The sequence below is a fragment of the Actinoplanes sp. NPDC026623 genome (assembly GCF_040638275.1).
Lineage (GTDB): Bacteria > Actinomycetota > Actinomycetes > Mycobacteriales > Micromonosporaceae > Actinoplanes.
In genome coordinates this window covers 1-50,592 of the sequence record NZ_JBEZXZ010000043.1, presented here as the reverse complement: position 1 = coordinate 50,592, position 50,592 = coordinate 1, and the positions used below count along the sequence as shown (strand labels likewise).

Annotated in this window: 46 protein-coding genes; 25 read left to right on the top strand and 21 right to left on the bottom strand. The window is 71.7% G+C overall.

Annotation, left to right across the window (positions count from 1 at the left end; genetic code table 11):
• Positions 1–353 precede the first annotated feature (353 nt).
• The 8 genes from AB0F10_RS15890 to AB0F10_RS15855 all read right to left on the bottom strand — a co-directional run bounded on the left by AB0F10_RS15890 (position 354) and on the right by AB0F10_RS15855 (position 9,242).
• Entirely contained in the window at positions 354–791 is a 438-nt protein-coding gene (locus AB0F10_RS15890; RefSeq protein WP_360624413.1) for a hypothetical protein, read from the bottom strand.
• A 108-nt stretch (positions 792–899) separates the two neighbouring features.
• Positions 900–1,871: a pirin family protein gene (locus AB0F10_RS15885; protein ID WP_360624410.1), complete on the bottom strand. Its 972-nt coding sequence runs from the start codon at positions 1,869–1,871 to the stop codon at positions 900–902.
• Between the two features lie 342 nt (positions 1,872–2,213).
• Positions 2,214–3,557, bottom strand: a complete 1,344-nt coding sequence (locus AB0F10_RS15880) for an acyltransferase (RefSeq protein WP_360624407.1) — start codon at positions 3,555–3,557, stop codon at positions 2,214–2,216.
• Positions 3,558–3,606: 49 nt separating this feature from the next.
• On the bottom strand, positions 3,607–4,335 hold the full coding sequence (locus AB0F10_RS15875) for an ATPase (protein WP_360624404.1): 729 nt from the start codon (positions 4,333–4,335) through the stop codon (positions 3,607–3,609).
• A 78-nt stretch (positions 4,336–4,413) separates the two neighbouring features.
• Complete coding sequence (locus AB0F10_RS15870) at positions 4,414–6,261, bottom strand: CheR family methyltransferase (protein ID WP_360624401.1); 1,848 nt, start codon at positions 6,259–6,261, stop codon at positions 4,414–4,416.
• Between the two features lie 33 nt (positions 6,262–6,294).
• Positions 6,295–7,341, bottom strand: coding sequence for a chemotaxis protein CheB (locus AB0F10_RS15865; protein WP_360624398.1), 1,047 nt, complete (start codon positions 7,339–7,341; stop codon positions 6,295–6,297).
• Positions 7,342–7,401: 60 nt separating this feature from the next.
• The gene (locus tag AB0F10_RS15860; RefSeq protein WP_360624395.1) at positions 7,402–7,812 is read right to left on the bottom strand and encodes a PPOX class F420-dependent oxidoreductase; all 411 of its coding nucleotides are present in this window, start codon (positions 7,810–7,812) and stop codon (positions 7,402–7,404) included.
• Positions 7,809–9,242 carry a DUF2252 domain-containing protein gene (locus tag AB0F10_RS15855; RefSeq protein WP_360624392.1) on the bottom strand — a complete coding sequence of 478 codons (1,434 nt, stop codon included), beginning with the start codon at positions 9,240–9,242 and terminating at the stop codon, positions 7,809–7,811. Before AB0F10_RS15855 ends, AB0F10_RS15860 begins: the two co-directional genes overlap by 4 nt.
• A gap of 138 nt (positions 9,243–9,380) precedes the next feature.
• Here AB0F10_RS15855 and AB0F10_RS15850 point away from each other — a divergent pair, with 138 nt between their 5' ends.
• The 7 genes from AB0F10_RS15850 (at position 9,381) to mmsB (ending at position 18,477) form a co-directional block, all read left to right on the top strand.
• Positions 9,381–10,394, top strand: a complete 1,014-nt coding sequence (locus tag AB0F10_RS15850; protein ID WP_360624389.1) for a LacI family DNA-binding transcriptional regulator — start codon at positions 9,381–9,383, stop codon at positions 10,392–10,394.
• Between the two features lie 165 nt (positions 10,395–10,559).
• Positions 10,560–12,194, top strand: a complete 1,635-nt coding sequence (gene araB, locus AB0F10_RS15845) for a ribulokinase (RefSeq protein ID WP_360624386.1) — start codon at positions 10,560–10,562, stop codon at positions 12,192–12,194.
• Complete coding sequence (locus AB0F10_RS15840; RefSeq protein ID WP_360624383.1) at positions 12,191–12,865, top strand: L-ribulose-5-phosphate 4-epimerase; 675 nt, start codon at positions 12,191–12,193, stop codon at positions 12,863–12,865. The genes araB and AB0F10_RS15840 overlap by 4 nt, the downstream gene beginning before the upstream one ends.
• Complete coding sequence (gene araA, locus AB0F10_RS15835) at positions 12,862–14,352, top strand: L-arabinose isomerase (protein WP_360624380.1); 1,491 nt, start codon at positions 12,862–12,864, stop codon at positions 14,350–14,352. Before AB0F10_RS15840 ends, araA begins: the two co-directional genes overlap by 4 nt.
• 127 nt (positions 14,353–14,479) lie before the next feature.
• On the top strand, positions 14,480–15,610 hold the full coding sequence (chvE, locus tag AB0F10_RS15830) for a multiple monosaccharide ABC transporter substrate-binding protein (protein WP_360624377.1): 1,131 nt from the start codon (positions 14,480–14,482) through the stop codon (positions 15,608–15,610).
• Between the two features lie 75 nt (positions 15,611–15,685).
• A complete protein-coding gene (gene mmsA, locus AB0F10_RS15825) occupies positions 15,686–17,215 on the top strand; it encodes a multiple monosaccharide ABC transporter ATP-binding protein (protein WP_360624374.1) in 1,530 nt (509 codons plus the stop codon).
• Positions 17,216–17,220: 5 nt separating this feature from the next.
• The gene (mmsB, locus tag AB0F10_RS15820) at positions 17,221–18,477 is read left to right on the top strand and encodes a multiple monosaccharide ABC transporter permease (protein ID WP_360624370.1); all 1,257 of its coding nucleotides are present in this window, start codon (positions 17,221–17,223) and stop codon (positions 18,475–18,477) included.
• A 77-nt stretch (positions 18,478–18,554) separates the two neighbouring features.
• Here mmsB and AB0F10_RS15815 read toward each other — a convergent pair whose 3' ends face one another.
• Entirely contained in the window at positions 18,555–19,826 is a 1,272-nt protein-coding gene (locus AB0F10_RS15815; RefSeq protein WP_360624367.1) for a DUF1501 domain-containing protein, read from the bottom strand.
• A gap of 5 nt (positions 19,827–19,831) precedes the next feature.
• Complete coding sequence (locus AB0F10_RS15810) at positions 19,832–21,376, bottom strand: DUF1800 domain-containing protein (RefSeq protein WP_360624364.1); 1,545 nt, start codon at positions 21,374–21,376, stop codon at positions 19,832–19,834.
• 115 nt (positions 21,377–21,491) lie between these two features.
• Between AB0F10_RS15810 and AB0F10_RS15805 the strand changes: the two genes are divergently transcribed.
• Together AB0F10_RS15805 and AB0F10_RS15800 are read left to right on the top strand one after the other, a co-directional pair.
• Entirely contained in the window at positions 21,492–22,538 is a 1,047-nt protein-coding gene (locus AB0F10_RS15805; RefSeq protein WP_360624361.1) for an ROK family protein, read from the top strand.
• A 223-nt stretch (positions 22,539–22,761) separates the two neighbouring features.
• Positions 22,762–24,717, top strand: coding sequence for a PPC domain-containing protein (locus AB0F10_RS15800; RefSeq protein ID WP_360624358.1), 1,956 nt, complete (start codon positions 22,762–22,764; stop codon positions 24,715–24,717).
• A 49-nt stretch (positions 24,718–24,766) separates the two neighbouring features.
• Here AB0F10_RS15800 and AB0F10_RS15795 read toward each other — a convergent pair whose 3' ends face one another.
• On the bottom strand, positions 24,767–25,099 hold the full coding sequence (locus AB0F10_RS15795; RefSeq protein ID WP_360624355.1) for an STAS domain-containing protein: 333 nt from the start codon (positions 25,097–25,099) through the stop codon (positions 24,767–24,769).
• A gap of 130 nt (positions 25,100–25,229) precedes the next feature.
• Between AB0F10_RS15795 and AB0F10_RS15790 the strand changes: the two genes are divergently transcribed.
• Positions 25,230–25,700: a peroxiredoxin gene (locus AB0F10_RS15790; RefSeq protein WP_360624352.1), complete on the top strand. Its 471-nt coding sequence runs from the start codon at positions 25,230–25,232 to the stop codon at positions 25,698–25,700.
• 4 nt (positions 25,701–25,704) lie between these two features.
• Here the strand turns inward: AB0F10_RS15790 and zwf are convergent, their stop codons facing one another.
• Complete coding sequence (gene zwf, locus AB0F10_RS15785) at positions 25,705–27,198, bottom strand: glucose-6-phosphate dehydrogenase (RefSeq protein ID WP_360624349.1); 1,494 nt, start codon at positions 27,196–27,198, stop codon at positions 25,705–25,707.
• 159 nt (positions 27,199–27,357) lie between these two features.
• Between zwf and AB0F10_RS15780 the strand changes: the two genes are divergently transcribed.
• Positions 27,358–28,296 carry an exopolyphosphatase gene (locus AB0F10_RS15780; protein WP_360624346.1) on the top strand — a complete coding sequence of 313 codons (939 nt, stop codon included), beginning with the start codon at positions 27,358–27,360 and terminating at the stop codon, positions 28,294–28,296.
• A gap of 154 nt (positions 28,297–28,450) precedes the next feature.
• Here the strand turns inward: AB0F10_RS15780 and AB0F10_RS15775 are convergent, their stop codons facing one another.
• Positions 28,451–29,266: a DUF1775 domain-containing protein gene (locus AB0F10_RS15775; RefSeq protein ID WP_360624343.1), complete on the bottom strand. Its 816-nt coding sequence runs from the start codon at positions 29,264–29,266 to the stop codon at positions 28,451–28,453.
• A gap of 79 nt (positions 29,267–29,345) precedes the next feature.
• On the opposite strand from AB0F10_RS15775, the gene AB0F10_RS15770 reads away from it, so the two are divergent.
• The 5 genes from AB0F10_RS15770 to AB0F10_RS15750 all read left to right on the top strand — a co-directional run bounded on the left by AB0F10_RS15770 (position 29,346) and on the right by AB0F10_RS15750 (position 33,963).
• Positions 29,346–29,552 (top strand): RNA-binding S4 domain-containing protein, encoded by a 207-nt coding sequence (locus AB0F10_RS15770; protein WP_184993586.1) that lies wholly within the window; start codon positions 29,346–29,348, stop codon positions 29,550–29,552.
• Positions 29,553–29,699: 147 nt separating this feature from the next.
• On the top strand, positions 29,700–31,061 hold the full coding sequence (locus AB0F10_RS15765; RefSeq protein WP_360624339.1) for a sugar ABC transporter substrate-binding protein: 1,362 nt from the start codon (positions 29,700–29,702) through the stop codon (positions 31,059–31,061).
• 52 nt (positions 31,062–31,113) lie between these two features.
• Entirely contained in the window at positions 31,114–32,079 is a 966-nt protein-coding gene (locus AB0F10_RS15760; RefSeq protein WP_360624336.1) for a sugar ABC transporter permease, read from the top strand.
• Positions 32,076–32,939, top strand: coding sequence for a carbohydrate ABC transporter permease (locus tag AB0F10_RS15755; protein ID WP_360624333.1), 864 nt, complete (start codon positions 32,076–32,078; stop codon positions 32,937–32,939). The genes AB0F10_RS15760 and AB0F10_RS15755 overlap by 4 nt, the downstream gene beginning before the upstream one ends.
• 136 nt (positions 32,940–33,075) lie before the next feature.
• Positions 33,076–33,963, top strand: a complete 888-nt coding sequence (locus tag AB0F10_RS15750) for a hypothetical protein (protein ID WP_360624331.1) — start codon at positions 33,076–33,078, stop codon at positions 33,961–33,963.
• A gap of 120 nt (positions 33,964–34,083) precedes the next feature.
• Here AB0F10_RS15750 and AB0F10_RS15745 read toward each other — a convergent pair whose 3' ends face one another.
• Entirely contained in the window at positions 34,084–34,452 is a 369-nt protein-coding gene (locus tag AB0F10_RS15745) for an FKBP-type peptidyl-prolyl cis-trans isomerase (protein ID WP_360624328.1), read from the bottom strand.
• A gap of 162 nt (positions 34,453–34,614) precedes the next feature.
• Here AB0F10_RS15745 and AB0F10_RS15740 point away from each other — a divergent pair, with 162 nt between their 5' ends.
• On the top strand, positions 34,615–35,547 hold the full coding sequence (locus AB0F10_RS15740; RefSeq protein ID WP_360624325.1) for a lytic polysaccharide monooxygenase: 933 nt from the start codon (positions 34,615–34,617) through the stop codon (positions 35,545–35,547).
• Positions 35,548–35,579: 32 nt separating this feature from the next.
• Positions 35,580–36,797, top strand: a complete 1,218-nt coding sequence (locus AB0F10_RS15735; protein ID WP_360624322.1) for a glycoside hydrolase family 3 N-terminal domain-containing protein — start codon at positions 35,580–35,582, stop codon at positions 36,795–36,797.
• A 9-nt stretch (positions 36,798–36,806) separates the two neighbouring features.
• Here the strand turns inward: AB0F10_RS15735 and AB0F10_RS15730 are convergent, their stop codons facing one another.
• The 5 genes from AB0F10_RS15730 to AB0F10_RS15710 form a co-directional block, all read right to left on the bottom strand.
• Positions 36,807–37,796 carry an endonuclease/exonuclease/phosphatase family protein gene (locus AB0F10_RS15730; RefSeq protein WP_360624319.1) on the bottom strand — a complete coding sequence of 330 codons (990 nt, stop codon included), beginning with the start codon at positions 37,794–37,796 and terminating at the stop codon, positions 36,807–36,809.
• Positions 37,797–37,829: 33 nt separating this feature from the next.
• On the bottom strand, positions 37,830–39,017 hold the full coding sequence (locus tag AB0F10_RS15725; RefSeq protein ID WP_360624316.1) for a PQQ-binding-like beta-propeller repeat protein: 1,188 nt from the start codon (positions 39,015–39,017) through the stop codon (positions 37,830–37,832).
• 82 nt (positions 39,018–39,099) lie between these two features.
• Positions 39,100–39,921, bottom strand: a complete 822-nt coding sequence (locus AB0F10_RS15720; RefSeq protein WP_360624313.1) for an SAM-dependent methyltransferase — start codon at positions 39,919–39,921, stop codon at positions 39,100–39,102.
• Positions 39,922–40,008: 87 nt separating this feature from the next.
• On the bottom strand, positions 40,009–42,735 hold the full coding sequence (locus AB0F10_RS15715) for a discoidin domain-containing protein (protein ID WP_360624311.1): 2,727 nt from the start codon (positions 42,733–42,735) through the stop codon (positions 40,009–40,011).
• Between the two features lie 77 nt (positions 42,736–42,812).
• The gene (locus AB0F10_RS15710; RefSeq protein ID WP_360624308.1) at positions 42,813–43,556 is read right to left on the bottom strand and encodes a class I SAM-dependent methyltransferase; all 744 of its coding nucleotides are present in this window, start codon (positions 43,554–43,556) and stop codon (positions 42,813–42,815) included.
• Between the two features lie 134 nt (positions 43,557–43,690).
• Between AB0F10_RS15710 and AB0F10_RS15705 the strand changes: the two genes are divergently transcribed.
• Positions 43,691–44,125, top strand: a complete 435-nt coding sequence (locus AB0F10_RS15705; protein WP_360624305.1) for a CBS domain-containing protein — start codon at positions 43,691–43,693, stop codon at positions 44,123–44,125.
• A 208-nt stretch (positions 44,126–44,333) separates the two neighbouring features.
• Here AB0F10_RS15705 and AB0F10_RS15700 read toward each other — a convergent pair whose 3' ends face one another.
• Positions 44,334–44,498 carry a hypothetical protein gene (locus AB0F10_RS15700; RefSeq protein WP_360624302.1) on the bottom strand — a complete coding sequence of 55 codons (165 nt, stop codon included), beginning with the start codon at positions 44,496–44,498 and terminating at the stop codon, positions 44,334–44,336.
• Positions 44,499–44,602: 104 nt separating this feature from the next.
• Between AB0F10_RS15700 and AB0F10_RS15695 the strand changes: the two genes are divergently transcribed.
• The 5 genes from AB0F10_RS15695 to AB0F10_RS15675 all read left to right on the top strand — a co-directional run bounded on the left by AB0F10_RS15695 (position 44,603) and on the right by AB0F10_RS15675 (position 48,307).
• Positions 44,603–45,028: a MerR family DNA-binding transcriptional regulator gene (locus tag AB0F10_RS15695; RefSeq protein WP_360624299.1), complete on the top strand. Its 426-nt coding sequence runs from the start codon at positions 44,603–44,605 to the stop codon at positions 45,026–45,028.
• An 80-nt stretch (positions 45,029–45,108) separates the two neighbouring features.
• Complete coding sequence (modA, locus tag AB0F10_RS15690) at positions 45,109–45,864, top strand: molybdate ABC transporter substrate-binding protein (RefSeq protein ID WP_360624296.1); 756 nt, start codon at positions 45,109–45,111, stop codon at positions 45,862–45,864.
• A gap of 6 nt (positions 45,865–45,870) precedes the next feature.
• Positions 45,871–46,722 carry an ABC transporter permease gene (locus AB0F10_RS15685; protein WP_360624293.1) on the top strand — a complete coding sequence of 284 codons (852 nt, stop codon included), beginning with the start codon at positions 45,871–45,873 and terminating at the stop codon, positions 46,720–46,722.
• Positions 46,719–47,831, top strand: a complete 1,113-nt coding sequence (locus AB0F10_RS15680) for an ABC transporter ATP-binding protein (RefSeq protein ID WP_360624290.1) — start codon at positions 46,719–46,721, stop codon at positions 47,829–47,831. Before AB0F10_RS15685 ends, AB0F10_RS15680 begins: the two co-directional genes overlap by 4 nt.
• Positions 47,832–47,884: 53 nt before the next feature.
• On the top strand, positions 47,885–48,307 hold the full coding sequence (locus AB0F10_RS15675; RefSeq protein ID WP_360624287.1) for a DUF1232 domain-containing protein: 423 nt from the start codon (positions 47,885–47,887) through the stop codon (positions 48,305–48,307).
• A gap of 9 nt (positions 48,308–48,316) precedes the next feature.
• Here AB0F10_RS15675 and AB0F10_RS15670 read toward each other — a convergent pair whose 3' ends face one another.
• On the bottom strand, positions 48,317–48,499 hold the full coding sequence (locus AB0F10_RS15670; protein ID WP_360624284.1) for a hypothetical protein: 183 nt from the start codon (positions 48,497–48,499) through the stop codon (positions 48,317–48,319).
• 326 nt (positions 48,500–48,825) lie between these two features.
• Between AB0F10_RS15670 and AB0F10_RS15665 the strand changes: the two genes are divergently transcribed.
• Positions 48,826–50,544 (top strand): hypothetical protein, encoded by a 1,719-nt coding sequence (locus tag AB0F10_RS15665; protein ID WP_360624281.1) that lies wholly within the window; start codon positions 48,826–48,828, stop codon positions 50,542–50,544.
• Positions 50,545–50,592: the final 48 nt, after the last annotated feature.

Sequence of the window (50,592 nt, the reverse complement as noted above, 5' to 3'; positions counted from 1 at the left end):
GTTTCGACCTCTTCCGGGCACCTCGGCGCCGGCCCGGCTCCCGCCAGACCCGGGCCGGCGCTCCTTATCGGTCCGGTGGTGGTCGGTCCGGTGGTGGTCGGAGCGGGTTGTCGTTAGTGAGCGGTCGCGGGCCCGGTTGATGTCAGGCTCGGTCGTCGTTCGTGAGAGGTCGTCGGTCCGGTTGTGGTCAGATCGGGCCGTCGTTCGTGAGCGGTCGCCGGACCGGTTGCTGTCACGCCCGGTCGTCGCTGCTGACCGGTCCGGTTGTGGTCGGGGCGCGTTGTCGTTAATGAGCGGTCGCGGGCCGGTTGGTGTCAGGCTCGGTCGTCGTTCGTGAGCGGGTCCGGTTGTGGTCAGAGCCGGCCGTCGCTCGTGAACGGTCCCACGGTGGTCGGCAGGACCAGGCCCGCGTTTACCAGCGCGTGCAGCAGTCGGCCGAGCTCGGTCCGGCTCACGGTCGCGCCGGGTGCGGGCTCCCGGTGCGGCACGTCGAGCGCCCGCGCCGCCTCCACGGCCCGCACGCCGATGGCGGCCTCGACCGCCCAGAGCCGGTGTGCCCGGATCGCGATGTGCGCGGAGCGGGTGAGCTCGTCGTGCAGCCGCAGCAGCCGGCGCAGGTCGGCGGCGAGCTTCTCGATGGGCAGGCCGATCGGCTCGGGCTCCGGGTCGTCGTGAGCCGGCCGGAGCTGGGCCAGCGCGGCACACCACTTGGGCGCGTAGATGACGACGGCGCCGATCAGGGTCGGTGCGATGGCGATGAGGGCGAGCTTCCCCACGTCGAGCAGGCTCATGGTGGACTCCTTCAGCCCGCGTGCATGGCTGTCCCATTGACGATCCGCCCGCCCGCGACCACCGTCAAGCCACGTTTGTGTGTTCCGCCATCCGTGGACCGCCGCAGCTCAGCGGGTGCGGCCCCGGGCGACCAGCCGGGTGATCGGCATCGGCGGCGCCGGGATGTCCGGCCCGTCGTAGCCCCGCACCCGTCCGAACCGGCCGCCGTCCGACCGGGCCTCCCAGTCCGCCCGCGCCGCGGCGATCTCGTCGTGGTCGCGGCCCACGAAGTTCCACCACATGACGATCCGCTCGTCGAACGGCTCGCCGCCGATGAGCAGAAGCCGGGTCTCCGGACCGGCTTCCAGCCGCAGCCGCGACCGGCCCGGGCCGAGATAGAGCAGCGGGCCGGGCGCGACGCTCGCGCCGTCGACGGTGGCGGCCCCGTCGAGCACCAGCACCGCGTGCTCGAAGTCCGGCCGCAGCGGCAGCGTCGCGCCGCCGCCGGCGGCCAGCGTGAGCTCCGCGCCGACGAGCGGCGTGTGGCAGGCGGCGGGGGAGACCTCGCCGGCCAACTCGCCCATGAGGACGGTGGCGGACAGGCCGCCGCCCGTGACCACCGGCAGGTCCGGGTGGTGGGCGAACGAGGGGGCGGCGTCACGGCCGGCGCCGGGCAGGGCAACCCACAACTGCACACCCTGTAGCACCTCGCCGTGCGCTGCCGGGGTCTGCTCGGAGTGGGAGATGCCGCGTCCCGCGGTCATCAGGTTGAGCTGCCCCGGCCGGATCTCCTGGAGGCTGCCGAGGCTGTCGCGGTGCAGGATCTCGCCGGCGACGAGCCAGCTGACGGTCTGCAGCCCGATGTGTGGATGCGGCCCGACCCGCATGCCCGCCGACCCGGCCAGCTCGTGCGGACCGTACGCGTCGAGGAAGCACCACGCGCCGACCATCCGCCGGTGCTTGTTGGGCAGGGTCCGGGTGACCTCGAACCCGCGGGGCCCGCCGAGCGCGACGGGGGCGCCCTCCAGCAACTCCGTCCCGTCGGGCGACGGAGACACCTCGGGACGGCCGACCTCGGGATCCGCTTCCAAGCAGCTCACCGTCAAAACGCTACCGCCAACCACCGACGATTTCACCGACCCGCGAGCCGCCCGGCACCCCAAGCCGTCCCGATCTGCGAGCCGTCTCGACCCACGAGGGCGTCCGACCCACGAGGGCGTCCGACCCACGAGGGCGTCCGACCCACGAGGGCGTCCAACCCGCGAGGCCGTTCGACCCGCGAGGCCGTCCGAGCCGCGAGGCCGTCCGAGCCGCGAGGGCATCCCGCGAGCGCGTCCGATCTGTGAGGGCGTCCCGGCCTGTGAGGGAGTCGCGGCCTGCGGGCTGGGACGGTCCGCCTCCGTCATGACACATGGCCGCCATCGGGTGTGGCGGGCCGGGTGTTACGGCCGGCGCGGGTGGCTCAGCGGCGCCGCACGCAGCAGCCCCGCGCCCAGGGCGACCAGCGCCACCGCGACGGGAGCCGTGACCGGCACGGTCAGGAGCTGCGCCGTGCGCCCCTCGAGCAGCCCGCCGAACCCCACCGTCGAGATCGCGAGCACCCCGAGCGTGCACAGCGCCGACCCGGCCGCCGCCGGCCCGGACGGCCCGGGCGCGATCACCGCCGGGCGGGCCGTGTCGAAGCGCCGGAAGCAGCACACCAGCACGGCCGTGACCAGGGCGGCCGCGCCGAGCCACAGCGGCCGGGTGGCCCACCAGCCGGCCGAGCCCGGCGCTCCCGCCGACCGCCCGCCGAATGCCGCCAGCACCACGAACGCCGCGCTCAGGTGCCACAGGAACGCCGTCATCGCGAGGCCGTTCGCCGCCACGACCGCCCGCCAGACCCGGGCCCGCCGCAGCCAGGCGGTCGCCGGCTCCCGCAGCAGCAGCACCAGGCCGACGAGCCACACCGCGTGCGCGGCCAGCGCGACCGTCGGCGGGGACATGTTGGAGATCTTCTCGCCGGGCACGCCGACCATCGACACCGGGTACGGGCCGACGGTGGTGAGCAGGATGACGGCGGTCAGCCCGCCACCGGCCAGCAGCAGGCCGAGCCGCCGTCCGCCGCGCTGCAGCGTGCCGTCCGCGTACAGGAAGCCGAGTTGGTGCACGCCGGCCCAGACGATGAGCAGGTTGAGCACCGCCACCCCGGGGTGCCCGTGCAGGCACAGCACGTCGACGACCGCTGCCGCCGCGAGCAGCGCCGCCGGCACGGCCGCGCCGAACCGGCGGTGCAGGCGCCACATCGCCGGAGCCAGCGCCACCAGGCCCAGGTAGACGCCGAGGAACCAGAGCGGCTGCACGACCGTACGCAGGGCGACCCGGACCAGGCCGTGGTCCCGGCCGGCGAGGGCCGCCGCCAGGGCCAGCGCCAGCCAGATCCCGGCGAAGACCGCGGTGGGCCGCAGCAGCCGGGCGGTGCGGGAGCGGACGAAGTCCGGGTAGCCGCCGCCCCGCCGGGCGATCGACGCCAGCGCCGTCGCGTGGGCGAAGCCGCCGACCAGGAAGAACACCGGCATCACCTGGAGCAGCCAGGTCGCCGGGCGCAGCGCCGGCACCAGGGCGAGCACGTTGGTCACCCGGGCGGTGCCGCCGGCGTCGACGACGGGTACGGCCATCAGCCAGTGGCCGGCGATCACGACGCCGAGCGAGACCACCCGCAGGAGGTCGACGTAGCGGTCGCGGCCGGCCGGGGTCGCGGCGGCCAGGGCGGCGGCGGGGTTGCGCATGGTGGAGGCGGGGGTCATGCGCACAGAGCTTTCCCGAGTCGGGGCCGGTGCGGATGGGGCCGCGTACTCAAATGGAGAGGGAGGCCCACACCACCTTGCCGTCGGTGGCGGGCACCGATCCCCAGCTGTGCGCGGTGGCCGCGATGATGTGCAGGCCGCGTCCCCGGACCGTCGTCACGTCGGGGACCGGGCCGGACAGGTGCGGTTCGACGGGGGATCCGTCCCGGACGGCGATGAGCAGGTAGGCCGCGCTCAGCGACATCCGGAGCTGCATCATGGTGCCGGCGTGGTGGACCGCGTTGCTGATCAGCTCGCTGCAGATCAGGCTGGCCGGGTCGATCAGCGCGGGCAGGTCCCAGCGCAGGCAGGCGTCGGTGACGACGTCGCGGCCGCGACGGGCGGCACCGGCGAGCGGGAGCAGGGTCTCGACGATGCCGGGCAGGCCGTGGCCGCCGTTGCCGAGGTGGTCGCGGGCGGCGTCGATCGAGTCGAACGCGGTGAGCCGCCGGTAGGCGCCGCCGGCCAGCAGCGCGGCCGTGTCCGGCTCGGGCGCGCAGAACAGGACGGGTATGCCGGGCCACCGGGCGGCCTGCCGCACTACGGCCAGGAAGATCGACATTGCGAGCGGGTCGGTCACGGTCAGGGCGCCGAGATCGACGAACAGGGCGCTCGGCTGTTCCGCCAGGCACTTGAGCAGGTCGACCCGGACCTTGGCGGTGTCGTCGAGCGCGAGCCGACCGGACAGCCGGGCGACCAGCCCGTCGTCCAGATCACCGACCGCACACTCGACCGTCACCGGAGACCTCCTAAACGGCGCCGCGTCGTCCTGTGATTGCATGCCCCTTCCGGGCGGGCGCAAACCCGAACGGGGAGCTCACTGGGCCTCGTCGGATTCCATCACGACGATCGCCCCCTCCCTGGTGTCACCGCCGTGCTGGTGCTGCAGCGGCCGGCAGGCGACGTGGACCACGATCGTACGGCCGCGCCGGTTGACCGCCTCCAGGGTGATCTCGCCGGGGCTGCCGTCGGGGGCCGACGCGGACCGCAGCAGGGGCCGGATGCGTTCCGACGGCAGCCCGATGTCGAGGTTGAGGAAGTGCTGCCCGAGGACCTCGGCGGTGCGCAGGCCCCAGAGGTCCTCGGCCCGCCGGTTCCAGGCGCGTACGCGCAGCTCGCTGTCGACCACGGCGACCCCGGCGCGCAGGCTGGCCAGGACGGTCTCGAGGAACACGTTGGCGTCGTCGAGCAGCGTGGTGCTGGCCTGTAGCTGGTCGTTGATGCTCTGCAGCTCGTCGTTGGTCGACTGGAGCTCCTCGTTCATCGTCTCCAGTTCCTCGTTGGTGGACTGGAGCTCCTCGTTGGTGGTCTCCAGCTCCTCGACGGTCGACTGGAGCTCCTCGTTGGTGGTCTCCAGCTCCTCGTTCGTCGACTGCAGCTCCTCGTACGCCGCCTCGAGCTGCTGGTTGGTGTGCTCGAGCTCCTCGTGCAGCCGGCGGGTCGTGGTCACGTCGTGGAAGATCAGGCTCACGCCGAGCAGGCTGCCGTCGCTGCCGGTCAGCGGGTTCACCTGCACCTCGAGGTAGAGCATGTCGCCGGGGGAGCGGAGGTACTCGATGTCGGCGATCCGCAGCGCCCGCCGTTCGAGCTGTGCCTGCTCGACGTATTTGCGCAGCTCAACCGGGCGGAACGACAGGTCGAGGTCGCGGAACGGCCGGCCGATGTCGCGCGACGACACGCCGAACATCAGCTCGAGCTGGCGGTTGGTGAGTGCGATCTGCCCGTCCGAGGTCAGCACGAGCTGGGCGGTGGGGCTCGCGGCGAACGCCTCGTTGCGCAGGCCGTCGAGCCCGTGCACGGGGTGGCCGCTCGCCCCGGCCGCCTCCGACGACTGCGGGCCGACCGGCAGCAGCTGACGGGACACCCGCCGGAAGATCCGCTGTTTCAGCTCGACCGGCTGGAAGAGGCTGCCGTGGCTGAGCAGCATCTCGGCCTTGCCGAGGAACAGGATGCCGCCCTCGGCCAGCGCGAAGTGGAACCGGTTGAGGATCTTCGCCTGGGTCTCGGCGTTGAAGTACATCAGCGTGTTGCGGCACAGCAGCAGGTCGATCCGGGAGATCGGGGCGTCCTGGACGAGGTCGTTGCGCCCGAAGATCACGGAGCGCCGCAGATCCTTGTGGAACACCCACCTGTCGCCGACCGGTTCGAAGTAGCGCTCCACCAGGTCGGCGGGCACGCTGCGCATGGCGCGTTCGTCGTAGACGGCCTGGCGGGCCTCGGCGAGTTGCTCCGCGTCGACGTCGGTGGCGTAGATCTTGACCCGGCCGCGGAACGCGTCGATACCGAGGATCTCGGCCAGCATCATCGCCAGCGTGTAGGCCTCCTCGCCGGAGGCGCAGCCGGCGGACCAGATCCTGATGGGGCCGACCCCCCGGGTGGCCAGCATCGGCTCGACCACCTCGGCCCGCAGGTACGCCCACGCGTCCGGATCACGGAAGAATCCGGTGACGTTGATCAGGATCGTGTTGAACAGGAAGGTGAACTCCTCCGGGTGCACCTGGAGGTAGTCGCCGTACGCCGGATAGTCCTCGGCGAGGCCGATCTGTGCCATCCGGCGATTGACCCGGCGCATGAGACTCGACCGCTTGTAGCCGGTGAAGTCGAAGCCGCGGGCCTCCTTGAGGTATGCGAGCAGCGACTCGAACTGGGGATCGACGGAGTCCAAGGAGCGCCTTCCGGATGGCATGAGCTGTCCACACTAACCCGGCGGTGGCGCCGTGTCGGCCTCGGCGCCGCCGGTCGAACCGATCCGGGCGATCAGCCGGCGAATCGTGGCACCCGCCGATTCCGCCTCCTCGGCGATGTCCCGGAACCGCGATCCGGTTCCCGACTGCCGGCGCAGCCCGGACACGGCCATGCGGCGGCTCAGCGCGGACTTCTCCTCCAGCGCCCGAAGGGCCATCCACAATGCGCCCTCGAGCGCGATCGCCTGCTCGTCCAGCAGACTCTCCGGCGACCAGGCGTGCCCCACCCGGCACCGGTACCGCGGCACCGGGCCGGCCTGTTCGATCTCGAACAGGCTGCCACCGCAGGAGGGGCAGCCGTACCCGGCCGGCAGGGTGGCCAGCTCGTCGCTGGTCACCGCGGCGAGCCCGGCCATCGCCACCTCCGCGTCGAGCATGGCGTCGCTGGTGTCGCCGGCGTCCGTGCGGCTGTCAGGCAGATCCATGGCGGTGATCCCAATGAGAATGCCGCCGATCTTGGCGGCGGGCGCGATGTGATCGACGGCGACGCGCTGGATGGCCGCCTGCGGCATCCACGGGTACAGCGCGTCGGCCGGATCCTGCACGATGGTGGCGCCGCCGCGGGCGGCGATGGCCGCCAGCCCGGACGCGCCGTCGTCGCGCGCGCCGGAGAGCACCACGCCGACCGCCCGCGGGCCGAACGCGCGGGCCACCGACCGGAACAGCGGATCGACCGCCGGGCGATGCCCGTTCTCGGCCGGCCCGCGGGTGGTTCGGATGCGATCGTCGAGAACGATGAGATGGTGATCGTTCGGCGCGACGTAGATGTGGCCGTGGTGCAGTCGTTCGTCGTCCACCGCGGTGGTCGCGGGCAGCGGCCCGCTGCGGTCGAGGATCTTCGCCAGCGCGCTCGGCCCCTCACGCGGCACGTGCAGCACCACCAGCACCGCGCCCGGATAGTCCGGGGGAAGGCCGCCGACGAGACTGCGCAGCGCCTCGACGCCGCCAGCCGAGGCACCAACGGCCACGACGTCGCGATGATCGGGACTCAGGTCTGCCACGGAAATCAACGGTAGACCCCAATCGACCGGGCCGCGAGCGCCGGGCGAGAGCCGGCGGGCCTACCGGGGCGCGCCGAGGCTCGCCGAACCGAGCACCCTGGCGATCGTCACCTCGATCACCACCCGTTCCGGGTTGGGGCGCGGCTGCCGGTAGCGCACGGCGTACCGGCGGACGGCCTCGGCGACCGAGTCCGGGTCGTCGCGGACCACGGCCTTGCCCTCGATCGTGCTCCAGCGCGGGCCCTCCACCTGACAGACCGCCACCCGGTCGCCGCCCGCGAGGACGTGCCGGACCTTCGCCGAGCCGCGGGAGGCGATGATCCGCAGCAGCCCGGCGTCCGGGTCGACGGTGGCGCCGACCGGCACGACGTGCGGCGACCCGTCGGCGCGCAGCGTGGTGAGCGTGCACAGGTGCCGCTCGGTCCAGAACTCGCACACCGGTGCCGCGGACAGCGACAGATGACCACTCACGAGATGACCTCCGCAGGTAGCTGGCCCTGGCGCACGGCGTCCACCAGGCGTTGATGGTCGCTCTCTACCTGGTCCGCGTACGTGCGGGCGAAGCGGGCGAGCATGTCGTCGAGCTTGTCGCTGCCGCCGATGTAGCCCGCGATCATCGACGCGCCGCTGGTCCGGGCGTGGCTCTTGGCGAGCAGGTAGCCGCAGATGCCGGCGTAGTCGGCGAGCGCGGCCGCGTTGATGTCCTCGACGAGGATCGCGCCCTTCATGTCGCGGAACTGCCGCACGTAGAACTGCAGCTCGCCGACGGTGGTCCAGCCCAGCAGCGGGTCGCTGACCGTCTGCAGCGCCTGCTGATACTCGACCACCCGCTGGCCCTGGTGGCGGTGCCAGGCGACGCTGCCGTGCTGGTGCTTCGCGATCACCGACCGGCGGGCCTGCTTGAGCTGCAGGAACACCACGTCGTCCGCGCTGCTTCCCTCGCACAGCGCCACGTAGGCCCGCAGCCCGACCGAGCCGACCCCGACCACCTTGTGCGCGATGTCGACGATCCGGTAGCCGGCCAGGATGCGCGCCCAGTGCGGCGGGAGCGTGTTCAGGTAGCCGTCGAGCGCCGCCGCCAGGTGCGCGTACTCCCGGTCGCTCGGCCGGGTGATCAGCGGCGGCTCCTGCACCAGCCGGGCCGTGCCGTCGCGCTGCTCGGTGAAGCGGGGCAGCGCCCGGTCGCTGGTGCGGCGCCGGGCCCGGCGGGCGGCCCGTTCGATCTCCTCGCGGAAGCCGGCCTTGGTGGCCGCCCGGCGCAGGTCGTCGACGTCGAGGGCGGCGAACGAGCGGGCGAGCAGCGGCTGCGCGGCGAGGTGGCCGATCTGCTCGCGGTACTGCTCGACGCAGTGCCGCACCGCGTCGGCGCAGGCGTGCTCGCGGAAGCCGTTCTGCCGCCCGGCCACCCACACGCTGGTGACCAGCCGCCGCAGGTCCCACTCCCAGGCGCCCGGGTGTGCCTCGTCGAAGTCGTTGAGGTCGAAGACCAGTTCGCGCTCGGGGGAGGCGTAGAAACCGAAGTTGCCGAGGTGGGCGTCGCCGCAGATCACCGGCGTGATCCCGGTGTGCGGCAGGCCGGCGAAGTCGTCGGCCATGACGTTCGCCGAGCCGCGCAGGAACGCGTACGGCGAGGCCAGCATGCGGCCGACGCGCACCGGGATGAGCCGGGGCAGCCGGCCCTCGTGCGCGTCGATCAGCTGGCGGACCGGGTCGGCCCGGTCCGGCCGGGGCCGCCAGTCGGCCAGACCGGTACGCGGTGAGCGCTCGCGAAGGGAGCGGCCGAGTTCGTAGCGCTCGGCGCGCGGCCGGGCGGCGGTGCGCAGCGAGGCGAAGCCGTCGTCGCGGCCGGTGCCGAGCACGCCGTCGCCGTCGCTCTGCCGGGAATCCGGGGCTGCGTCCATCTCCGCCGAGCCTACGGTGCGGCCCGGAACGGGGGAACGGGCAGGTTGACGCCGATCTTGTTATCGCTAACAATTACCGTCGGGTCCATGGTGCGGGATTGCCCGCGCCTACGGCTCGGGACGGGGACAGGAGCGGCGATGGACGTCAAGGCAGCGCGCAGTCCCGCCATGACCGATGTCGCGCGGCTGGCCGGCGTCTCGCACCAGACCGTCTCCCGGGTCCTCAATGATCATCCCAACGTACGCGAACAGACCCGCCTGCGGGTCCGCGCCGCCATCGCCGAGCTCGGCTACCGCCCCAATCGCGCCGCCCGGGCGCTGGTCACCGGCCGCTCGCAACTGATCGGCATCGTCGCGCAGAACAGCACCCTCTACGGCCCCGCCTCGCTGCTGGCCGCGTTCGAGCAGGCCGCCGCCGAGGCCGGTTTCGCGGTCAGCGTCGGCAGCGTCGGGCGCCTCGACCGGGAGTCGATCGCCGGCGCGGTCGAGCGGCACCTGGATCAGCGGGTCGCCGGGCTGGTGGTGATCGCGCCCGTCAAGTCCGCCGACGACGCGCTCGAGGACATGCCCGCCGGCGTGCCCCTGGTGACGATCGACGGCGATCCGCAGCGTTCGCACACGCTCGTCACCGTCGATCAGGCCGTCGGCGCGCGGGCCGCCACCGAGCACCTGCTGGCCGCGGGTCACCGGACGGTCTGGCACATCTCCGGGCCGGTCGACTGGTACGACGCGGCGTGGCGCATCGAGGGCTGGCGCCGCGCGCTCGAGGACGCCGGCGCCGAGGTCCCGCCGCTGGTGACCGCCGACTGGTCGGCCTCGTCCGGCTACGACGCGGGGCGGATGCTGGCTCGGATGCCCGAGGTCACCGCCGTCTTCGCGGCCAACGACCATCAGGCGCTGGGCCTGCTGCGCGCCTTCAGCGAGCACGGCCGCCGGGTGCCGCACGACGTCAGCGTCGTCGGCTTCGACGACGTGCCCGAGGCGGCGTTCTTCATTCCGCCGCTGACCACCGTCCGGCCGGACTTCGACGCGGTCGCGCAGGCGGGGCTGGGCCTGCTGCTGGCGCAGATCGCCGACGAGGCCACGCCGCCGAACCGCATCGTCATCGCACCGGCCCTGGTCGAGCGCGCAAGCGTGGCCCCGCCGGGGTAGCCGGACGGCCGTAAAACGGTTTCGGCAAGGTTGCCCCGTTGTAACCGCTCACCCGTTGACATCGTAAATGTTAGCGCTCACACTCGACCCCACGCCGCCTGGCATGCGCGCTCTGCGACCACGCGGGCGACATGTCGGATCCCCCTTCGCGGAGGTACATCACTCATGCCCGTCGCTCCGTCCGAGACCTATGTGATCGGCGTCGACTTCGGCACGCTCTCCGGGCGGGCCGTCGTGGTCCGCGTCGCCGACGGCGCCGAGCTCGGCTCGGCCGTCCACGACTACCCGAACGCCGTACTCACCGACGCACTGCCCGACGGCACCCCGCTCGGTCACGACTGGGCGCTGCAGGTGCCGGGTGACTACGTCGAGGTGCTGCGCGAGGCCGTGCCCGCCGCGGTGCGCGCCGCCGGCGTCGACCCGGCCCAGGTGGTCGGCATCGGCACCGACTTCACCGCGTGCACCATGATCCCGACGCTGGCCGACGGCACCCCGCTGAGCGACCTCGCCGAGTTCGCGAACCGGCCGCACGCGTACGTGAAGCTCTGGCGCCACCACGCCGCCCAGCCGCACGCCGACCGGATCAACCGGCTGGCCGCCAAGCGTGGCGAGGCCTGGCTGCCCCGGTACGGCGGGCTGATCTCCTCGGAGTGGGAGTTCGCCAAGGGGCTGCAGGTCCTCGAGGAGGACCCGGAGATCTACGACCGGATGGACCGCTGGGTGGAGGCGGCCGACTGGATCATCTGGCAGCTCACCGGCGCGTACGTGCGCAACGCCTGCACCGCCGGCTACAAGGGCATCCGCCAGGACGGGCACTACCCGGCGCCGGACTTCCTCGCCGAGCTCAATCCCGCCTTCGCCGGCTTCGTGGCCGACAAGCTGGACCAGCCGATCGGCGAGCTGGGCTCCGCGGCGGGGACGCTGACGGCGCAGGCCGCCGCCTGGACCGGGCTGCCCGAGGGCATCGCGGTCGCGGTCGGCAACGTCGACGCGCACGTCACCGCCGCGGCCGCACAGGCGCTCGAGCCCGGACAGCTGGTCGCCATCATGGGCACCTCCACGTGCCACGTGGTGAACGGCGACGAGATCGTCGAGGTGCCCGGGATGTGCGGGGTGGTGGACGGCGGCATCGTCGCGGGGCTGTGGGGCTACGAGGCCGGGCAGAGCGGGGTCGGCGACATCTTCGCCTCCTACCTGCGCCACCTCGCCCCGGAGCTGACCCACGAGCGGCTGACCGAGCTCGCGGCGCGGCAGCGGCCCGGCCAGCACGGGCTGATCGCGCTCGACTGGCACAGCGGCAACCGCTCGGTGCTCGTCGACCACGAGCTCTCCGGCCTGCTGATCGGCGAGACCCTCGCGACCAGGCCCGAGGACGTCTACCGGGCGCTGATCGAGGCGACCGCCTTCGGCACCCGCACGATCATCGAGACGTTCGGCCGGGCCGGGGTGCCGATCAACGAGTTCATCGCCGCCGGCGGGCTGGTGCGCAACGAGCTGCTGATGCAGATCTACGCCGACGTGCTCCGGATGCCGCTGTCGGTGATCGGCTCCGAGCAGGGCCCGGCGCTGGGCTCGGCCATCCACGCGGCGGCCGCCGCGGGCGCGTACCCGGACGTGCGCTCGGCCGCGGCGGCGATGGGCCGCAAGCGGGCCGCGGTGTACCGGCCCGACCCGCGGGCCGCCGACGTCTACGACGAGCTGTTCGCCGAGTACACCAAGCTGCACGACTACTTCGGGCGCGGCTCCAACCGGGTCATGCGCAACCTGCGTGCCATCCAGCGACGGACGGTCTCCTCATGATTCTCACGGACGCGATCAGGCAGATCCGCCGGCAGGTGGCGGACCTGCACGCCGAGCTTCCCCGCAACGAGCTGGTGGTCTGGACGGCCGGCAACGTCTCGGCCCGGGTGCCCGGCGCCGACCTGCTGGTCATCAAGCCCTCCGGGGTCCGCTACGACGAGATCACCGCGGACAACATGGTGGTCACGGATCTGGAGGGCAACCTGGTCGACGGCGAGCTGAGCCCGTCGTCGGACACCGCCGCACACGCGTACGTGTACAAGCACCTCCCGCACGTCGGCGGTGTCGTGCACACCCACTCGACGTACGCGACCGCCTGGTCCGCCCGCGGCGAGGCGATACCGTGCGTGCTGACGATGATCGCCGACGAGTTCGGCGGCGAGATCCCGATCGGCCCGTTCGCGCTGATCGGCGACGACTCGATCGGCCGGGGCATCGTCGAGACCCTCGAGGGGCACCGCTCGCCGGCCGTCCTCATGCGCAACCACGGCGTCTTCACCGTCGGCGCCACCGCGAAGGCGGCCGTCAAGGCGGCGGTCATGTGCGAGGACGTCGCCCGGACCGTGCACATCTCGCGCCAGCTCGGTGAGCCGGTACGCATCGCGCAGCCCGACATCGACGCCCTCTACGACCGCTACCAGCACGCCTACGGACAGGAGTCCATCCGATGAAGCCCCAGATCTGGTTCCTCACCGGCAGCCAGCACCTCTACGGGCCCGAGACCCTGGACCAGGTCGCCTCGCAGTCGCAGCAGATCCAGCAGCTCCTGACCTCCTCGGGCGGGATCTCGGCGGAGATCGTCAGCAAGCCGGTGCTCACCGACAGCGCGGCGATCCGCACGGTGATGCTCGAGGCGAACGCCGACCCGGCGTGCCTCGGCGTCATCGCCTGGATGCACACGTTCTCGCCGGCCAAGATGTGGATCACCGGTCTGGACGCGCTGCGCAAGCCGCTGCTGCACCTGCACACCCAGCTGAACCAGGCACTGCCGTGGGCGTCCATCGACATGGACTTCATGAACCTCAACCAGGCCGCGCACGGCGACCGCGAGTTCGGCTACATACAGACCCGGATGAGCGTCGCCCGCAAGACCGTGGCGGGGCACGCCGCCGATCCCGGCGTGGTGGCCCGCATCGACGGCTGGGCCCGGGCCGCGGCCGGCGTGCAGCGCCTGCGCAGCCTGCGGCTCGCGCGCTTCGGCGACAACATGCGGGACGTGGCGGTCACCGAGGGCGACAAGGTCGAGGCCGAGCTGCGGTTCGGCGTCTCCGTCAACACGTACGGGGTGAACGACCTGGTCGCGGTCGTCGACGCCGTGCCGGACGGCGAGATCGACGCGCTGGTGGCCGAGTACGCGGACGCGTACGCGCTGGACCCGGCGCTGGCCCGCGGCGGCGAGCGGCACTCCTCGCTGCGTTACGCGGCGCGTATCGAGGCGGGCCTGCGGCAGTTCCTGACCGAGGGTGGCTTCGGGGCGTTCACCACCAACTTCGAGGACCTCGGCGGCCTGCGCCAGCTTCCCGGCCTCGCCGTTCAGCGGCTGATGGCCGACGGCTTCGGCTTCGGCGGCGAGGGCGACTGGAAGACGTCCGCCCTGCTCGCCGCCGTCAAGGCGATGGGCGAGGGCAGCGGGCGCGGCACCTCCTTCATGGAGGACTACACGTACCATTTCGGCCCCGGTGAGCAGAAGATCCTCGGTGCGCACATGCTCGAGGTCTGCCCCAGCATCGCCGCGGCCCGGCCGTCCTGCGAGATCCACCCGCTGGGCATCGGCGGCCGCGAGGATCCCGTGCGCCTGGTCTTCGACGCCGCACCCGGCGCGGGCGTGGTGATCGGCATGGTCGACCTCGGCGACCGTTTCCGGCTGGTCGCCAACACCATCGAGGTGACCGCGCCGGACGAGCCGCTGCCGAAGCTTCCCGTGGCCCGGGCCGTGTGGAAGCCGGCGCCGTCGCTGGCCACCTCGGCGGAGTCGTGGCTGACCGCGGGCGGGCCGCACCACACGGTGCTCACCCAGGGCGTGGGGGTGGAGTCGCTGCGCGACTTCGCCACCATGCTGCAGACCGAGTTGCTGCTCATCGACGAGCGCACGAACACGTACGACTTCGCCGACCGGGTGCGGTGGAACCAGGCTTATTACCGTCAGTTCGCAAGGTAGATCACCAGAGCGGTGAAATGTAACGCACCGCTAACAACAGTGTTCAGGATTGTTTACTTCTGAGCGGACGTGCGGGAAAGTTCCATCGTCGCGTGCGTCCGCGACCCCCCATCGCAAGGAGAGAACGATGAAGTTGACCCGGCTCGCGTCTGTGGCCACGGCCATGACGCTGACGGTGGCCCTGGCCGCCTGCGGTTCGAGTGAGAAGACGGCCGACAAGGAGGGCGCGGGCGCTGCCGACAGCAGCGGCGCGCTCATCGGCGTGACGATGCCGACCCGTTCCTCCGAGCGGTGGATCGGCGACGGCGACAACCTCAAGAAGCAGCTCGAGGCCAAGGGCTACAAGGTCGACCTGCAGTACGCCGAGGACGACATCCCGACGCAGGTCAACCAGCTCGAGAACCAGATCACCCGCGGCGCCAAGCTGCTGATCATCGCCTCCATCGACGGCACGGCGATCACGACGCAGCTGCAGACGGCCAAGGACAACAAGATCCCGGTCATCGCCTACGACCGGCTGATCCGTGACAGCCCGAACGTGGACTACTACGCCACCTTCGACAACTTCAAGGTCGGCGTGCAGCAGGCCACCTCGCTGCTGGTCGGCCTGAAGCTGCTGAAGGAGGACGGCTCGAAGGGCGACGCCAAGGGCCCGCTCAACATCGAACTGTTCGCCGGCTCGCCGGACGACAACAACGCCACGTTCTTCTTCAACGGCGCGATGTCGGTCCTGCAGCCCTACATCGACGCCAAGACCCTGGTCGTCAAGAGCACCCAGACCAACTTCAAGCAGGTCGCCATCCTGCGCTGGAAGCCGGAGGTCGCGCAGAAGCGCATGGAGGACCTGCTGACCTCGACCTACAAGGGCGGCGCCAAGGTCAACGGCGTGCTCTCGCCGTACGACGGTCTCTCGATCGGTATCCTGTCGGCGCTGAAGAGCAACGGCTACGGCACCACCGGCCAGCCCTACCCGATCGTCACCGGCCAGGACGCCGAGGTTGCCTCGGTCAAGTCGATCATCGCGGGTGAGCAGTTCGCGACCATCTACAAGGACACCCGCAAGCTCGCGGACACCACCGTGCAGATGGCCGACGCGGTCCTCAAGGGCCAGACGCCGCAGACGAACAACAACAAGGACTACGACAACGGCGTCAAGGTCGTTCCGGCGCAGCTGCTCGACTCGGTCATCGTCTACAAGTCCAACTACAAGAAGGAGCTCGTCGACTCGGGCTACTACCAGGAGTCGGACCTGAAGTGATCCGAGCCGGTGCCCGCCGCCGAGAACTCGGCGGCGGGCACCGGGCCCTTCGCGTGCCGACCCTGGGGGATGAGCATGAGCGACACGATCCTGCAGATGCAGGACATCACCAAGACGTTTCCCGGGGTAAAGGCGCTCCAGGACGTCAATCTGTCCGTACGCCGCGGCGAGATCCACGCGATCTGCGGTGAGAACGGCGCCGGCAAGTCCACCCTGATGAAGGTCCTGTCCGGGGTCTACCCGCACGGCTCCTACGACGGAGAGATCGCGTTCGAGGGCGAGGCCTGCCGGTTCGGGGGCATCCGCGACAGCGAGGAACGCGGCATCGTCATCATTCACCAGGAGTTGGCGCTGGCGCCGCAGCTCTCCATCGCGGAGAACATCTTCCTCGGCAACGAGCAGGCCACCCGTGGCCTGATCGACTGGAACCGCACCAACCACGCCGCCGGTCAGCTGCTGGAGCGGGTCGGCCTGCGCGAGAACCCGGTCACCCCGATCATCGACCTCGGCGTCGGCAAGCAGCAGCTCGTGGAGATCGCCAAGGCGCTCTCCAAGGAGGTGCGGCTGCTCATCCTCGACGAGCCGACCGCGGCGCTCAACGACGAGGACTCGACGCACCTGCTGGGCCTGCTGCGCGACCTGCGGGACCACGGCATCACCTGCGTGATCATCTCGCACAAGCTCAACGAGGTCATGGCGATCGCCGACCGGGTGACGATCCTGCGCGACGGCCGCACCATCACCACCATGGACCTGGCCACCGACGAGGTCTCCGAAGACAAGATCATCTCCGGAATGGTCGGCCGCGACCTGGACCACCGGTTCCCGCCGCACGAGTCCCTGATCGGCGAGGAGGTGTTGCGCATCGAGGACTGGACCGTCCGCAGCCCCACCCAGCACGGTCGCGTCCTGGTGCACAACGCCAACCTGAGCCTGCGCCGCGGCGAGATCGTCGGGCTGGCCGGGCTGATGGGCGCCGGCCGCACCGAGCTGGCGATGAGCGTCTTCGGCCGCTCGTACGGCACCGGCATCACCGGGCGGCTCATCAAGGACGGCAAGGAGATCCGCCTGCGCTCGGTGCGCGAGGCGATCGACAACGGCATCGCGTACGCGACCGAGGACCGCAAGCGGTACGGCCTGAACCTGATCGAGGACATCAAGCGCAACATCTCCGCGGCGGCCATGGGCAAGCTCGCGAAGCGCGGCTGGGTGGACGAGAACGAGGAGTTCAAGGTCGCGGGCGAGTTCCGCAAGAGCATGAACATCAAGGCGCCGAGCGTCCTGAGCATCACCGGCAAGCTCTCCGGCGGCAATCAGCAGAAGGTCGTGCTGTCCAAGTGGATCTTCACGAATCCCGACGTGCTGATCCTGGACGAGCCGACCCGCGGCATCGACGTCGGCGCCAAGTACGAGATCTACACGATCATCAACCGGCTGGCGGACGAAGGTAAGGCGATCCTGGTCATCTCCTCGGAACTGCCGGAACTGCTCGGCATCTGCGATCGCATCTACACGCTGTCGGCGGGCCGGATCACCGGCAACGTGCCGGTGCACGAGGCCACTCAGGAAAACCTGATGACGCTCATGACCAAGGGAACGGAGTAACCGCGATGTCTGTCGCACCCACCAACGCCGACTTCGCGGTGGCCGAGACCCCGGGCGCACCGGCCGGCCCGACCGGGGACTCGCCCCGCCGGTTCAACCTGAACCTGCGCGAGAGCGGTATCTACATCGCCTTCGCCCTGATCGTCGTGCTGTTCACCGTGCTCACCGGCGGTGACCTGCTCGCGCCGCAGAACATCAGCAACATCATCGTGCAGAACTCCTACATCCTGATCCTGGCGATCGGGATGATCCTGATCATCATCGCCGGCCACATCGACCTGTCGGTCGGCTCGGTGGTCGCGGTCTGCGGCGCCATATCCGCGGTCCTGATGGTCAACTACGACGTGCCCTGGCCGCTGGCCCTGCTGATCACGCTGATCGCCGGCGGCATCATCGGCGCCTGGCAGGGCTACTGGATCGCCTACTTCGGCATCCCCGCCTTCATCGTCACGCTGGCCGGCATGCTGCTGTTCCGGGCGATGACGCTGTGGGTCCTCGGCAACCGCGGCATCGGCCCGTTCCCGGACCCGGTGCGCACGATGTCGACCGGCTTCACCGAGAGCTACCTGGGCAACGTCGGCCTCGGCGCGCTCGGCGGCGCTGACCTGTTCAGCCTGCTGATCGGCGTGGTCGCGGTCGGCGGCATCGTCTTCACCCAGTGGCGCACCCGCTCGGGCCGAGCGCAGTACGGCCAGGCCGTCGACCCGATGCCGCTGTTCGTCGGCAAGATCCTGGTGTCGTCGCTGCTGGTCATCGCCGTCGTCACGCAGCTGGCCCGGTTCAAGAACCTGCCCTGGGTGCTGGTGCTGCTGGCCTTCCTGGTGCTGTCGTACTCGCTGCTGACCAACCGGGTCGTCTTCGGCCGGCAGATCTACGCGGTCGGCGGCAACCTGCAGGCGGCGACGCTGTCCGGCGTCAAGGTCAAGTCGGTGATCTTCTGGATCTTCGTGAACATGGGTGTCCTGGCGGCGCTCTCCGGCGTCATCTTCGCGGGCCGGCTCAACCAGGCCAACCCGACGGCCGGTAACCAGTTCGAACTGGACGCGATCGCGGCGGCCTTCATCGGCGGCGCGGCGGTGCAGGGCGGCGTCGGCAAGGTCGTCGGCGCCATCACGGGTGGCCTGATCATGGGTGTGATCAACAACGGTATGTCCCTGATCGGGGCGCAGAGTGAGACGGTGATGTTCGTCAAGGGCGCGGTCCTGCTCGCGGCAGTCGCGTTCGACGTCTGGAGCAAGCGCCGCGCCGGCGCTTCTCGCTGACCTCGAACCCCGGCGCGGCCGTCGAATCCGGCGGCCGCGCCGGGGTCCCTCGCTCAATCCGTGGCGGCGCCGACCGGTCAGCGGGCGGCGGCCAGGCCGAACGACGCCGGCGAGACGTCCGGGAAGACGCCCGACAGCGACCCGAGGCCGCAGCGCTTCTGCAGGATCTCGCCGATCACCGCGCGGTAGTCGGTGGTCGCGGCGAGGTCGCCGGCGACGAGGGCGCCCGCGGACAGGCCCGGCCAGTTTCCGTACACCTTGCCGCCCCGGATCCCGCCGCCCATCAGCAGCATCGCGTTGCCGTGCCCGTGGTCGGCGCCGCGGGATCCGTTCTCCGCCACCCGGCGGCCGAACTCGCTCACCGTCACCAGCGTCACGCCCGCCATCCCGGACGGGCCCAGGTCGGCCGCGAACGCCGCCAGGGCGTTCGCCGTCTCGAGCAGGTTGTCGTACATGCGCTGGCCCTTGACCGCGGTGCCGAGGCCCTCGTGCATGTCCCAGTCGCCGCAGTCGACGGCGGCCACGGCGAGACCCGCCTTCGCCTTGATCATGCGGGCCACGTCGCGCAGCGCGGCGCCCAGCGGCGTCGACGGGTAGGCGGCGCCGTTGGCCGGCGCGTACGTCGTGGCGCGCAGCCGGGCCGTCGCGGTCAGGGCGGAGTCCGCCGCCTGGGCGGGCGCCGCCAGCGGGGCGGGCGCCGAGGCGTACATCCTGCGCAGCGCGGCGGCCATCGGGCGTCTGGCGCTCTCGCCGGCCAGCGCGAGGTCGTCGATGCCGGCCATCGAGATGTCGGCGGACGGGCCGCCGAAGAGCCGGGCGGGCATCGCGCTGCCGAGCGAGACGCCGGCCAGCGGGCCGGTCGCGCCGGTCACCCCGAGCATCCGGTCCAGCCAGCCGCTGCGCACCGACGTGCCGGCGGCCGCGCGCTCCATCTCCTCCATCGCGGCGAAGTGCGAGCGGGTCGGGTTGGGCTGGCCGACGGCGTGCACCGCGGCCAGGTTGCCGCCCTTCCACATCGGCAGCAGCGGCGCCAGCGCCGGATGCAGGCCGAACATGGCGTCGCCGCCGATGGCCTGGCTCTTCGGCAGGGCGATCGCCGGGCGGGCCCGGTAGTAGTCCGGGTCGCCGATGGGCGCTATCGCCGACAGTCCGTCGAATCCGCCGCGCAGCGACAGCACGACCAGCGTGTCGCCGGTGTACCCGCCGGCCGCGAAGGCCATCCGGGTCGACAGCCCCTCGCCGGCGAGCCCGGCCAGGGCGCCGGCGGCTCCGGCGGCCAGGCCCCGGCCCAGGATCCCGCGGCGGGTCAGCAACCGGCGGTTCTCGTCGCAGCACGCCTGTGCGGTCATGGTGCTCACCTCAGCTGGAAAGTGGGCGAATCAAGCACGAGGGCGACGAAATACGGCAGGCTCCCGGCCACCGACGTGTCTTTGCTGGTCAGAGGACTCGTCGGCAGCTTCCCGGCAACGCTTAGCACGGCGGCGACGTGGTCGGCGGGCAGCGCGGTGCCGACCAGGCGCCGGGCCAGGGCGTCCACCAGCGCGCCGTAGGTCGCGGGCAGGCTCGGCACGAGCGCCTTGAGCAGGTCGGCGGGGCGGGTGAGCTGCCTGGGGTACCAGCCGGTGGCGAGGTTCAGGTGGCCGTTGCAGCGCAGCACGAACGCGGACGGCGAGGCCCAGGCGGCCGCGACGTCCGGGTAGCCGTTCGGCGGGCTCCAGCGAAACGGCGCGTTCCCGGCGTTGACCAGGTTGTTGTAGAGCGCGTCGAGCGCCTTGACGCCCGAGGTCTCCGGGCCCAGGCCGAGCGCGCGGACCGTCGCGGCCAGGTCCTCGAACGGCGTGCGGACCTTCTGCCCGATCGACGCGGCGAACTCGGGCGAGGTGAACAGGGCCCGCAGCACCGGCACGATCGCGGTGTCGTTGTCCAGGTACACCTTCGCCAGCTTGGCGACCAGCGTCGCCGGCGCCTCGTCGGCGACGAAACGGGTGCACAGCCGGGTGGCGAGGCGCTCGGCGGTCGCCGGGTGCCGGGCCAGGTAGCCGAGGAACGCCAGCGCGGCCGCCTCGCCGCCCTCGGCCGTGGCGTTCGCGTGGCCGAAGCCGAGGATCCGTACGGCGCCGGTGGCGTGCCTGGCCGCCGCGTAGGCGTACGTGCCGTCGGTGCCGACGGTCAGCCCGGTGAGCAGCCGCGCCGCCGCCTGCACGTCCGCCTCGCTGTAGATCATGCCGACGGTGTGCAGCTCCATCAGCTCGCGGGCGTAGTTCTCGTTCGGCAGCGCCTTGGTCGACGACCGGTTGTCCAGGTATGTGAGCATCGCCGGGTGCCGAGCCGCGGCGACGAGCATGTCCGCGAAGCGGCCGAACGCGTGCTTGCGGATCACCGAGGCGTCGTAGTCGGCGCGGCTGTCCCACCCGCCGCTGGACGGCGCGGCGACGTGCAGGTGGTTGGCCCAGAAGGCGGCGGCGGTCTCGAACAGCTGCCGGTTGCTCCAGACGGCCCGCGCGATCGCGGCCCGGCCCAGCTGACCGAAGGCCTCGTACGAGTGAACCGGCAGCTTGGCCCGGACGGTCGCGATGCTCGCGCCGGCCAGCGGGAGGCGGGTCAGCAGCTTCTCCAGCGCGGCGTCGTCGATGTTCGCGGGGGAGAACTGGCGGTCCAGCCAGCCGGCCGCGCCGAGCTCGGTGATCTCGGCGAGGGCCGCCGGGGTCGGGCCGAAGGTGGCCCGGCGCAGCAGGTGCGCGAGCGGATCGGCGGAGACGAGGCCGGCCGGCGCCGAGGTCGCGGCGGTGGCGGGCAGGGCCAGGGCCGCGTCGAGGGTCAGGCCCCCGGCGGCGGTCGCGGCCACGGCCACGGCGCCGCCGAGAACGGCGCGGCGGGTCGGCGCGGGCTTCGTCGTCATACCGGGGACTTCGGCCCGTTCCCGCCCGTTCGGCGGGCATTCGGCGGCAAGCAACCTATCCGCAATCCCCCGGCACCCGTCGCCTACCGGCGTGTACGGACGTACGCTCAGGCCTGTGGATCAGATCGATGTGGTGCGGACCCCGGCGTCCTGGGTAGTGGTAGGCCTCGACAACGGCGGCACCTGCAACAATGCGACCGTCCTGGACGCGACGGGCCAGTACCTCGTCGATCAGATGGTGGAGAGCCCCAGCCTGGTGACCGAGGGACCCAAGGCCGCGGTCGAGCAGCTCGCCGAGGCGTTCCACGGCATTCTCGCGCTGACCAGCACGCCGATGACCCTGGTACGCGCGGTCGGCCTGGACACGCCGGGCCCGGCCAGCGCCGCCGGGGTGATCTCCTCGCAGGGTTCGACGAACTTCTCCCAGCTCTCCTGGCACGACTTCGACATCCGCGGCGCCCTCGAGGCGCGCATCGGCCTGCCGGTGATCTACAACAACGACGCCAACGCCGCGGCGCTCTACGCGCACCACCGGCATTTCGGCGCCGAGGCGCCGCAGCGCTCGTCCGTGGCGGCGATCGTGGGCACCGGGCTCGGCGGCGGCGTGGTGGAGGACGGCAAGGTCGTCCGCGGCGCGGTCGGCATGGCCGGCGAGCTCGGCCACGTGCAGATCCCGCTGCACGGCGTGCTGGAGGAGGGCCAGCCGGTGCCGCGGTGCAACTGCGGCTTCGAGGGTGACGTGGAGAGCATCGCGTCGCTGACCGGCATCACCAACAACCTGCTGCCGTACTGGCTGACCCGGTTCCCCGACCACCCGCTGGCCCAGGAGTCGATCAAGAAGGCGGCGAAGCTGCTGCGCGGTTACGGCGAGCGGGAGGACCCGCTCGCGCTCGCGGTCTTCGGCCAGCAGGCGAAGGCGATCGGCAAGCTGTTCACGATCGCGGCGAACTTCACCGATCCGTCCGCGTACTTCCTCGGCGGCGGCGTGGTCGAGGCGGCACCGCACTTCCGCCAGTGGTTCCTGAGCACGGTCCGCGAGCACACCCAGCTGCGCGCCGAGCAGCTCGCGGCGGCGACGTTCGCGCTGGTGCCGGATCTCGACATGGCCGGCGCCCGGGGCGCGGCGGTCGCCGCCCTGGAAAAGGTCCGCGGCACCGTGTAGGTCCCGCTCGACCGGCGGTCGACCGGCAGGAGCGTTTTACCCACCTTTGTGGACCGATGTGTCCGGCTGCCGATCGCGGCATGCCCGGTGATATCGGCGTATGCGCACGTCGCTAACACCTGTGACAGCTCATCGACAGCCCTAGATATTGATCGACACCTTCAGTAGCGTCCCAATTGCCGTCCGCGGCGGGGGGCCCGGACGCGCTGAAGGGGGATCACTGATGCGACGAAGCATCGCGACCGTCGGAGCAGTCGTGCTCGGACTCGTTGCGCTCACCGCGGGCGCCGCGCCGGCCGCTCCACTCCAGACCGATCCGGGGCTGAGCCCCGCCGACCAGGCGTCCATCGACGCCGGGCTGCCGGTGGCGGCCAAGGCGGCACCGGGCGCCAAGCCGTCCGGGCCGAACCCGTTCCTGTCCCTGCTGCCCGACGCGTCCAAGGCCGACTACAGCGGCTGGGCGACGTACCTGAAGAAGCAGGCGTCGGCGAAGGCCGCCGCCCGCCTGAAGGCCCTGGCCGGCACGCCCGCCGCCGCGGCGAAGGCCGCCGCGGCCGCGGTGGTCGTCGACGAGGACGAGCCGGACGGCACCCGCGGCTCCAACGACGACCCCGCGTCCGCCCAGCTGATCAAGGGCTTCGGCACCGGGTCGGCGCAGAACCCCGCGATCCGCGTCCTGGGCTCGCTCGACCCCGAGGTGGTCACCCCGGTCACCCGGGCGCCCAACCCGGAGGACGACGGGTCCATCACGCTCGCCGGCGACACCGGCATCGGCACGGTCCGGGCCGGGATCGTCACCAACGCCGTGATCGGCGACGGCCCGCACGGCTCGGCCGCCGGTGCCACCAACGACTTCGACTTCTACAAGCTGCAGGCGACCGCCGGCCAGGTCGTCAAGGTGCAGACCGCCACCCCGACCGGCGCCCTGGACACGCTGGTCGCGCTGTATAAGCCGGACGGCACGATCGTCGCCTCCAACGACGACTCGGGCGGCGGCTTCGACAGCCTGCTGCAGTACAAGGTTCCGGCCACCGGCACCTTCTACGCGATCGTCGCCGCCTACAGCGGCCTGCCGGCCGACCCGTTCGACCCGGCCAGCGGTGACGGCGGCGCGAGCGAGGGCCCTTACACGGTCACCATCTCGGCGGCCTCCGACGACACCGACTTCTTCGCGGTCAAGCTCAAGGCCGGCGACGTGCTCGGCGCCTCGGTGAAGGGCTCCGCGGCGTACCTCACGGTCTACGACACCGTGCCGCGTGAGGTGCACGGCTCCGATCAGGACGCCAGCTTCATCTACCCGATGGACTCGCTGCTGCCGGGTGGCGGCAACGCGGCCACCGACTACGTGGCGACCAAGGCCGGCTGGCACTACATCGGCGTCGCCCGGGGCAGCGGCTCCTACGACATCACCGTCGAGGCGTACCGCCCGGTCCTGCAGGGTGCCAAGCCCACGCAGACGCTGTTCCTGGACTTCGACGGCGCCCGGGTCAACACGGGTGTCTTCGGCGGCACGGGCAACGTGCAGCTCAGCCCGTTCTCCGCCTTCCTCGCGCACTGGGGCATCCCCCGGGTGCAGGAGGACGAGGTGATCGACGCGGTCGTCGCGAGCGTCACCGAGAACATCAAGCGGGATCTGATCGACAGCGGTCTCAACAACCGGTTCAAGCTGAAGATCCTCAACAGCAAGGACGACGCGGACCCGTGGGGCCAGAAGAACGTCAGCCGCATCGTGGTCGGCGGCACGATCGACGAGTCCGGGGTCGACACGATCGGCATCGCGCAGAGCATCGACCCGGGCAACTTCGAGACCGAGGAGACCGCCCTGGTGCTGCAGGACGTGCTCAGTGACGCGGCCGGCGGCCCGGCCTCGCTGAACACCTACCTGACCGACGCGAGCGACCGGGTCGCCTTCGTCGGCCAGGCGGTCGGCAACGTGACCGCCCACGAGGCGGGCCACTTCTTCGGCAACTTCCACACCGACAACGCCGACGCCACGCCCAACCTGATGGACTCGGGCGGCGCCAACTTCGACGTGCTCTTCGGCGTCGGACCGGACGGCGTCGGCGGCACCGCGGACGACGTCGATGTCGACTTCGGCGACAGCCAGTTCAGCCCGGCCGAGGGCTTCATCGGCACGGAGGACACGCTGGGCCGGATCGTGTTCGGCGTCACCAGCTGACGTTTCGGCAGGGCGAGGGGGCGTCCCGGAGGTTCCGGGGCGCCCCCGCTCATTCCCTGAGCGCGGTGGTGACGTCGGCGTGCAGCGACAGGTAGTCGGTCAGCCCGAGGGTGACCAGCAGGCGGCGCAGGAATCCCGACGGCGCCGCGAGCCGGACCCAGCCGCCGCGTTCCATGGCCCGGCCGTGCGCCGCGACCAGGACGCCGACGCCCATCGAGTCGCAGAAGTCGAGGCCGGAGAGGTCGACAACGATGCGGGGTGCCGGACGCTCGACGAGCCGGCTGAGGTTGGCCTTGAGCGATGGCGCGGTGTCGATGTCGAGGGAGCCGCGCAGCGTCAGGACGGCAGTGTTGGGTGGGTGATGCGCGACCGAGACCTGCATGGCGGCGTCACTTTCCTCGGGGGCGGGCAGGGGTCGGCCGGTTGGGGTCGGGGGGACGATGCCGGTGGGTGTCTCCACCCTAGGCGAGGACTCGGTCGCCGGCAGAATCCGGTCGCGGTACCTTGATCAAATGAGCATAGACAAGGGTGACATCGCCCCCGACTTCGAACTATCCGACCAGGACGGCACTTCGCGGCGGCTGAGCACGCTGCTCGCCGACGGCCCGGTGGTCCTCTTCTTCTATCCCGCCGCCATGACCAGCGGCTGCACCGCCGAGGCCTGCAACTTCCGGAACCTCGCCGCGGAGTACGCGGAGGCCGGCGCGCAGCGGATCGGGATCAGCCGGGACGGCGTCGACAAGCAGAAGAAGTTCTCCGACCTGCACGGATTCGACTATCCGCTGCTCTCCGACGCGGAGAGCAAGGTCGCCGAGGCCTACGGGGTGAAGCGCAAGCTGCCGCTCGGCCCGCTGAGCATCCGGCGGATGACGTTCGTGATCGACACCGACCGTACGGTGCTGGAGGTCGTGCACAGCGAGCGGAACATGAACGAGCACGCCGACCGGGCCCTCGACGTGGTGAAGGCCCGATCGGCGAAGTAGCCGCTCAGACGGTGTTGCGCCACTTGCGGCCGCTGCGGCCGATGAGCCGGTCGGCGTCGGTCGGACCCCAGGAGGCGGCCTCGTAGGTGGGGATCGGCGAATTGTCGTTCTTCCAGTGCTCGATGATCGGGTCGACGATCCGCCAGCACTGCTCGACCTCGTCGGTGCGGATGAACAGCGTGGGGTCGCCGAGCAACGCGTCGAGCAGCAGCCGCTCGTACGCCTCCGGCGACTCCTCGCGGAACGTCTGCTCGTACGAGAAGTCCATGCTCGCGGTGCGCACCCGGAACGAGTGACCCGGGACCTTGGCGCCGAAGCGCAGCGAGATGCCCTCGTTGGGCTGGATCCGCAGGATCAGCGCGTCCGCGTCCAGCTCGGTGAGCTGGTTGGTCGGGATCGGCAGGTGCGGGGGCCGCTGGAACTGCAGCGCGACCTCGGTGACCCGGGCGGGCAGCCGCTTTCCGGTACGCACATAGAACGGCACGCCGGCCCAGCGCCAGTTGTCCACGTTGAGCCGCATGGCCGCGTACGTCTCCGTGCGCGACAGCGGGTCGACGCCCGCCTCGTCGCGGTAGCCGGCCATCAGGTCCTCGCGGGTGCCGCCGCGGGTGTACTGGCCGCGGACCGCCAGGTCGGCGATGTCGCGGTTGGTGGGCAGCCGGATCGCCTGCAGCAGCTTGACCTTCTCGTTGCGCAGCCCCTCCGCGTCGAACGACGCCGGCGGCTCCATCAGGGCCAGCGCGAGGACCTGCAGCACGTGGTTCTGCACGATGTCGCGCATCGCGCCGGCGTGCTCGTAGAAGCCGCCGCGGGTGCCGACGCCGAGCGTCTCGGCGACGGTGATCTGCACGTGGTCGACCCAGGAGCGGTTCCAGATGGGCTGGAAGATCGCGTTGGCGAAGCGCAGCGCGAGCACGTTCTGGACGGTGTCCTTGCCCAGGTAGTGGTCGATGCGGAAGACCTGCGGCTCGTCGAAGGCGGCGTGCACGATGCCGTCCAGCTCGTTCGCGGTCCGCAGGTCGTTGCCGTAGGGCTTCTCGATCACGAGCCGGGCGAAGGAGCCCTCCCGGGCGTGGTTCAGCCCGGCGCCGGCGAGACCCTTGATGACCGGCTCGAAGGCCTCGGCCGGGGTGGAGAGGTAGAAGATCCGGTTGCCGGACGTGCCACGGGTGGTGTCCAGCTCGTCGAGCACCTCGGACAGACGCTTGTAGGTGTCCGGGTTGTCGTAGCCGCCCGACACGTACCGAATGCCGCCCTGCAGCTGGGGCTTGTCCGCGAGGCTTCGGCTGCCGAGGGCGCTCTCGGCGAACTGCTGGTCCTCCATCGGCGTGCGGGCGACGCCGACGAGGGCGAACTCGCCGGGCAGCCGGTTGTGCCGGGCGAGGCTCTCCACGGCAGGCAGCAGCTTGCGGCGGGTGAGGTCGCCGGACGCACCGAAGATCACCAGGGTGGCGGGCGGGGCGTTGCGGTCCTGTGCGAGCTGGGGAACGGTGTCCATCGTCAGGTCTTCCTCCGAGCCGCGTACGTGAGCTTCCGTGTGAACTTTACGCAGCGCGAGGGACGCCGGATCAAACCCGTACGCCGATGCGGCCAGGGCCATAGCCGCAAAAGTGGCAAACTGGGGAGTAAGGTGCCAATCGGCAGAGGGAGATTGCTCGTGAAGTACCGGCTCGTGACCCGCAGCGACTTCGACGGTCTCGTCTGCGCCGTGTTGCTGCGCGTGCTCGACATGATCGACGACATCACCTTCGTGCACCCGAAGGACGTGCAGGACGGCGTGACCGCCATCACAGAGCGTGACATCCTGACCAACCTGCCGTTCGCGCCGGGCGCCCACATGGTGTTCGACCACCATCACTCCGAGACTCTGCGTAATCAGGGCGACCGGTCCAACCACGTCATCGATCCCGACGCGCCCTCGGCGGCGCGGGTCATCTACGACTACTACGGCGGGCACGAGCGCTTCCCGGAGATCTCCGACGAGCTCATGCGCGCCGTCGACCAGGCCGACTCCGCCGACTACTCCCTCGACGACATCCTCAACCCGCAGGGCTGGACGCTGCTCAACTTCCTGATGGACAGCCGCACCGGCCTCGGCCGCTTCCGCGAGTTCCGGATCTCCAACTACCAGCTCATGATGCTGCTCATCGACGCCTGCCTGCAGTTGCAGGGCGTGGAGGAGATCCTCGAACTGCGCGACGTCAAGGAGCGTGCGGAGCTGTACCACGACTGCTCGGCGATGTTCGTGGAGCAGCTGCGCCGGGTGAGCCACGTCGACGGCGACGTGGTCGTGGTCGACCTCCGCGAGGAGGACACGATCCACGCGGGCAACCGCTTCATGGTGTACGCGCTCTACCCCGAGGCCCGGGTGTCGGTGCACATCATCTGGGGCCGGCAGAAGCTCAACACGGTCTTCGCCTGCGGCAAGTCGATTCTCGACCGCTCGTCCCCGGTCGACATCGGCGAGGTGATGCTCCGCTACGGGGGCGGCGGTCACCTGGCGGCCGGCACCTGCCAGGTCCCGCACGAGGACTCGCCCCGGGTCCTGGCCGAAATCATCGACGCGCTCAAGACCCCTCGCACGGTCTCGGTATAGCTGACGGAAAAGGCTGAGCGGGGCGGGAAGCCGAACCTTCCCGCCCCGCTCTATGCAGGTCGTGGGTCTTGCCCTTGACCCCACCCGCCGGTCGTGTTCCGCGCCCCACGCGCATCAGCACGACACACCCGCGCCCACCTGCGCGGGACGTCTGTCACTCGGAGGGACCGTCCTGGTAGCTCCAGGAGGTCACCCGCGGCGCCTTCGCCGCGCCGACCAGCTCCTTGGCGTCCTCGTCCTTCGCCTCGGCCGGCTCGCCGGCCGGTTCTCGGCGCGGGCGGCGGGAACGCAGCACCGCGATCACGCCGGCGGCCGCGGCGAGTGCGGCCACGACCCAGCCGGCGATGGTCCAGAAGCCCGGGCCGTCATCGGCGTCGAGCATGGCCTGCAGGGTGGCGGGGTCCAAGGCCGCCGGGTCGGTGCCGGAGTGGCCGTGTCCGGCCGCCTCCTGGCCCGCCGCGGCGGGGGTGAGCGTGAGGACCGCCGGCGGCATGGCCGCGCCCTTGGCCGGGTCCGCGTAGGTCGCCTTGACCGTGAAGCTCATCAGCGGGGACGCCGGCATCGGGCCCATGGCGACCGTCAGTTCCGCCGATCGGCCCGGCGCGAGCGCCTTGCCGGGCATCGCGATCCAGGTGATCTCCGAGGCGGTCTCGTCGACCTGGCTGTTGCCGTGCAGGCCGAGCATCGGTTGGTCGAGGGACCTGTTGACGATCTGCGGCGCCCAGTCGTCCACCGAGAGCGGATAGACCTCGGCGACCGGCAGGTCCGCGGGGAGCCGCACCGTGAACCTGGTGATCGCGCTCTTGGCGGTGTTGGTCACCCGGAACGTCACGTCGGCGCCGCCGCCCTGCGGGGCGCTCGGCGGGCTGACCGTCACGTCGGCGGCGGCGGGGGACGCCGCACACAGCACACCCGCGGCGACGGCGGCGGCCAGTACGCCCGCCCGGCGGTGCTTCTCGAGATGCCTCACGAGGGGTAGTTCGGCTCTCGCGCCGGAATGGTTCAACCGCTCGCAACTTTCTTTTCCCGAGTTCGGCATGATGGTCGGCATGCGTGACGTGCCGATCGACAGCGACATGATCAGACTCGGACAGTTCCTGAAGCTCGCCGACCTCATAGACACCGGGGGCGAGGCGAAGGTGCTGATCACGATCGGTGACGTGACGGTCAACGGCGAGGTCGACACCCGGCGCGGCCGGCAGCTGCATCCCGGCGACGTCGTCTCGGTCCGGGGCCGGTCCGCGCGGGTCGCCTGAGGACGTGTCGGCTGATTTCGATACTCACATATCTAACATCGTGTGACGTGTAGTTGACATTGTGTCAATCACAGGCATCTACTGGGGTCGGTTGTGTAACCGGCGTCACAGATGTCGTGTTTCGTTCCGCCTCGCCGGGGAGGCCCAATGTCTCGAGCACGCGTCAGCGCCGCCGCGGCGCTGCTGCTGGTGATGGCGCTGGCCGGATGCGCGGGCTGGGGCGGTGGCGGCGGCGGGTCCGACGACGTGAACAACATCGACGTGCTGATGGTCAACAACCCGCAGATGATCGACCTGCAGCGGCTGACGGCAGACAACTTCACCGCCGAGACCGGCATCCGGGTCAACTTCACCGTCCTGCCGGAGAACGACGTCCGCGACAAGATCAGCCAGGAGTTCTCCAGCCAGGCCGGCCAGTACGACGTCGCCTCGCTCAGCAACTTCGAGATCCCGATCTACGCGCGGAGCGAGTGGATCGCCCCGCTGGACTCCTACGTCGCCGCCGACACCGCGTTCGCGCAGGCGGACATCCTGCCGCCGATGACGAAGTCGCTCACCGCCGACGACGGCAAGCTCTACGGCGAGCCGTTCTACGGCGAGTCCTCGTTCCTGATGTACCGCAAGGACGTCCTCGACGCGCAGGGCGTCCAGATGCCCGCGAAGCCGACCTGGCAGCAGGTCGCCGCCATCGCCGCGCAGATCGACGACAAGCAGCCCGGCATGGCCGGGATCTGCCTGCGCGGCCAGCCCGGCTGGGGCCAGATCTTCGCCCCGCTCACCACGGTGGTGAACACCTTCGGCGGCACGTGGTTCGACCAGCACTGGAACGCCCTGGTCGACGCGCCCGAGTTCCGGCAGGCCACCCAGTTCTACGTCGACCTGGTCCGCGCGCACGGCGAGACCGGCGCGCCGCAGGCCGGCTTCACCGAGTGCCTCAACAACCTCATCCAGGGCAACGTCGCGATGTGGTACGACGCCACCAGCGCCGCCGGTTCGCTCGAGGCGCCGGACTCGCCGGTCAAGGGCAAGATCGGTTACGTCGCCGCGCCGGTCGAGAAGACCGCGAGCTCGGGCTGGCTCTACGCCTGGTCCTGGAGCATCCAGCAGGCCAGCCAGAAGAAGGACAACGCCTGGAAGTTCATCTCCTGGGCGTCCGGCAAGAAGTACGAGGAACTCGTCGGCGCCCAGCTCGGCTGGTCCCGGGTGCCGGCCGGCAAGCGGGCCTCCACCTACGACAACCCCGACTACCTCAAGGAGGCGTCGGCGTTCGCCGAGCCGACCGAGCAGGCCATCTCCACCGCCGACCCGCGCAACCCCGGCGTGCAGCCGCGCCCGGCCATCGGCATCCAGTTCGTCGGCATCCCCGAGTTCACCGACCTCGGCACCCAGGTCTCGCAGTACGTCAGCTCGGCCATCGCCGGGCAGATGACCGTCGACGAGGCCCTCGAACGCGGCCAGTCCCTGGCCGACGACGTCGCCGAACGATATCGATCCCGCGAGAACGGCTGAGGCGTCACGGCCGAACGCGTGCCGTGCGGACCGACAGGGAGGCGTAGCTGACATGACATCCGTGGCCGAGAAGACCGGCGGGGGACAGGTCGGCAGCGCCCCTTCGCGCTCGCCCGCCGCGACCCGCCGCGCGGCGAACTGGGCCCGCCGGGCCCCGCTGATGCCGGCGCTCGTCTTCATGATCATCGTGACCCAGCTGCCGTTCGTGGTGACCCTGGTCATCTCGTTCATGGACTGGAACGCCTACTACCCCGACGAGCGGGGCTTCGCCGGGATCGACAACTTCAAGCGGGTCTTCACCGACGTCAACATGCGCGACGCGGTCATGACGACGATCCTGCTCACCGTGGGCGTCGTGCTGATCAGCCTGGTACTGGGGCTCGCCATCGCGCTGCTGCTGGACCGCAAGTTCCGGGGCCGCGGCGCGGTCCGCACGATGATGATCGCGCCGTTCCTGGTCGTGCCGGTCGCGGCGGCGCTGCTCTGGAAGCACGCGCTCTACAACCCCGAGTACGGCCTCTTCAACGGCGCGCTGACCTGGCTCTGGAACCTGTTCGGGTCGGACAATCCGCCGCAGCCGGACTGGATCAGCAACATGCCACTGTGGTCGGTCATCTTCGCGCTGGTCTGGCAGTGGACGCCGTTCATGATGCTGATCCTGCTGGCCGGGCTGCAGAGCCGCCCGCTCGACGTCGTCGAGGCGGCCCGCATCGACGGCGCCACCGGCTGGCAGATCTTCCGCAGCATGACGCTGCCGCACCTGCGCCAGTACATCGAACTCGGCGCGCTGCTCGGCTCGATCTACATCGTGCAGAACTTCGACGCCGTCTTCACCATCACCTCCGGCGGCCTCGGTACGGCGAACCTGCCGTACACGATCTATCAGATCTTCTACCAGGCACACGACTACGGCCGGGCCTCGGCCGCCGCGGTGGTCGTGGTGATCGCCACGATCATCATCGCGACGTTCGCGCTGCGGACCGTCTCGTCGCTGTTCAGGGAGGACTCGGGCCGATGAGCACGCTGACCCGGACCGGCCCGGCCGCCGCCGCGCCGAAGCGCAAGGACCGCGGCGGGCCCTGGCTCTCGCTGCTGGCCTGGGTGATCGGCATCCTGTTCGTGCTGCCGGTGCTCTGGATGGTGCTGACCTCGTTCCACAGCGAGGCGGACGCCGCGACCAACCCGCCCGCCGTGCTCGCACCGATCACCCTGGAGGGCTACCGCGAGTTCTTCTCGGGGGCCGCCAGCCCCTGGCCGCCGCTGCTCAACTCGCTCACCGCCAGCATCGTCTCGACGGCCCTGGTGCTGCTGCTCTCGTTCCCGGCCGCGTACGCGTTGTCCATCAAGCCGGTGCGCAAGTGGACCGACGTGCTGTTCTTCTTCCTCTCCACCAAGATGCTGCCGGTCGTGGCCGGCCTGCTGCCGCTGTACCTGTTCGCGCAGTACAGCGGCCTGCTGGACAACATCTGGCTGCTGATCGTCTTCTACACCTCGATGAACCTGCCGATCGCCGTCTGGATGATGCGCTCGTTTTTGTCAGAGGTGCCGGTGGAGATGCTCGAGGCCGCGTCCATGGACGGCGCGGACCTGACCCGGACGCTGCGCTCGGTCGTCGCCCCGGTGGTCCTGCCGGGCATCGCCGCGACCGCGCTGATCTGCTTCATCTTCAGCTGGAACGAGTTGCTCTTCGCCCGGGTGCTCACCGCCACCGTCGCGGAGACGTCCCCGGTGTTCCTGACCAGCTTCGTCACCAGCCAGGGCCTGTTCCTGGCCCAGTTGTGCGCGGCCGCCTTCGTGGTCTCGCTGCCCGTTCTCGTGGCCGGCTTCGCGGCGCAGGACAAGCTCGTGCAGGGCCTGTCGCTGGGCTCGGTCAAGTAGCCGCGCCCGCCACAGCATCCACTCCGCCCCGATAAAGGTGACCGGCCCCGCCCCCTGGGGCCGGTCACCGCCTGCCGCGATGATTTTTTCGCCGAACCGGTAGGAACCGGGGTGTCCCGGGGTACGTCTGACGCCTATGACCAGACTTCGCGGCCTGTGGACGGCCGCCGGTGCCGTGACCTTGTTGCTGCTCAGCGGGTGTGCCCAGGCCGGCGCCGGCGCCGAGGCGCCGCCGTCGGCCACCGGATCGAGCGGCGTGCCGGGCGACGGGGACACGCTGATGTTGCGGGTGGCACACAGCGGCGGCTTCGTCGGCCCGGACGCGCTCGCCGGCCGGATGCCCGAGACCAGCGTCTACGCGGACGGCCGGGTGATCTTCAACGGTCCGGTCCCGGCCGTCTATCCCGGCCCGGCGCTGCCCAACGTCCAGGTGCTGACCATCTCGCCGGACGCGCTCGGCGCCCTGATCGACAAGGCCGTCGCCGCGGGGGTCGAGGACGGCGCCGACTTCGGCCACCCCGGCGTCGCGGACGCGCCGACCACCGAGATCACCGTGTGGACCGCCTCCGGAGAGCAGAAGGTCGGCGCGGAGGCCCTCAACGAGGCGCGGGCCGACGACCCGGAGCTCACCGCGGCGCAGAAGCAGGCCCGCGAGAAGCTCCTGGCCTTCACCGAGCAGCTCAACAAGATGACGACCGAGCCGACGGGCGGCACGCCGCAGGAGTACCGCCCGGAGACCCTGGCCGCGATCGTGCGGCCGTACGTGGAACCCGGCGACGGCCTGCCCGAGCGGCCGCAGACGGCCGAGTGGCCCGGACCGGCGCTGCCCGGCGAGTCGCTGAGCCCGACCACCGGCCTCAGCTGCGTCACCGCCACCGGCAAGCAGGCCGACGCGGTGCTGGCCGCGGCGAAGGACGCCAACTCCGCCACGCCGTGGATCTCCGGCGGCGACGCCTACTCGGTGCGCCTGCGGCCGCTGCTGCCGGACGAGACGGGTTGTGCCGACCTGAAGGCCGCCCGGTGACCCCGATCGGCGAGCCGTTCGACCCGCCGCCGGGCGCGCGGCCCGACGCCGGCACCACGAACGGCAACGGGCCGGGACGGGCGACGCCCGTCCCGGCCCGCCCGGCCTGCCGGCCCTGGCTTACTGCACGCCGAGCAGATCCACCACAAAGATGAGGGTCTCGTTCGGCTTGATCGCGCCGGCGGCGCCGCGGGAGCCGTAGCCGAGGTGCGGGGGGATGGTCAGCTTGCGGCGGCCGCCGACGCGCATGCCGGCCACGCCCTGGTCCCATCCGCTGATGACCTGGCCGTCGCCGAGCAGGAAGTCGAACGGCTCGCCGCGGTTGTACGAGGCGTCGAACTCCTTACCCGAGGAGAACGCGACCCCCACGTAGTGGACGTTCACCCGGTGGCCGGGCTTCGCCTCGTCGCCGTCACCGACGGCGATGTCCTCCACGACCAGCTCGGCCGGCGGCGCACCCTCGATGGGGCCCACGTCGGGCTTCTCCATGTTTCCTCCTGTGTTGTGTGCCTTCGGCCATGCAACCACAGCGCCACGCTTTTCCGGGCAGCACCACCCACCGTAGTGAACGACTGACGGCTGATCTCCGTACTGTTCGCCGTGGGGTCGCTCCGGCCTCGCGCCGTCGTGCCCGCGAGCCGAGGAGGTCACATGACCGTCGTACGTCGTACCGCTGCCCTGGCGCTGGCCGGTGGGATCGCCGCGGCCGCCGCCGTGCTGCCGGCGCTGCCCGCCCTCGCGCACGGCGCGCCGACGTCGCCGATCAGCCGCACCGCGGCCTGCGCCGGCGGCGGCGAGCGCTCCGGCTCGGCGGCCTGCAAGGCGGCGCGCGCGGCGAACGGCCGGGCGTTCGGCAACTTCGACAACCTGCGGGTGCCGAACGTCAACGGCAAGGACAAGCAGGTCATCCCGGACGGCAAGCTGTGCAGCGGCGGGCTGTCGGACTTCCGGGGCCTGGACCTGGCCCGCACGGACTGGCCGTCTACCAAGGTCACCGCGGGCGACCAGCTGCCGATCAAGTACCGCGGCACGATCCCGCATCAGGGCACCTTCCGGGTCTACCTGACCAAGCAGGGCTACGACCCCACCGAGCCGCTGGGCTGGGGCGACCTGGGCGCCTCGCCGATCCTGACCGTGCAGGACCCGCCGCTGCGGGGCGGCGCCTACCAGATGACCGCCAAGCTGCCGAAGGACCGCAGCGGACGGCACGTGCTCTACACGGTGTGGCAGACCTCCAGCACGCCGGACACCTACTACTCCTGCTCCGACCTGCAGATCAAGGCCCGCACGGTGGCGGTCACCGTCGCCAAGACGCCGAAGCCGGTCAAGACCTCGGCCGCGCCCAAGGCGTCGCGCTCCCCGGAGCCGGGGGTGGTCGCCTCGCCGCAGGAGGTCGCCTCGCCGGTGGCCGCGGGCGCGCCGGAGCAGGCGAAGGAGTCGTGGCTGACCCCGGCTGCCGCCGAGGCCGAGGATCGGGTGGCGCTGGGCCATCAGATCATCTTCGCGGCGCTCATCGTGATCGTCGGCGTCGGCGCCGGCACCGCCTTCAACCGCTGGCGCACCGCTCGCGGCGGGCGCCGGTAGCTCCGGCCGCCCGGCCCGATAAATTGACGCCGATGAGACAGCGCATGCGGTGGTGGAGCGCCGGGGCGACGGTGGCGATCGTGGCCGGCGCCCTCGCGGTCAGGTCGGCAACCGACGACGTTCCACCGCCGGACGCCCTCAGCACGACCGCGTCGCCGGCCGCCGCGTCGCCGCCGCAGCCCTCGGCCTTGCCCTCGCCTTCGATGTCGGCATCGGTCGCCGTGCCGGCGTGCGCCCGGGCGGTCGGCCGCCTCTCGATCGAGGAGCGGGCCGGTCAGCTGCTCATGGTCGGCACGCCGGTGGACCGCCCGCGCGAGCTGAGCGCGGCGGTGCGCCGTCACCGCCTCGGCGGCGTGTTCCTGGCCGGGCGCAGCAAGCGTTCCGCCGCCGCGCTGCGCTCGGACATCGCCGCCCTGCAGCGCGGCGCCGCGTCGCCGCTGCTGATCGCGCTCGACCAGGAGGGCGGCAGCGTGCAGACCCTCAAGGGGGCCGGCTTCCCGCTGATCCCGTCGGCGCAGCGCCTCGGTGCCGGCCCGGCGGCGACGCTGCGCGCCACCGTCCGCGACAACGCCGGCCGGCTCGCCCGGATCGGCGTCACCGTCAACCTCGCGCCGGTCGCCGACACGGTGCCGGCCGGCCTCGGCGAGGGCAACCCGCCCATCGGGGCGTTCCACCGGCAGTACGGCTCCGACCCCGCCGCGGTCGCGGACGACATCCGCACCGTGGTGCCGGCGTCGCAGGGCGCGGGCGTGCTGACGATCCTCAAACACTTCCCGGGGCTGGGCCGGGTGCGCGCCAACACCGACACGTCCACGAAGGCGGTCGACCGGGCGACGACGGTCACCGACCCGTACCTGGAGCCGTTCGAGGCCGGCATCGCCGCCGGCTCGGCGGGCGTGATGATCTCCTCGGCCTCCTACCCGCGGCTGGACCCCGACGACATCGCCGCGTTCTCGGCGCCGATCATCACCGGGCTGCTGCGTGACCGCCTCGGCTACGGCGGCCTGGTCATGTCCGACGACCTCGGCGCGGCGGCCGCGACCCGGGCGGTGCCGGTCGGGCAGCGCGCGGTCCGCTTCGTGTGCGCGGGCGGGGACGTGGTGCTGACCATCCGGCCGCAGGACGCCGCGCCGATGACCGCCGCGCTGATCGAGGCGGCCCGCAGGTCCCCGGCCTTCGCGGCCCGGGTCGACGCCGCGGCCGCGCACGTGCTGGAGGCCAAACAGCGCGCCGGCCTGCTCCGGTGCTGATCCCGGCCGTCAGGCGCCGGTCGATCCGGGGCCCGGCCCGGAGACCCCGATCCTGACCCGCGCGGCGATGGGCAGGTGGTCGCTGCCGGTCGGGGGCAGCGACCAGAGCTCGGTGACGGTCGACGACCTGGCCATGATCTGATCGATCCGGGCCACCGGCAGGCGCGCGGGCCAGCTGAAGGCGAACTCGGCGTCCGCGGTGTTCATCAGCGAGCCGATCGGTTCGAGGCCCCGGTCGTGCACCGTGTTGTTCAGATCGCCCAGCAGGATCACCGGGCCGGGCGGCTCGGCGGCGATCCGCGCACCGAGCAGCGCGGCGCTCTCGTCACGCGGTCCGCAGCCGAACCCGGCGAGCCCGAGGCGCACCGAGGGCAGATGGGCCACGTAGACGGCGACGTCCCCCCGCGGGGTCCGCGCGGTGGCCCGCAGGCCGCGGTTCCAGTCGGCGCCGAAGGCCCTCGGCCTGATGTCCACCGGGGTCACGTCGGCGAGCGGATAGCGCGACCACAGGCCGACCGTGCCCTGCACGGTGTGGTGCGGATACTCCGGCGGGAACGCGGCGGCGTAGGCCGGCAGCGCGGCGGGGGTCAGCTCCTCCAGGGCGACCAGGTCCGGCCGGACCTTCAGGAGTTCGCGTACCGTGCCCGCGGGGTCGGCGTTCTCGTCGCTGACGTTGTGCTGGACGGCGGTGAGGTCGTAGGGCTCCTCCCGACCCGGCAGCAACTGGCCGCCGAAGAGGCCGAGCCAGGCCAGCAGCGCGAGCAGCACGGCGGGCAGCGAGATCGCCGGCCGGCGCCACAGCGCCAGGCCGAACAGCACCGGGACGGCCAGGCCGAGCCAGGGCAGGAACGTCTCCAGGAGGCTGCCCAGGTGCCCGGGCGTGTTCGGCACGGCGGCGTGAAACACCAGGAGGGCGGCGACGAGCACGGCGCAGGCCGCGACGGCGAGGCCGCGCCGCCGCGCGGTGCCGGTTCCGGCGGGCCGGCGTGGGAGTCGCACCCGGCGATGCTCGCAGCCCCGCGCAACCGGCGCTCAGGGTGCGTACACCCGCAGCGCCGTCCGGTCGGTGAGGTAGAGCTTGCCGCCGGCGACGACCGGGTGGTTGTTCATCGCGGCGAGGCCGCGCGCGGGGGCGGCCACGGAACCGTCCTCGGGGGACAGGAACGCGACCTGGCCGACCGTGCCGACGATGAGCAGGTCGGTGGTGCGGACCATCCGCTGTGCCCCGTCCAGGCCGCGCCACCACAGCAACTTCCCCGTCGCGGGCTCCCAGGCGCTGACGACGGCGACGCCGGCGCCCGTGTGGAACAACTCCCCGCCGCCCAGGTAGAGGCGCTGCCCGTCGTCGCAGACCGGGCCGCCCAGGCCGGGGATCCGCCAGAGCGGGCGGCCCGACGCCGCGTCCACCGCACGCAGGCCACGGGCGTTCGTGAGGTAGAACCGGACGCCGTCCGGGTCCGCCGCCTCGGCGGTGGTCTCGATGCCGGTGTGCCAGATCCGGCGGCCCGTGGTGATCGAGACCGCGGTCCAGGTCCTGGTGTTCTGGTCGGCCATCATCACCCGCCCCTGTGCCGACACCTGCCCGGCGAGGACGTCGTCGCGCTCCCACAGCAGGCCGCCGTCGGAGACCCGGAAGGCCACCGAGCCGGCCCCGGGATCCGGCCCGGCGCCGTGGTACGTCGCCGCGACCACCGTGCCGGCGTCCACGACGAACGAGAAGATGCGCAGGTCCGTCGGCTTGCGCCAGCGGACGTCCCCGGTCTTGACGTCCAGCGCGACCACGTGGGACGGGGCGCCGGTCCGGGGGTCGCACGGCGCGTCGACGGCGACCAGCCGGTTGCCGATCACCGCGATGCCGAGCGCGTCGAAGGACGCCCCGCTGAACCGCCAGAGCCGCTCGCCGGTCTTGGCGTCGCGCGCGGTGATGCCGTTGGTGGCGTAGTCGAGGACGAAGACGCGGCCGTTGGCGACCACCGGCGGCGTGCCGGCCCGGCTGCACGGGGCGCCCTCGGGCCCGGAGTCGACGCTCCAGCGCAGCTTCAGCCCCGCGACGCGGCGGGCGGTGACGATCTGCTCGTTCGGGTTCCAGGTGTTGTTGCCGGGCCCGTACCCGTCCTGGGACCAGGCCGACGACGGCGATGTGTCGGCGCGGGCCGGGACCTGCGGCAGCGACACGCCGGCGACGGCGAGCACCCCGGTGAGGGCGAGCTTGAGCAGCATCCCCTCATGGTCGCGCCTGCCCGGCCGGGTGCCGGTAAGGCGCGCGGATAAACGGACGAAGCGGACTATCGGGCCGCTCGGCTCAGGCCGGCTTGCGCCCGACGCCGGCGAACTCGGAGACCTTGTCGGTGATGCCGGGGTGCCGCGGGTCCGGGCGCCACGCCGAGCAGGTCACGACGCCGGGCTCGAGCAGCTCGAGGCCGTCGAAGAAGCCGGCGATCTCCGCACGGGTGCGCGCGGTGATCGGCGCGGCGCCGCTTTCGTTCCACTGGCGCATCGACTGCTCGACCGCGGGACCGTTGACCTCCATGGTCGGGTGCGAGATGACCAGGTAGCTGCCGGGCGGAACCGCGTCGACCAGGCGCCCGACCACCGCGCGCGCCGCGGCGTCGTCGACGATGAAATTGACGATGCCGAGCAGCATGATCGCGATCGGCTCGGTGAAGTCGAGCGTCTTCGCCGCGTCCTGCAGGATCCGCTCGACGTCGTTGGCGTCGGCGTCGATGTAGTCGGTGGCGCCCTCGGGGGTGCTGGTCAGCAGGGCCCGGGCGTGCACCAGCACCATCGGGTCGTTGTCGACGTAGACGATCCGGCTGCCGGGCGCGACGGCCTGGGCGACCTCGTGCGTGTTGTTGGCCGTCGGAAGGCCCGTGCCGATGTCGAGGAACTGCCGGATGCCCGCCTCGCCCGCCAGGTGGCGCACCACCCGGCCGAGGAACTCGCGGTTGGCCCGGGCGGACTGCACGAGCTCGGGCATGAGCGCCAGGGCATACTCGGCGGCCTCCCGGTCGGCGGCGAAGTTGTCCTTGCCGCCGAGCAGGTAATTCCACAACCGGGCCGAGTGCGCGACCTCGGTGTTGAGTATGGCGTGCAGCTCGGAACCGCTGTCCGGCGTCTGGTCCACGGCCGTGTCCCCTCGAATCGCGCATGATCTATGTGGACGGATCCTAACCCCGCGCCGGGCGCCGGGGGAGTACCCGTTGCGGTGGGGTCACCTGCCTATGACGCCGAGCTCCGCGGCGCTCGTCCAGGGTCCGCCGGTCACCGCCGACAGCGCCCGCAGCTGGACGTAGCGGGCGGTCCGCTGGCCGAAGCAGGCGTTCTGCTCGGCCGCGCTGTTCGGCCAGGTGCCGGTCGCCGCCGGCGTCCCCCAGGTCACGCCGTCGAGGGAGGTGTAGATCTGGTAGCCGGCGATCCGGCCGTTGGCGCTGTTCTGCCGCGGCCGGTAGTAGACGCAGCTGACGCCGCGCGAACGGCCCAGGTCGAGCTGGATCTGGTGCGGGTGCGGCGGATCGGCGGCCTTCCACTGGGTGTGCCAGTACGTGGCCAGGTTGCCGTCCAGCACGTTCACGCCACGGGCGTTCTCGCCGGCCGTCTCCTGGCTGTCGACCGAGCGGACCCTCATCGCCGACCGCGCCAGCCGCGGCGCCACGGCCACGTTGAGCTCGGCCGCCGACGCCCAGGGCTGCCCGCCCACCGCCGACAGCGACCGGAGCCGCAGGTACCGCCCGGTCCTGGCCGCGAACGTGACCGTCCGCTCGGCGATGCCGTCGGGCCACGTACCGGTGGCGACCGGGGTGCCCCAGGCCGTGCCGTCGGCGGAGACCGAGATCTCGTAGCGGGCTATCCGGCCGTCGGGCGAGCTCTGCGAGGGCAGGTAGGACAGGCCCGTCACGATGTAGTTCGAGCCGAGGTCGAGCTGGATCTGGTGCGGGTGCGGTGGGCTGGCGGCCTGCCGCTGGGTGTGCCACAAGGTGGCCGGATCGCCGTCGAGCGCGTTCGCCGCGCGGCCGTCGAGGCCGGACGTCTCCTGGCTGTCGACCGACCGCACCCGGATCCGCGACTGGGGCATCCGCTGCCGCGCGAACGTCGCCGTGTAGGTCCGGGGCTGCGCGGGCGCGACGACGACGTGCGTCTGCGCGCCCGCGTCGGACCAGGCGGCGTAGACGTACGGCGCGCCGCCGGCGTCCTGCGGGGTGACCCCGCTGACCGTGTTCTGCGAGCCTTGGATGACCGTACGGGTGAACGGGGTGGTCTGCACGGCGCTGCCCACCGCCAGCCGCAGCCCGGGCGGGTTGCTCTCGAACGTCAGGTCGACGGTGCGCGGGTCGAGGCGCCGGGTGCTCGTCGCCGACAGCCCGCCGGAGTCGGTGGCGGTCAGCACCAGTTCCAGGTACGACGGATATTCGTGATCGGGCGCCGGGAACGACGCCCCAGACACCCCGTTCCACTCCTGCACGGTGTGGATGTGGCAGTTGTCCGCCGTGAAGCAGTGATACTGCAGCAGCCGCCACCGCAGGGCGGACGCGGGCAGCGCGCCCAGTTCGGGGTCGGTGCCGTGCCCGGCGAAGGTGATGGTGTCGCCGACCGCGAAGGTGGTGCCGGCCGCCGGGGCGTCGACGAAGGCCGCCGGCGGGAGGTTGCCGGCCTGGATCTCGACGGTCTGCGCGTCCGCCGCGTCGAGGGTGTCCAGCACCCGCAGCCGCGCCGTGTACGGCCCGCCGGGCGGATACGTGTGCGTCGCGGCCGGCGTACGGGCGTCGACGGTGCCGTCGTCGGTGAAGTCCCACTCGTAACGCAGCAGGCCGGCGTCGGCCGGGTCCGGGTCGCTCGACGACCCCGCGTCGAAGGAGACGGTCAGCGGCCCGGGACCGGAGGTCGGCGACGCGACCAGGACCGCGTTCGGCGGCTGGTTGCCGGCGTAGTAGCGGATCCGGCGCACGGTGCCGGCCGCGTCGACGTAATACAGGTCGCCGCCCGGCCCGATCGCCAGGTCCACCGGATTCGCCGCCGCGGCGGCGAAGGTCACCCGGTCGGCCGCGACGGGCACGCCGCCGGGTGTGGCCGGCCGCATCGCCCAGATGCAGTCGCGGGTGTAGTCGGCGAAGAACAACGCGCCCTGGTACGCGGCCGGGTAATCGCCGCCCGCGGTCGGGTAGAACGCCACGCCGGAGACGCTCGAGCCGCCGGTCGGGCAGGTCTCCCCGGCGACGACCTTCGCGGTGTGCTGGTACGCGTAATGCGGCGCCGCCTGCCCGCCCGCGGCGTACAGGCCCTCGCAGAGGCTGAGGTCGGCGCTGTCGTAACCGCCCTGCCGGGCGGTTCCCTCGAAGCAGGGCCAGCCGAAGTTGGTGACCGCGGCGGTCGGGTTGCTCAGCCGGTCGATCTCCTCCCAGGTGTTCCACCCGACGTCACCGAGCCACACCTCGCTGGTGCCGGGCCGCATCGCGAACCGGTACGGGTTGCGCAGGCCGTGCGCGATGATCCGCCGGGCGATGGGGTCCGGCGAGGCGCCGGCCGGGTTGCCGGCCGCGGCGGCGCCGGTGAGCGGGTCCAGGCGCAGGATCGCGCCGCTGAGCCCGGCCGGGTCGGCCGGGGTGCGGACGTCCTGGGAACGCAGCGCCCCGCCCTGCGCGGTGGGCGGGGTCATCGCGCCGCCGGGCGGGTCGGCGCACGGGTTGGCCGGCGTGCCGAGCTGGCCGTAGTCGACGACGTTGTAGCTGGCGCCGTCGCCGGCGCTGACGTAGAGCATGCCGTCGGTGCCGAAGTGCAGGTCGCCGATCGAGTGCGAGGGGAACTGCTGGCACCAGTCGTGCAGCAGCACCTGCTCGGTGCCGGTCATGACGTCGCCGGCCGCCCGCAGGCGCGACAGCCGGCCGGTGACGACGCACCGGCCGCCGTTCGCGCCGCCGACCGCGCCGCAGTTGTCATTCCACACCGGCGCGACCCGGACGCGGGGGAACGGGTGGAAAGGAGCCCGCTTATCGCCCCTTCCGACTCTTGCCGCCAAACAGGTCAGGTGCGGCGCAACACCAGCGTCACGAAGCCCAGCACGTTCCGGTAGCCGCGCAGCCACCCTTCGCGGTGCTCGCGGGCGAGGGCGAGCGCGCCGGGCGCGTCGGGGTGGCCGGGATTGTCGAGGGCCCACTCGGTGAGCGACCCCGTCCACGACCATTCGTAGTTGTCCCACTCGGCGGTGTCGCTGACGTGTGCGTACACCGGCGTCCAGCCGGCGCGTTCGGCGACGTCGACCAGGGTGGCCAGGTCGGTGAGGTCCGCCGGCTTCGCCTGGAGCGCGGCCAGCGCCCCGGCGGTCGGCGGCACCTGCCAGAAGGACTCGCCGACCATCAGGATGCCGTCGGGCCGCACGTGCCGCCCGGCCGAATCCAGCGTCTCGGCGAACCCGCCGAACGCGTGCGTCGCCCCGACGCAGAGCACCAGGTCGTAGTCGCCGTCGGGCGGGTACCCGCGCGCGTCGCGCTCGTGCAGCGTCAGCCGGTCGGCGAGGCCGCGCTCGGCCGCGGTGACCTCCGCGCGGTCGAGGCCGTGGCGGCAGATGTCGACGCCGTCCGCGTGGCCGTCGGGGTAGTGGGCCAGGGCCCGCAGCGCCCACGCCGCCTCGCCGCAGCCGAGGTCGAGGATGCGGGCCGCCGGTTGCCGGCCGGCCCGGCGCAGGAGCCGGTTGACGTTGACACCGAAGACCGGTGCCGCGATCGGGTGGTGCGAGTGCGCGATGCTGCTGAGCCGTTGACGATCCACCGGCAAAGTGAACACGAAACCGTCAGACAACGCCCAGCCGACCCGCGACCCAAAAGTGGATGATGAAGCGCTTACCCCCGCGTAAGCGGGCCGCCGCACCCTAGGCTGTTAGGGACCAGGTCTGGGGAGGAATCATGCGTATCAGTGACGTTCTTCGTGTCAAGGGCGGCCAGGTCGTGACGGTGCCGCCGGAGACGCTGGTCGAGGCGTTGTTGACGGTGCTGGCCGAGCACCGGATCGGCGCCATCGTCGTCTCCCGGGACGGATCCTCGGTCGACGGCATCGTCAGCGAACGCGACATCGTGCGGGCGCTCGCCGTCCGCGGTGCCGCCGTGCTGGCGGAGCCGGTGTCGGCCATTCACACCGTGAAGGTGCAGTCGGTCTCGCCCGAGGCCGCGCTGGAGGATGTGGAGCGGCTGATGACCGAGCGGCGGTTCCGGCACGTGCCGGTCCTCGTCGACGGCGTGCTGAGCGGCATCGTCAGCATCGGCGACGTGGTCAAGGAGCGGATCGGCGAGCTGGAGACCGAGCGCTCGGAGCTGGCCGGCTACATCACCGGCGAGCGGTAACCCGCGAGCGCACGGCCCCGGTGGCGGCCCCGCCGCCGGGACCGTGCGATCAGGCGGTCCGGCGGGTCGTTGTAGGTGTGCAGCCTCCACCCGATGCCGGACAGAACGGCCCGCCGCAGGCCCCGGCGAGCGGCTCGCCGGGGTGCAGGCGGTGGTCGTGCCGCGCAGGCTGGGCAGCGCGCGGCCGGTGCCGCGCGGAACTCCCCAGCTACCACGACTCGTGTTGGCCGGCGGGCGCGGCCGGACAAGCCGGGGCGAGGGCGTCGACGACGACGGTCGCCGGGCCCGCCGCCGGGATCAGCGTCACGACCGTGTTCAGCCCGTGCGGCCATCTTCGAATCCGCTCGTCGCTCGGCGCCGCGTCCTGCCGCATGCATCCCAGGATGCAGTTGCGGCGCATGGACGGCTTGGAGCAGGCGCAAATACGATCCATGAGGGCTATTCGATGCCGCAGTTGCCGATCGCTATGGTAGCCGGGTGACGGTGTTTCGGATCGGTGAGGCGGCTGACCTGCTCGGGGTGAGCGCGGACACGGTGCGCCGCTGGGTGGACGCCGGGCGGCTGGCGGCGATCCGCGACGAGAACGGGCACCGGGCCATCGACGGCGTGGAGCTTGCGGCCTTCGTCCGGGCACCGGCGGGGGAGCCGGCCGGCCACTCGGAGGAGTCGTCGGCCCGTAATCGGCTGCGGGGGATCGTGACCGCGGTGGTCAAGGACACGGTGATGGCTCAGGTGGACATCCAGGCCGGACCGTTCCGGATCGTGTCGCTGATGAGCCGGGAGGCCGTCGACGAGCTGGACCTGCGGGTCGGCTCGGTGGCGGTGGCGGTGATCAAGTCGACCACGGTGGTGGTGGAGCGATCCACCCCGGCCGTGGCACACAAGGCGCGGACCGGCGCGTGAGCGCGCTGGGCACGGACCGAGGGAGGAGCAGGGTGGGCACACGTTTTGTTCGGATCGCGTTGGCCGGTGTGATGGTCCTGATGACCGCGGGGCCGGCGGCCTGCGGCGGCGATGACGACGCCGGCACGTCGCCGGGCGCGGGGTCGAGCAGCGCCGGGGTGACCGGACCGGTGACGGTCTTCGCGGCGGCGTCGCTGACCGAGTCGTTCACGCGGATCGGAAAGGACTTCGAGGCGTCCTACCCGGGTACGAAGGTGACGTTTAACTTCGCCGGCAGCTCCGCCCTGGCCACCCAGATCAACCAGGGCGCGCCCGCGGACGGGTTCGCCTCCGCCGCGCCCGCGCCGATGAAGACGGTCACCGACGCGGGCAACGCCGAGGGCACGCCGACGACGTTCGTCAAGAACCAGCTGGTCATCGCCGTGCAGGAGGGCAACCCGAAGGGGGTCAGGACCCTGGCCGACCTGACGAAGCCGGACGTCAAGGTGGCCCTCTGCGCCGAGCAGGTGCCCTGTGGCGCGGCGGCGCAGAAGGTCCTCGACACCGCCGGGGTGAAGCTGATGCCCGTCACGCTGGAGCCGGACGTGAAGTCGGCGCTGGCGAAGGTGAAGCTCGGCGAGGTCGACGCCGCGCTGGTCTACCGCACCGACGCCAAGGCGGCGGCCTCCGATGTGGACGCCGTGGAGTTCCCCGAGTCGGCGAACGCGATCAACGACTACCCGATCGTCGTGCTGAAGGCCGCGCCGAACAAGGCGGGTGCGCAGGCGTTCGTCGCGTACGTGCAATCCGGCAAGGGCAGGGCCGTGCTCACCGAGGCCGGATTCCAGGCACCGTAGGCGTTCATGGGCGCAACCGATCAGCGAGACGCGGCGACGCGGGCCGACCTGCCCGCGCCGCCGCGCCGGCGTGCGGTCGGGCAGCGCGCGCCGGTGGCGTTGCTGGTGCCGGCCGTGCTGGGCCTGGCCTTTCTCGTGCTGCCCCTGGCCGGGCTGCTGATCCGGGCACCGTGGTCGACCCTGCCGCAGCGTCTCGCCGAGCCGGGGGTGCTGACCGCGCTGCGGCTGTCGCTGCAGACCGCCACCCTCGCCACCGGCCTGTGCCTCGTGCTCGGCGTCCCGCTCGCCTGGATGCTGGCCCGGGCCGACTTCCGCGGCCGGCGCCTCGTCCGGGCGCTGGTCACCGTGCCGCTGGTGCTGCCGCCGGTGGTCGGCGGGGTGGCGCTGCTGCTGGTCTTCGGCCGCCGCGGCATCGTCGGCGAGTGGCTGGACGCGACCTTCGGCGTCACGCTGCCGTTCACCACCGCCGGCGTGGTCCTCGCCGAGGCGTTCGTGGCCATGCCGTTCCTCGTCATCGCCGTCGAGGGCGCGCTGCGCGGCGCGGACGTGCGCTACGAGGAGGCCGCCGCCACCCTCGGCGCGGGGCGATGGACCACCTTCACCCACGTCACCCTGCCCCTGGTCGCGCCGGGGATCGCCGCCGGAGCGGTGCTGTGCTGGGCCCGGGCGCTCGGCGAGTTCGGCGCCACCATCACCTTCGCCGGCAACTTCCCCGGCCGCACCCAGACCATGCCGCTCGCCGTCTACCTCGCCCTGGAAACGGACCTGCAGACGGCGATCGTACTCAGCCTCGTCCTGCTCACCGTCTCCGTCGCGATCCTCGCGGGCCTGCGCGACAAGTGGCTCATCAATTCATGACCGACCTTCAGATCGAATCACCCGCCGGGGCCCTCGACGCCCGCCTTGTCGTCGACCGGGGCGGCTTCCGGCTCGACGTGGCGCTGCGGATCGCGCCGGGTGAGGTGATCGGGCTGCTCGGCCCGAACGGCGCCGGCAAGACCACCGCGCTGCGCGCGCTGGCCGGGCTGCAGCCGCTGACCGCCGGGCACATCACCCTCGCCGGCGACGATCTGGACCGGCCCGGGCAGCGCCGGTGGACGCCGCCCGAGCACCGCCCGATCGGCGTGGTGTTCCAGGACTACCTGCTCTTTCCCCACCTGACCGCGCTGGACAACGTCGCCTTCGGCCTGCGCCGGCACGGCGCCGACCGGCGTACCGCCCGGGGGCAGGCCGCCGGCTGGCTGGCCCGGGTCGGCCTGGCCGAGCAGGCACGGTCCAAGCCGCGGCAGCTGTCCGGCGGGCAGGCCCAGCGGGTCGCCCTGGCCCGGGCCCTCGCCGTGCACCCGATGTTGCTGCTGCTGGACGAGCCGCTCGCCGCCCTGGACGCGCGTACCCGCCTGGACACCCGCGCCGAGCTGCACCGCCACCTGGGCGACCACCCCGGCGCCACGCTGCTGGTCACCCACGACCCGCTCGACGCGCTCGTGCTCGCCGACCGCCTCGTCATCATCGAGCACGGCCGCGTCGTGCAGGAGGGTGACGCGGCCACGATCACCGCACAGCCCCGCACCGATTACGTCGCCCGGCTCGTCGGACTCAACCTCTACCGCGGCGTCGCCGACGGCCACACCGTCCGCCTCGGCGACGACATCGCGCTGACCGTCGCCGACTCCTTGCACGGCGCCGCCTTCGTCGCGTTCTCGCCCGCCGCGGTCGCGCTGCACCCGCACCGGCCCGACGGCAGCCCGCGCAACACCTGGCCGGCCACCATCACCGGCATGCAACGCCACGGCGACAACCTGCGCGTCCAGCTCGCCGGCCCGATCGTCGTGGCCGCCGACATCACCCCGGCGGCCGCCGCCCACCTGGAACTCGCGCCCGGCCGGACGGTGTGGGCCGCGGTCAAGGCCACCGAGACCCGCGCCTATCCCGCCGACTCCGACACCTCGGCGCCGGCGGAAGCCTGACGGCGCGGGTTACTCCTGCGGCGGAGCCGGACCCGCCGGTACAGTCCACGGCGATGGACGTGGTGTGGAGGGGACTGGCCGGCGCCGCGCTCGGTCTGCTCCTGATCTGGCTGGTGCTGATCTCGGTGCTGTTGCTCGCCGGCCGTGGCTACGAACGACCCGGCCTGCGTGAACTGCTGCGGCTGCTCCCGGACCTGCTGCGCCTGCTCAAACGGCTCGCCGGCGACCGGAATCTGCCGCGGGGCGTGCGGGTGCGGCTGTGGCTGCTGCTGGCCTACCTCGCCATGCCGATCGACATCATCCCGGACTTCATCCCCGTCATCGGCTACGCCGACGACGCGATCATCGTGGCGCTGGCCCTGCGCTCGGTGGCACGCCGGGCCGGCGTGGGGGCCATGCGGCAACACTGGCCCGGCACGCCGGGCGGCCTGGCCGCGGTCCTGCACGCGGCGGGCATCCCCGGCCGGCCGGACTGAAATCAGGCCTCAGCGCTGCTCGATCTCGACCAGGGGCCTTCCCTCGATCCAGCTCTCCAGGCTGCCGGCCCAGCTCAGCCTCGGCACGATCTCGCCGAACACCCGCGCACGCTCCTCCGGGTCGGTCACCGCCCGGGCGCGGGCCCGGAGGTCACGGTCCTCACCTCGGTACGCCCGGCGTTGACGTGTCATGTGTACCGGTAGTGTCCCGGAACTTTCGGGTCTGGTGCCCCATTGCCCGCCCGCCAGCGGCATACCTACCGTCTAACCATCGGATGTTGTGGTCCACAACAAACTCGAAACCTCCCGGTAGTGAAGGTCCCGCAACGCTCCTCTGTTCACGAGGGTGTCGCGGATCTGCTTCGGGCGCGACCTGGCAAAAGCCGGGTTCGCAATTCGGTCCCATCGATTTCCCGCCCGACTCTGTGCTGCCCATGGCGGCACCGACCAAAGGGAGCATCATGAAAAGAAGCAGACGACCGACGCTCGCCGGGGGCGTTCTCGCCCCGCGATCCGGCGTGAGGTCGAAGGCTCGCCGGCTGGGTGCCGCGGTGCTCAGCGCCGGGCTGGGCGTCGCCGCCGCGGCGTTCCTCGTGCCGGACGTCGCCGCGGCTAACCCTCCTGGGCCGACGTTCGCCACGTCGAACAACTCGTCCGACCCGTTCGCGTTCAAGTGCAAGCGCAGCGCCCCCGGCAGCGTCGAGGGCTTCTGCATGGTGACATCGCAGGACCTCTTCGAGGGGCCGTTCGACGTGGACGGCCCCGGGGAGAACTACTACCCGATGAGCCAGACGATGGCGTATTTCTCCCCCGACGGCCTCAATTGGACCGCGTCGAACACGGCGCTCACCGAGGCAACGATCGGCAGGTCGGGCACCAAACACCTGTGGGCACCGGCCGTGCGCCGGGTGAAGAACCCCGTCGGACCGACGAACCCGCAGGACTACTACCTGTACACCCCCGATCTGACCGACAAGAACGACAAGTACTCCTCGAAGATCTTCGTCACGAGCTCCACCGACCCCATCTCGGGGTACGGCACCGTCAACCTCCCCGGCAACACGGTCAAGTTCAAGCAGCTCAACGGCGTCGGCTACATGTCCGACCCCGAGGTCTTCGTGGACGGCAGCGACCTCAGCACCCCGGACAGCACCAACCAGTACCTGCTGTGGGCCGACGGTGACAAGGACTCCTGCGGCGGCATGTCGCTGCGCCACATGTCCGGTCACACCGCCCTGGACGGCAACTTCACCGACCCCAGCCAGGCCTGGCTGAGCATCGGCGGCCCGCTGGAGGCCGACATGGGCAACTGCGTCAAGGAGAAGGTGGGCGGCGGCGGTGGCGGCGTGGGCACCGAGGTCCACCGTCCGTACCTCGAGGGCGGTTCCATCTTCAAGACCAGCAACTGGCTGTCCAGCAGGACCCACAGCCTGCCCGGTCCGTACGTGATGGTGTTCGCCGCCAAGCCGGAGTTCACCCCGGCCGTCTGCCAGCAGCCCGGCCAGCCGAACACGGACCTGTCGGTCATCGCCTACGCGACCGCCGGCTCCGTGACCGGCCCGTGGACCTACCAGGGCATCATGATGTGCGGCAGCGACAGCGAGTGGACCAACCAGGCGACCATCGAAGAGGTCCAGGACGTCAACGGCCGCCCGCACCTGGTGCTCGTCTACCACGACGGCGTCAACACGGACTCCCGCAACCGCAAGCTGCGCTCGGAGTGCCTGCTGACGGACAGCCATGGAAAGTTCCTGCTGACCTCCCGCTCGCCCGAGGGTGCCGCGAGCACCTCCGGTGCCCCCGCGTGGTGCGTGACGCCGGGCAAGACGAACATCGTGGCGCTCAGGTCGGTGGGCACGAACAACTTCGTCAGCAGCCCCGGGGGAGCCAGCCAGCTGAGGGCGACGGGTAGCTACGTCGGGCTGTGGGAGCAGTTCGGGCTCAACACCGGTGACCAGGTCAACTTCTACTACCTGCTGTCCCGCAACCCGGGCAACCAGTGGGTGCAGGTGAACCGGAACGACGGGAACAAGGTCATGACCCGGGGAGCCGCCGCCGGCGAGTGGGAGGGCATCCGCCCGGTGCAGGCGGTCGGCGCGCCGATGACCACCTACAACCTCAGGGACTCGGCGGGCAACTTCTGGCACGTGAACCCGGACGGCAACATCACCGCCTCCCCGGGCACCCCGGGCGCGGGCGACACGAACGCCCAGTTCAGATTCGAAAGCCTGTGGTGAAATCGGCCTAGCCCGACCAGAGGGCGCCCGCGCGATGGTTCGCGCGGG

Bases quoted from the DNA above. Each gene is read 5' to 3' on its own strand.
- AB0F10_RS15760 (WP_360624336.1), top strand. From the start codon at position 31,114: ATGACATCCGTGGCCGAGAAGACCGGCGGGGGACAGGTCGGCAGCGCC.
- araA (WP_360624380.1), top strand. From the start codon at position 12,862: ATGAAGCCCCAGATCTGGTTCCTCACCGGCAGCCAGCACCTCTACGGG.
- chvE (WP_360624377.1), top strand. From the start codon at position 14,480: ATGAAGTTGACCCGGCTCGCGTCTGTGGCCACGGCCATGACGCTGACG.
- AB0F10_RS15725 (WP_360624316.1), bottom strand. From the start codon at position 39,017: ATGCTGCTCAAGCTCGCCCTCACCGGGGTGCTCGCCGTCGCCGGCGTG.
- AB0F10_RS15670 (WP_360624284.1), bottom strand. From the start codon at position 48,499: ATGACACGTCAACGCCGGGCGTACCGAGGTGAGGACCGTGACCTCCGG.
- AB0F10_RS15745 (WP_360624328.1), bottom strand. From the start codon at position 34,452: ATGGAGAAGCCCGACGTGGGCCCCATCGAGGGTGCGCCGCCGGCCGAG.
- AB0F10_RS15700 (WP_360624302.1), bottom strand. From the start codon at position 44,498: ATGCGGCAGGACGCGGCGCCGAGCGACGAGCGGATTCGAAGATGGCCG.
- AB0F10_RS15840 (WP_360624383.1), top strand. From the start codon at position 12,191: ATGATTCTCACGGACGCGATCAGGCAGATCCGCCGGCAGGTGGCGGAC.
- modA (WP_360624296.1), top strand. From the start codon at position 45,109: ATGACCGCGGGGCCGGCGGCCTGCGGCGGCGATGACGACGCCGGCACG.
- araB (WP_360624386.1), top strand. From the start codon at position 10,560: ATGCCCGTCGCTCCGTCCGAGACCTATGTGATCGGCGTCGACTTCGGC.
- AB0F10_RS15890 (WP_360624413.1), bottom strand. From the start codon at position 791: ATGAGCCTGCTCGACGTGGGGAAGCTCGCCCTCATCGCCATCGCACCG.
- AB0F10_RS15800 (WP_360624358.1), top strand. From the start codon at position 22,762: ATGCGACGAAGCATCGCGACCGTCGGAGCAGTCGTGCTCGGACTCGTT.
- AB0F10_RS15675 (WP_360624287.1), top strand. From the start codon at position 47,885: ATGGACGTGGTGTGGAGGGGACTGGCCGGCGCCGCGCTCGGTCTGCTC.
- AB0F10_RS15755 (WP_360624333.1), top strand. From the start codon at position 32,076: ATGAGCACGCTGACCCGGACCGGCCCGGCCGCCGCCGCGCCGAAGCGC.
- AB0F10_RS15790 (WP_360624352.1), top strand. From the start codon at position 25,230: ATGAGCATAGACAAGGGTGACATCGCCCCCGACTTCGAACTATCCGAC.
- AB0F10_RS15770 (WP_184993586.1), top strand. From the start codon at position 29,346: ATGCGTGACGTGCCGATCGACAGCGACATGATCAGACTCGGACAGTTC.
- mmsB (WP_360624370.1), top strand. From the start codon at position 17,221: ATGTCTGTCGCACCCACCAACGCCGACTTCGCGGTGGCCGAGACCCCG.
- mmsA (WP_360624374.1), top strand. From the start codon at position 15,686: ATGAGCGACACGATCCTGCAGATGCAGGACATCACCAAGACGTTTCCC.
- AB0F10_RS15880 (WP_360624407.1), bottom strand. From the start codon at position 3,557: ATGACCCCCGCCTCCACCATGCGCAACCCCGCCGCCGCCCTGGCCGCC.
- AB0F10_RS15735 (WP_360624322.1), top strand. From the start codon at position 35,580: ATGAGACAGCGCATGCGGTGGTGGAGCGCCGGGGCGACGGTGGCGATC.
- AB0F10_RS15815 (WP_360624367.1), bottom strand. From the start codon at position 19,826: ATGACCGCACAGGCGTGCTGCGACGAGAACCGCCGGTTGCTGACCCGC.
- AB0F10_RS15850 (WP_360624389.1), top strand. From the start codon at position 9,381: ATGGACGTCAAGGCAGCGCGCAGTCCCGCCATGACCGATGTCGCGCGG.
- AB0F10_RS15680 (WP_360624290.1), top strand. From the start codon at position 46,719: ATGACCGACCTTCAGATCGAATCACCCGCCGGGGCCCTCGACGCCCGC.
- AB0F10_RS15685 (WP_360624293.1), top strand. From the start codon at position 45,871: ATGGGCGCAACCGATCAGCGAGACGCGGCGACGCGGGCCGACCTGCCC.
- AB0F10_RS15855 (WP_360624392.1), bottom strand. From the start codon at position 9,242: ATGGACGCAGCCCCGGATTCCCGGCAGAGCGACGGCGACGGCGTGCTC.
- AB0F10_RS15795 (WP_360624355.1), bottom strand. From the start codon at position 25,099: ATGCAGGTCTCGGTCGCGCATCACCCACCCAACACTGCCGTCCTGACG.
- AB0F10_RS15810 (WP_360624364.1), bottom strand. From the start codon at position 21,376: ATGACGACGAAGCCCGCGCCGACCCGCCGCGCCGTTCTCGGCGGCGCC.
- AB0F10_RS15765 (WP_360624339.1), top strand. From the start codon at position 29,700: ATGTCTCGAGCACGCGTCAGCGCCGCCGCGGCGCTGCTGCTGGTGATG.
- AB0F10_RS15705 (WP_360624305.1), top strand. From the start codon at position 43,691: ATGCGTATCAGTGACGTTCTTCGTGTCAAGGGCGGCCAGGTCGTGACG.
- AB0F10_RS15750 (WP_360624331.1), top strand. From the start codon at position 33,076: ATGACCAGACTTCGCGGCCTGTGGACGGCCGCCGGTGCCGTGACCTTG.
- AB0F10_RS15740 (WP_360624325.1), top strand. From the start codon at position 34,615: ATGACCGTCGTACGTCGTACCGCTGCCCTGGCGCTGGCCGGTGGGATC.
- zwf (WP_360624349.1), bottom strand. From the start codon at position 27,198: ATGGACACCGTTCCCCAGCTCGCACAGGACCGCAACGCCCCGCCCGCC.